Source organism: Sinorhizobium americanum, assembly GCF_001651855.1.
Classification (GTDB): domain Bacteria; phylum Pseudomonadota; class Alphaproteobacteria; order Rhizobiales; family Rhizobiaceae; genus Sinorhizobium; species Sinorhizobium americanum.
In genome coordinates this window covers 57,672-99,723 of record NZ_LNQC01000082.1, presented here as the reverse complement: position 1 = coordinate 99,723, position 42,052 = coordinate 57,672, and the positions used below count along the sequence as shown (strand labels likewise).

Annotated in this window: 40 protein-coding genes and 2 pseudogenes (1 of these 42 running past the window's edge); 19 read left to right on the top strand and 23 right to left on the bottom strand. The window is 63.0% G+C overall.

What is annotated here, in order from left to right:
- Positions 1 to 162 precede the first annotated feature (162 nt).
- Positions 163 to 252: pseudogene (locus ATC00_RS32450) on the top strand (LysR family transcriptional regulator); the annotation flags it as partial.
- A 120-nt stretch (positions 253 to 372) separates the two neighbouring features.
- Here the strand turns inward: ATC00_RS32450 and ATC00_RS30550 are convergent.
- The 9 genes from ATC00_RS30550 to ATC00_RS30510 all read right to left on the bottom strand — a co-directional run bounded on the left by ATC00_RS30550 (position 373) and on the right by ATC00_RS30510 (position 11,760).
- Positions 373 to 1,992 carry a GMC family oxidoreductase gene (locus ATC00_RS30550; protein WP_082912644.1) on the bottom strand — a complete coding sequence of 540 codons (1,620 nt, stop codon included), beginning with the start codon at positions 1,990 to 1,992 and terminating at the stop codon, positions 373 to 375.
- Between the two features lie 2 nt (positions 1,993 to 1,994).
- On the bottom strand, positions 1,995 to 3,524 hold the full coding sequence (locus ATC00_RS30545; RefSeq protein ID WP_064255516.1) for an FGGY-family carbohydrate kinase: 1,530 nt from the start codon (positions 3,522 to 3,524) through the stop codon (positions 1,995 to 1,997).
- Positions 3,525 to 3,555: 31 nt separating this feature from the next.
- On the bottom strand, positions 3,556 to 4,398 hold the full coding sequence (locus ATC00_RS30540) for a class I fructose-bisphosphate aldolase (protein WP_064255515.1): 843 nt from the start codon (positions 4,396 to 4,398) through the stop codon (positions 3,556 to 3,558).
- Positions 4,371 to 6,119: a glycerol-3-phosphate dehydrogenase/oxidase gene (locus ATC00_RS30535; RefSeq protein ID WP_064255514.1), complete on the bottom strand. Its 1,749-nt coding sequence runs from the start codon at positions 6,117 to 6,119 to the stop codon at positions 4,371 to 4,373. The genes ATC00_RS30540 and ATC00_RS30535 overlap by 28 nt, the downstream gene beginning before the upstream one ends.
- Positions 6,120 to 6,130: 11 nt before the next feature.
- On the bottom strand, positions 6,131 to 7,126 hold the full coding sequence (locus ATC00_RS30530) for an aldo/keto reductase (RefSeq protein ID WP_064255513.1): 996 nt from the start codon (positions 7,124 to 7,126) through the stop codon (positions 6,131 to 6,133).
- Positions 7,123 to 8,130, bottom strand: coding sequence for a sugar-binding transcriptional regulator (locus ATC00_RS30525; RefSeq protein ID WP_064255512.1), 1,008 nt, complete (start codon positions 8,128 to 8,130; stop codon positions 7,123 to 7,125). Before ATC00_RS30525 ends, ATC00_RS30530 begins: the two co-directional genes overlap by 4 nt.
- A 1-nt stretch (position 8,131) precedes the next feature.
- Entirely contained in the window at positions 8,132 to 9,121 is a 990-nt protein-coding gene (locus ATC00_RS30520) for an ABC transporter permease (RefSeq protein WP_064255511.1), read from the bottom strand.
- Between the two features lie 22 nt (positions 9,122 to 9,143).
- Entirely contained in the window at positions 9,144 to 10,667 is a 1,524-nt protein-coding gene (locus ATC00_RS30515) for a sugar ABC transporter ATP-binding protein (protein WP_064255510.1), read from the bottom strand.
- Positions 10,668 to 10,731: 64 nt separating this feature from the next.
- The gene (locus ATC00_RS30510) at positions 10,732 to 11,760 is read right to left on the bottom strand and encodes a substrate-binding domain-containing protein (RefSeq protein ID WP_064255509.1); all 1,029 of its coding nucleotides are present in this window, start codon (positions 11,758 to 11,760) and stop codon (positions 10,732 to 10,734) included.
- Positions 11,761 to 12,301: 541 nt separating this feature from the next.
- Between ATC00_RS30510 and ATC00_RS30505 the strand changes: the two genes are divergently transcribed.
- Positions 12,302 to 13,354, top strand: a complete 1,053-nt coding sequence (locus tag ATC00_RS30505) for a glycoside hydrolase family 25 protein (RefSeq protein WP_064255508.1) — start codon at positions 12,302 to 12,304, stop codon at positions 13,352 to 13,354.
- A 19-nt stretch (positions 13,355 to 13,373) separates the two neighbouring features.
- Here the strand turns inward: ATC00_RS30505 and ATC00_RS30500 are convergent, their stop codons facing one another.
- The 3 genes from ATC00_RS30500 to ATC00_RS30490 all read right to left on the bottom strand — a co-directional run bounded on the left by ATC00_RS30500 (position 13,374) and on the right by ATC00_RS30490 (position 16,501).
- Positions 13,374 to 14,270: an SMP-30/gluconolactonase/LRE family protein gene (locus ATC00_RS30500; RefSeq protein ID WP_037388239.1), complete on the bottom strand. Its 897-nt coding sequence runs from the start codon at positions 14,268 to 14,270 to the stop codon at positions 13,374 to 13,376.
- 140 nt (positions 14,271 to 14,410) lie between these two features.
- Entirely contained in the window at positions 14,411 to 15,442 is a 1,032-nt protein-coding gene (locus ATC00_RS30495; RefSeq protein ID WP_064255507.1) for an L-idonate 5-dehydrogenase, read from the bottom strand.
- A 111-nt stretch (positions 15,443 to 15,553) separates the two neighbouring features.
- The gene (locus ATC00_RS30490) at positions 15,554 to 16,501 is read right to left on the bottom strand and encodes a 2-hydroxyacid dehydrogenase (protein ID WP_064255506.1); all 948 of its coding nucleotides are present in this window, start codon (positions 16,499 to 16,501) and stop codon (positions 15,554 to 15,556) included.
- 87 nt (positions 16,502 to 16,588) lie between these two features.
- Between ATC00_RS30490 and ATC00_RS30485 the strand changes: the two genes are divergently transcribed.
- The 4 genes from ATC00_RS30485 to ATC00_RS30470 are packed head-to-tail and all read left to right on the top strand — an operon-like array spanning position 16,589 to position 19,062.
- A complete protein-coding gene (locus tag ATC00_RS30485; protein ID WP_064255505.1) occupies positions 16,589 to 17,344 on the top strand; it encodes an SDR family oxidoreductase in 756 nt (251 codons plus the stop codon).
- The gene (locus ATC00_RS30480) at positions 17,313 to 17,849 is read left to right on the top strand and encodes a gluconokinase (RefSeq protein WP_082912638.1); all 537 of its coding nucleotides are present in this window, start codon (positions 17,313 to 17,315) and stop codon (positions 17,847 to 17,849) included. The genes ATC00_RS30485 and ATC00_RS30480 overlap by 32 nt, the downstream gene beginning before the upstream one ends.
- Positions 17,846 to 18,733 (top strand): NAD(P)-dependent oxidoreductase, encoded by an 888-nt coding sequence (locus ATC00_RS30475; RefSeq protein ID WP_064255503.1) that lies wholly within the window; start codon positions 17,846 to 17,848, stop codon positions 18,731 to 18,733. The genes ATC00_RS30480 and ATC00_RS30475 overlap by 4 nt, the downstream gene beginning before the upstream one ends.
- A complete protein-coding gene (locus ATC00_RS30470; protein WP_037388253.1) occupies positions 18,730 to 19,062 on the top strand; it encodes a hypothetical protein in 333 nt (110 codons plus the stop codon). Before ATC00_RS30475 ends, ATC00_RS30470 begins: the two co-directional genes overlap by 4 nt.
- Before the next feature lie 154 nt (positions 19,063 to 19,216).
- On the opposite strand, the gene ATC00_RS30465 is transcribed toward ATC00_RS30470, so the two are convergent.
- Positions 19,217 to 20,218 carry an NADP-dependent oxidoreductase gene (locus ATC00_RS30465; RefSeq protein WP_064255502.1) on the bottom strand — a complete coding sequence of 334 codons (1,002 nt, stop codon included), beginning with the start codon at positions 20,216 to 20,218 and terminating at the stop codon, positions 19,217 to 19,219.
- A gap of 52 nt (positions 20,219 to 20,270) precedes the next feature.
- Positions 20,271 to 21,086 (bottom strand): oxidoreductase, encoded by an 816-nt coding sequence (locus tag ATC00_RS30460; RefSeq protein ID WP_064255501.1) that lies wholly within the window; start codon positions 21,084 to 21,086, stop codon positions 20,271 to 20,273.
- Between the two features lie 90 nt (positions 21,087 to 21,176).
- Here ATC00_RS30460 and ATC00_RS30455 point away from each other — a divergent pair, with 90 nt between their 5' ends.
- On the top strand, positions 21,177 to 21,608 hold the full coding sequence (locus tag ATC00_RS30455; RefSeq protein ID WP_064255500.1) for a winged helix-turn-helix transcriptional regulator: 432 nt from the start codon (positions 21,177 to 21,179) through the stop codon (positions 21,606 to 21,608).
- Between the two features lie 96 nt (positions 21,609 to 21,704).
- Positions 21,705 to 22,721 carry a LacI family DNA-binding transcriptional regulator gene (locus ATC00_RS30450; RefSeq protein WP_064255524.1) on the top strand — a complete coding sequence of 339 codons (1,017 nt, stop codon included), beginning with the start codon at positions 21,705 to 21,707 and terminating at the stop codon, positions 22,719 to 22,721.
- A 148-nt stretch (positions 22,722 to 22,869) separates the two neighbouring features.
- Here the strand turns inward: ATC00_RS30450 and ATC00_RS30445 are convergent, their stop codons facing one another.
- A complete protein-coding gene (locus tag ATC00_RS30445) occupies positions 22,870 to 23,364 on the bottom strand; it encodes a nucleoside deaminase (protein WP_064255499.1) in 495 nt (164 codons plus the stop codon).
- A 134-nt stretch (positions 23,365 to 23,498) separates the two neighbouring features.
- Here ATC00_RS30445 and ATC00_RS33810 point away from each other — a divergent pair.
- Positions 23,499 to 23,615 (top strand): annotated as a pseudogene (locus tag ATC00_RS33810) (IS5/IS1182 family transposase); the annotation flags it as partial.
- Here ATC00_RS33810 and ATC00_RS30440 read toward each other — a convergent pair.
- On the bottom strand, positions 23,612 to 24,256 hold the full coding sequence (locus ATC00_RS30440; protein ID WP_064255498.1) for a helix-turn-helix domain-containing protein: 645 nt from the start codon (positions 24,254 to 24,256) through the stop codon (positions 23,612 to 23,614). The pseudogene ATC00_RS33810 and the gene ATC00_RS30440 sit on opposite strands and share 4 nt — an antisense overlap.
- Before the next feature lie 46 nt (positions 24,257 to 24,302).
- Positions 24,303 to 24,581: a hypothetical protein gene (locus ATC00_RS30435; protein ID WP_064255523.1), complete on the bottom strand. Its 279-nt coding sequence runs from the start codon at positions 24,579 to 24,581 to the stop codon at positions 24,303 to 24,305.
- Between the two features lie 148 nt (positions 24,582 to 24,729).
- Between ATC00_RS30435 and ATC00_RS30430 the strand changes: the two genes are divergently transcribed.
- Entirely contained in the window at positions 24,730 to 26,487 is a 1,758-nt protein-coding gene (locus tag ATC00_RS30430; RefSeq protein ID WP_064255497.1) for a hypothetical protein, read from the top strand.
- A 56-nt stretch (positions 26,488 to 26,543) separates the two neighbouring features.
- On the opposite strand, the gene ATC00_RS30425 is transcribed toward ATC00_RS30430, so the two are convergent.
- Positions 26,544 to 27,683 carry an AI-2E family transporter gene (locus ATC00_RS30425; RefSeq protein ID WP_064255496.1) on the bottom strand — a complete coding sequence of 380 codons (1,140 nt, stop codon included), beginning with the start codon at positions 27,681 to 27,683 and terminating at the stop codon, positions 26,544 to 26,546.
- A 413-nt stretch (positions 27,684 to 28,096) separates the two neighbouring features.
- Here ATC00_RS30425 and ATC00_RS30420 point away from each other — a divergent pair, with 413 nt between their 5' ends.
- The 4 genes from ATC00_RS30420 to ppk2 all read left to right on the top strand — a co-directional run bounded on the left by ATC00_RS30420 (position 28,097) and on the right by ppk2 (position 32,471).
- Entirely contained in the window at positions 28,097 to 28,594 is a 498-nt protein-coding gene (locus tag ATC00_RS30420) for a hypothetical protein (protein ID WP_064255495.1), read from the top strand.
- Between the two features lie 3 nt (positions 28,595 to 28,597).
- Positions 28,598 to 29,827 carry an HlyD family secretion protein gene (locus ATC00_RS30415; protein WP_037388270.1) on the top strand — a complete coding sequence of 410 codons (1,230 nt, stop codon included), beginning with the start codon at positions 28,598 to 28,600 and terminating at the stop codon, positions 29,825 to 29,827.
- 16 nt (positions 29,828 to 29,843) lie between these two features.
- Positions 29,844 to 31,544 carry a SulP family inorganic anion transporter gene (locus ATC00_RS30410; RefSeq protein WP_064255494.1) on the top strand — a complete coding sequence of 567 codons (1,701 nt, stop codon included), beginning with the start codon at positions 29,844 to 29,846 and terminating at the stop codon, positions 31,542 to 31,544.
- Between the two features lie 72 nt (positions 31,545 to 31,616).
- Positions 31,617 to 32,471, top strand: a complete 855-nt coding sequence (gene ppk2, locus ATC00_RS30405) for a polyphosphate kinase 2 (RefSeq protein WP_064255493.1) — start codon at positions 31,617 to 31,619, stop codon at positions 32,469 to 32,471.
- A 96-nt stretch (positions 32,472 to 32,567) separates the two neighbouring features.
- Here the strand turns inward: ppk2 and ATC00_RS30400 are convergent, their stop codons facing one another.
- Complete coding sequence (locus tag ATC00_RS30400; RefSeq protein ID WP_064255522.1) at positions 32,568 to 33,038, bottom strand: hypothetical protein; 471 nt, start codon at positions 33,036 to 33,038, stop codon at positions 32,568 to 32,570.
- A gap of 528 nt (positions 33,039 to 33,566) precedes the next feature.
- On the opposite strand from ATC00_RS30400, the gene ATC00_RS30395 reads away from it, so the two are divergent.
- Positions 33,567 to 34,943: a DUF3300 domain-containing protein gene (locus ATC00_RS30395; RefSeq protein WP_412458447.1), complete on the top strand. Its 1,377-nt coding sequence runs from the start codon at positions 33,567 to 33,569 to the stop codon at positions 34,941 to 34,943.
- Positions 34,944 to 34,964: 21 nt separating this feature from the next.
- Positions 34,965 to 35,909 (top strand): DUF2950 domain-containing protein, encoded by a 945-nt coding sequence (locus ATC00_RS30390; RefSeq protein WP_064255491.1) that lies wholly within the window; start codon positions 34,965 to 34,967, stop codon positions 35,907 to 35,909.
- Positions 35,910 to 35,957: 48 nt separating this feature from the next.
- On the opposite strand, the gene ATC00_RS30385 is transcribed toward ATC00_RS30390, so the two are convergent.
- The 4 genes from ATC00_RS30385 to ATC00_RS30370 all read right to left on the bottom strand — a co-directional run bounded on the left by ATC00_RS30385 (position 35,958) and on the right by ATC00_RS30370 (position 38,901).
- Positions 35,958 to 36,689, bottom strand: a complete 732-nt coding sequence (locus tag ATC00_RS30385) for an amino acid ABC transporter ATP-binding protein (protein WP_064255490.1) — start codon at positions 36,687 to 36,689, stop codon at positions 35,958 to 35,960.
- Complete coding sequence (locus tag ATC00_RS30380; RefSeq protein ID WP_037388283.1) at positions 36,670 to 37,329, bottom strand: amino acid ABC transporter permease; 660 nt, start codon at positions 37,327 to 37,329, stop codon at positions 36,670 to 36,672. The genes ATC00_RS30385 and ATC00_RS30380 overlap by 20 nt, the downstream gene beginning before the upstream one ends.
- Positions 37,326 to 38,030 carry an amino acid ABC transporter permease gene (locus tag ATC00_RS30375; RefSeq protein ID WP_064255489.1) on the bottom strand — a complete coding sequence of 235 codons (705 nt, stop codon included), beginning with the start codon at positions 38,028 to 38,030 and terminating at the stop codon, positions 37,326 to 37,328. Before ATC00_RS30375 ends, ATC00_RS30380 begins: the two co-directional genes overlap by 4 nt.
- Positions 38,031 to 38,097: 67 nt before the next feature.
- Entirely contained in the window at positions 38,098 to 38,901 is an 804-nt protein-coding gene (locus tag ATC00_RS30370; RefSeq protein WP_064255488.1) for a transporter substrate-binding domain-containing protein, read from the bottom strand.
- 281 nt (positions 38,902 to 39,182) lie between these two features.
- Between ATC00_RS30370 and ATC00_RS30365 the strand changes: the two genes are divergently transcribed.
- From ATC00_RS30365 to ATC00_RS30355, 3 genes are all read left to right on the top strand, one after another.
- Complete coding sequence (locus ATC00_RS30365) at positions 39,183 to 40,202, top strand: LacI family DNA-binding transcriptional regulator (protein ID WP_064255487.1); 1,020 nt, start codon at positions 39,183 to 39,185, stop codon at positions 40,200 to 40,202.
- A gap of 1,195 nt (positions 40,203 to 41,397) precedes the next feature.
- A complete protein-coding gene (locus tag ATC00_RS33235) occupies positions 41,398 to 41,553 on the top strand; it encodes an NAD(P)-binding protein (protein WP_199275561.1) in 156 nt (51 codons plus the stop codon).
- A 14-nt stretch (positions 41,554 to 41,567) separates the two neighbouring features.
- Positions 41,568 to 42,052, top strand: the start of a protein-coding gene (locus ATC00_RS30355; protein ID WP_199275560.1) for a flavin-containing monooxygenase. The gene runs 829 nt beyond the window's last position; 485 of the gene's 1,314 nt are visible here — the first part of the coding sequence; it begins with the start codon at positions 41,568 to 41,570; its stop codon lies off the right edge, out of view.

The window sequence follows — 42,052 nt, the reverse complement described above, 5'->3', positions numbered from 1 at the left end:
GCGTGACTGTCCCTCGATCATCGATTGCATCTCAGTGATCCGTTCTCTCAGCGGGCGCGGCCTCTTTCATGCCACCTCCTTATCTGACGAAGCACAGATAAGCGTTGCTGGAATGCACGATAATCCGGTACAATCCGCACGGGCCGTACGGATTAGCGAACAATGAAGATGGACCTCAGCGATCTGAACGCCTTTGTGGCGGTGGCGCGCGCCCGCGGGTTCCGCGACGCCGCGCGCCAAAGCGGCGCAAGCGGTCTGTCCTGTCCTCCGGGAAAGCGGTCAAAATTTCCGGTCAAGGCGACACCCCGGAAGCGCGGGGATCGGCCCCTTGGCTGCGCTCAGGGCATCAAGCAAGGACGTTTCGAGTAATGCTCACACCCGCTTCAAAATGGCTTCCGATGCCTTCTCCGCAATCATAATCACCGGCGAGTTCGTATTGCCGGAAACAATCGTCGGCATGATGGAGGCGTCGACGACGCGCAATCGGCCGATGCCGTGCACGCGCAGTTCCGCGTCCACCACTGCCATAGGGTCACTCCCCATCTTGCAGGTACCGACGGGGTGAAAGATGGTTGTGGCAATGTCGCCGGCGCGGCGGATCAGATCCTCGTCGCTGTCGTACGCGCGGCCGGGAAGCATTTCCTGCGGTCGAAATCGCGCGAGCGCCTTCGTTTCCATGAGGCTGCGGGCGTGGCGGATGGACTTCGCCGCAAGCAGTCGGTCGCCGGCGGTGGAGAGATAATTTGGGCGTATTTCCGGTGGCTGTGCCGCATCACGCGCGGTGACATGCGCTGTGCCGCGGCTCTCAGGCCGGAGATTGCAGACGGACACCGTAACGGCTGGATAGCGGTGCAACGGCTCACCGAGCCGGTCCGTGCTAAGCGGCTGAACGTGATATTCGAGATCCGCCGTCGCGACCGCCGGATCGCTCTTGGCAAATATCCCGAGCTGGCTCGGCGCCATTGAGAGCGGCCCGGATCGGCTAATGGCATATTGCAGGCCCATGCCGGCGCGGCTGAAGAGGTTGTGATAGAGTTGGTTGAGTGTGCGCGCGCCTTCGATCTTGAAGACCGTGCGGATCTGCAGGTGATCCTGAAGGTTCTCGCCGACGCCCGGAAGTTCGTGTTGAACGGGAATGCCGAGGGTGGACAGCAGGTCCGGCCGACCAACGCCCGACAGCTCCAGGATCTTTGGCGAGTTGATGGCGCCAGCCGACAACACCACTTCGCGCGATGCATGAGCAATCCAGAGGCGGCCGCCAAGGCGGAAACGCACGCCGGTGACCATCTTGCCGGCAAACTCCAGCCGTTCCGTCTCGGCCCCGGTCAGGATGCGCAAATTCCTGCGCTTCATTGCCGGCCGCAGGAAGGCTTTGGTCGTATTCCAGCGCACGCCGCCGCGCTGGTTGACTTCGAAATAGCCGGAACCCTCATTGTCGCCGCCGTTGAAATCATCCGTCTTCGGGACCCCGAGCTCTTCCGCCGCATCGCGGAAGGCGTCAAGGATCGGCCAGGAGAGGCGCTGGCGCTCGACGCGCCACTCGCCGCCCGCCCCGTGCATCGCTGACTTGCCGCGGTAATTGTCCTCCGACTTGAGGAAATAGGGCAGCACGTCGTCCCAGCCCCAGCCTGCATTGCCCGCCTGACGCCAGCCGTCATAGTCGGCAGCCTGCCCGCGCATGTAGATCATGCCGTTGATCGACGAGCAGCCGCCGAGCACCTTGCCGCGCGGATAGTTCAGCGCGCGGCCGTTGAGACCGGCTTCCGCGGCCGTCTTCATCATCCAGTCGGTGCGCGGATTGCCCATGCAGTAGAGATAGCCGATTGGCACATGGACCCAATGGTAGCGGTCGCTGCCGCCTGCTTCGAGCAGCAACACTCGATTCTTAGGATCGGCCGAGAGCCGGTTTGCGAGAACGCAGCCAGCCGAACCGGCACCGACGATAATGAAGTCGTATATGCCTTCGTCCCTCGGCATTTCAGTGTCATGCATGGTCATGCTGCAACTCCAGTCTCCCGGCCTGTGGTTGCCGAAAGCCGCCGCCAAAGCGGGGTCATCGCCTCTGCTATGTCGTTGTAGAGCGCATAGCGGCGATGGTAGTGCGCGGCGAGCGCGCTATTTGGTCTGTAGTGCCGGTCGACATGTACCATGGCGGCCGCGCCTTCGGTGAAATCGGCGAAGAGGCCGACGCCCGTCCCCGCCGCGATCGCGGCACCCAGCGCGCCCGTTTCCCGCGAAACGGAGACGGAGACGGGAACGCCGAGTAAATCGGCGAAGATCTGCGGCCAGAGGCGGCTGCGCGATCCGCCGCCAGAGAGCACTGCCTCGTCGAAGGTCGCGCCTGCCTTGCGGATCGTCTCGACATGCTGGCGATGACCGAAGGCAACGCCTTCGAGCAGGGCACGGATCAGATGCCCCTTGGTGTGCCAGCCGGCAATTCCGTAGAAGCCCGCCCGCGCGTGGCCGTCCTGCTGGGCGCCGTAGAGATAGGGGTGATAGAGCGGATCGTCGGTCGCAGGCTCGACGGCAGCCGCCAGCGCGCAGCAGGCGTCGAAGGGCGAAACACTCTCCGCATGCTCCCCCTCGAAGAACTCGCGCACAAGCCATTCGAGATTGGCTGCCGAGGTAGCGCTGTTTTCCATTGCCATGTAGCGGGTGCGATCGAAGGTCGAGGACATGAAGACGGGGCCATCGAGATCGGGACCGTCGATGATGACCTGGTTGATGCTCCAGGTGCCGGCGATGATCGAGGCGCTGCCGGTGCGCGACACGCCCGAGCCAAGCGCCGAGGCGACGACGTCGAACAGCCCGCCGATCACCGGCGTGCCCGCGGCAAGACCGGTCTCTCTCGCCACCGCCTCCGTCACCGTGCCGGCGATGTCGGTGCTTTCGATAAGTGGAGGCAGGAGGTCCATGCAATCGTCCAGGCCATAGGCCTCCATCAGCGTTCTGTCATAGCGGCGCGCGGCGAGATCGAGCAGGCCGGCGCCCGACATGTCCGAGACTTCGCTGACGCGGCTGCCGGTCAGGCGGTTGACGACGAAATCCTTGGAGAAGAACACCGTGCCGATGCGCCTGAAGACCTCCGGCCTGTGGCGCTTCAGCCAGGCAAGGAGGGTCGGCGTCTGCGAGGGCCAGGGACGCTGACGGGCGATCGGATAGGTCTGCTCGCCAACGCCTTCGGCGGCCCATTTCTCGACGAGGTCGGTCGCCCTCGTATCCAGTGACTGGATGCCGAGTAGCGGCTCGCCGTCCTTGTCGAGCGCATAGAGCCCGTTGCCGTGGCCGGCGCAGCCGATCGCGGCGATGTCGCTCGCCGCGATCCCCGCGTTGTCGAGGCAGGCGCGAATGACGCGCTTGGCATTGGCCCAGAGCTCGCCGAGGTCGCGTTCGACATGCCGGGGGCACGGCATGCGGCTATGCCCCTCCTCCCCGGCCTGCGCCAGTTCCCGGCCTGTTCGATCGAAGATCACCGCTTTGATGACAGTGTTGCCAGCGTCGAGCCCTAACAGATAGTTTTGCATTCTGAGCCCCTCCCAAGGTCCGTGTCGCGCCTCACCCTTGCTGATAGAGTGCGAAGGCCCGCTCGCCGCTCGCGTCCTCATGAACGATTGCCATCAGGCCGCGCACCACGGCGCTCGGATTGGCGTGCTGGTAGATGTTGCGCCCATAGACCATGCCCATAGCACCCTGCCGCATCAAGGCGGCAGACTTGTCGAAGACGGCGCGAAGGTCCTCCTTGCCGCCGCCGCGCACGAGCACCGGGCAGCGCGCCGCTTCGACTACACGATGAAAATCCTCCGGGTTCGTCGTCGGGTCGGCCTTGATGATGTCCGCGCCCATCTCGCGGGCAAGCCGCGTCAGCGTGACGATCTTGTCGGCGTCGCCGTCGACCATGTAGCCGCCGCGTTCTGTCACCGGCTGCATGACGAGCGGCTCGATCATCAGCGGCATGCCGTACTTCTCGCAGTCGGCTCGCACGCGGGCGATGTTCTGGACGCACTGGCGGAAGAGATCGGGCTCGTCCGGCAGCATGAAAAGGTTGACCACCACGCAGGCCGCGTCCATCTGAAGCGCGCCGATCAGCGGCTCGGCCTCGTTCTGCAACACGGCCCACATGTCGCTATGGCGGATGCGGTTGTAGGGGTTGCCCATGTCGATGCGCATGACAAGGGCTGGCTTGTCTTTTCCGGAAAGGTCCTGCAGCAGGTCGGCCTGACCGTAGTTCATCTGGATCGCATCGGGCTTGGCATCGACCAGCGCCTTCACGACAGCGGGCATATCCTCCAGCCCGTCGAGAAAGGACGGCTCGTTGCAAACGCCGTGATCGATCGCCACGTCCAGGCAACGGCCGTTGCCGAACAGCCGGTTCATCCGGACCTTGCGGTTGTCTCGCATAATTCACTCCTTTGTTCGTTCCTTGCGGAAAGGGTTGCCTCCGCGACGCCGTGGCGCTCGCGCATGAGGGTGAGAAAACGGCTGCGCTCCTCGGCCTTGCGCGGCGCCGACCAGCCCTTTTCGGCTGCAAGCAGGTCGAGCGCAGCCTCGGTCATGTCGAGGGAAAGCTCACCGGTGATGGCGAGTGTCGTGCGCCGGAGGAGCAGGTCGTCCAGATGTTCGACCGCCTCCGTGCGGATGAGGTGCAGGAGCTCCCGGGCACTGTAGCCGGCATGCGGCAAGCGGTGGTCCGCCCCCGCGGCGGTGAAGCGGACGACGTCCTTCGCATCTGTGCCGTAGCGCTCGAAAAGCGTTGCGGCCCGATCGGGGGGAAGGCCTGTGGACTCCGACAGGTCCCGAATCCAGCCGCTCCGGTCTTTCGGAAATCCCCGGCCGCCGCCGAAAGTACGATCGGTCGTTTCGACGCCGCGGCTGTGGCCAAGCCGTTGCAGTGCCATGTCGGCGGCCAGTTCGCCGAAGGATCGGAAAGTCGTCCACTTGCCGCCGATCATGCAGAGCACCGGCGGCCCGCCGTCGCGGGCTTCGAGCAGGGTACAGAAATGGTCGCGCGGGATGCGGCCGGTGAAGCTGTCATTGCTCGCCGGCAGCGGGCGTACGCCGGCAAACTGAAAGACAATTTCTTCCGGTTGGATGCGCACGCCCGGCAGCACGAAGGCAAGCGATTGCAGGATATAGTCCCTCTCCTCGGCCTCGCACCGCGCAGCGTCGGGATCGTCGACGCGAATATCGGTCGAGCCGACCAGCACCTTTCCGAGATAGGGGAACAGAATGCAGATGCGCCCGTCCTCGTTCTCGTAGTAGATCATGTGCCCGTCGAGCATGTCGCGAAGCGCAGGATTGTCGATGATCAGATGCGAGCCCTTCGTGCCACCCATCAGCGGCGCGGGTCGGTCGTCTGCAGGAAACAGCATGCCGTTTGCCATATCGATCCAGCCGCCGGTGGCGTTGATGACCAGCCGCGGCCGTATCGGAAACTTTTCCGCCGAGATGCAATCGCGCAGCAGGAATTCACCGACCTCCGCCTGCTCGATCACTGCGTAGTTCAGGGCGCCGGCATGCGTCCCGGCGGACAGAGCGTCGCGCAACAGCTCGATGCCGATGCGTTCGGGATGGCTCACCCAGGCATCGTGATAGGTCGCGGAGCTCAGGATTGCCGGGTTGAGCGCCGGCCATTTTTCCAGCGTCGACTTGCGGCCGCGGAACTGGTGCCGTGGCATCAGCGCACGCTTGCGCGTCAGGAAATCGTAGATGCCAAGACCCGCCTTGACGGCGACGGCACCGCGACGGCTGGGGCGGCGGGTGAGGCCGAGGAAGCGCACGATGCCGTTGGCAAGACCGGAGAAGACGTCGAAGATCGGCACCGTAGTCGGCAGCGGGGCGACATAGTGGGGGGCGTTGCGCAGCAGCCGGTCGCGCTCGACGAGCGACTCCCGCACCAGGCTGAACTCACCATTCTCCAGATAGCGCAGACCGCCGTGGACCATCCGCGACAGCGCAGCGCTTGCGCCGGAGCAATAGTCGCCCTTCTCGACCAGCAGCACGCTCGCGCCCTGCAGCGCCAACTCGCGGAAAGCGCTGATCCCGTTGATGCCGCCGCCAAGGACGCACACGTCCACCTTGGGGCTTTGGCGAAGCCCGTCCACAGTCTCTTTTCGGTTCATATGACAGTCCGCTATCCGTCCATGTTGGCCAGCTTCGCCGAAACGGCCGCTTCGATGGCTGCCAGGTCTTCATCGGAAAGCCGCAGCGTGCCGGCCCGCGCATTGTCGAGCGCCTGCGCTGGATTTCGCGCGCCGCATAGGGCAAAGGTCACCCCCGGCTGCCTCAGCGTCCAGGCGATTACCGTCTGAGCGATGCTGGCGCCGTGCCGCTCCGCGACGGGCCGGATCGCCTCGGCGAAGTCCTTCGCCTTCTTCCGGTTGGCGACTGAAAACCTCGGATTGTCCTTGCGCTGATCGTCGCCGGAAAAGACGCGGTCCGGACCGATCGTGCCAGAGAGCAGGCCGAGCGCCAGCGAAGAATAGCTGAGCGTGGCCACGCGATTGGCAATGGTGAGCGGCAGCAGGTCCGCCTCGATCTGGCGATCGATCATGCTGAACCGCTCCTGGATCGCGTCAAGCGATCCGGTGCTGATGTATTGCTCCAGCTCCGATCGGTTGACGTTGCTGGCGCCGATCGCGCGGATCTTGCCGGCTCGCTTCAGCTCTTCCAGCGCCGCAACCGTCTCCTCGATGGGCGTCGTCGCGTCCTGCCAGTGGGTGATATAGAGGTCGATATGATCAGTGCCGAGCCGGCGCAGGCTTTGCTCAACCTCGTGTATGATCGAGTTCCGACCGAGATAGCGATGGACTGGCTTGCTGTCCTGGTCGAAGAAGTGGTTGCCTTCCTGCGTATGCCACACCAGGCCGCATTTCGTGGCGATCACCGCCTTGTCGCGACGGCCCTCAATTGCCTTGCCGACGATCTCTTCCGACCGGCCGAGGCCGTAGGCCGGCGCCGTATCGATGAGGGTGACGCCGGCGTCGAGCGAAGCGTGAATGGCGGCAATCGCTTGCGCCTCATCCGTTCCACCCCACATCCAGCCGCCGATCGCCCAGGTGCCGAGGCCTACGGCCGATGCCTTGATGCCGGAACGTCCGATCTCGCAGGTTAGCTGCTCGCCACTCATGCGGAAAATCCTTGCTCGGACGCAATTTCAAGAATACGCGCGCCGGTGGCCTCGTCGGTTACGAGTGTGTCGAGATGGTTGCCCCGCATGACGCTGAGAATCGGGCCCGCCTTGTTGGGTCCGCTCGCGACCCCGATCTTGGTCGGGATCGATGCAAATTCCTCAAGCGTCAGCGACACCAGCGAACGGTTGAGGCTGTAGTCGCAAACCCGGCCCCGATCGTCGAGCAGGTGCGCGAGCAGTTCGCAGGTCGCGCCGGAGCGTTCGATCGCCGCCCGATCGGTGCTGGAGGACGGGTGCAGATCGTAGTAGCTCGAGTCGTCCGTCAGGATTGAGCCTATGCCGACCACCGCCACCTTCGCCTCGCGCGCCCGTTTGAAGACGTCGGCCACGGAGCGCATGTTGATCAGCATCGCCCGCTGCTCGGCATCGTCGGCAAAGAGTGGTGCGTGGATCTGGTAGGAGCGCCCTCCGAGCCGGTCGGCCATCAGGGTCGAGACATGGTTGACGTCCGTATAGTGTTTGCCCTGCACGCAGCCCGTTGCCGGAATGACCTCGACATCGAAGCGGCGCAGCGGCTGCAGGCCGGCGACGACAGCGCTGACGCCCTTGCCGCCAGTGATGCAGATCGTGTCGCCGTCGCCGATCTGCTCGAGCAACAGCCGTGCCGCCGCCTCGCCGACCGCCTGGAGCGCAGTCTGCGGGTTGTCGGAGACGGTGGGCACCACGACTGCGCGGCTGATGCCGCCGAACGCGAGCAGTCGCTCCTCCATGTCGACCAGCGCCTCGACCGGCGATTTGATCTTGATCTCAACGAGACCGAGCTGGCGGCCGCGCTTGATAAGGCGGTTGACGGTGGCCTGCGAGATGCCGAGCTGCTCGGCGATCTGTGCCTGCGTCAGACCTTCCGTATAGTGCAGGACCAGCGCCTGGTGCATCTGGCGGGCGATGACGATCTCCTCGCGCGGTGCTGTCGTCTTGGGTTTCGGATTGGCAATTGGCATGTCAGGCGGCCTTCCGCTTGTGCAGGAAATGGTCGATGGAAACGGCAGCGAGCAGAATGCACCCCTTGATCATGTCCTGCCAATAGACCGAAACATCGAGCAGGATCAGAGAGCTGGTGACGACAGAAAGAAGCGCTATGCCGAGGATGGCGCCGAGGATCGTGCCGGAGCCGCCGTTGAGTGAGGCGCCGCCGATCACCGCCGCGGCGATGATGTTGAGTTCCATGCCGACGCCGAAGGTGGGGGTCGCGGCGCCGAAGCGGGACATGTAGATGACGCCTGCAACACCGGCGAGAGTTGAACAGAGCACTGTCACCCAGAACTTAACCTGATTGGTCTTGATACCGGAATAGAGCGCCGCCTTCTCGTTGCTGCCGGTGTAGAAGACCTTGCGAAAGGCGGTCGCCCGGCGCAGCAGGAAATCGAACAGGATGACGACGGCGACGAAGATCAGAATGACATAGGGAACGCCGTAAAACGTGCCCTGCCCGACCGCCTTGAAGCCCGCCGGCAGCGTGAAGAGCGAAAGCGGCGTGCCCTTTGTGATGATGAGGCAAAGCCCGCGCACGATCACCATGGCGGCGAGCGATGTGATGAAGTGGTTGAGGCCCACGACCGTCACGAAGACGCCCATGATACCGCCGATCGCGCTGCTCGCGGCGATGCCGACGAGCGAGGCCGTCCAAGGGTCGAGACCGGCGAGGAAGAGCGTGCCCGAGAGCACCATTGCAAAGCAGACGACGGAGCCGACCGCGAGGTCGATGCCACCGACGATGAGCAGGATCGTCATGCCCACGACGACGATGCCTTCAACCGAAAAACTCATCAGCATGGCGCGGAAGTTGCCGAGTGTCAGGAAGTGCGGCGAGGCGAAGCTCATGATCACGCAGAGCGTGAGGATGATCGCGATCAGCCCCGCCTCGCGCATCCTGCCGATGCGTTTCCAGGACGATGTCTTCGTCGCGCCTGCCACCATCGTGTCGATTGCCATTCCCGTCCCTCCCACGTTCTCGTCACCCGGCATGGTTTGCCGCCTTTGCCGTCCCCACCCCCGAGGCAAGGCGGATCACGGCCTCTTCCGTCATCTCGTCGGCGCCGAGTTCACCAGCGATGCGCCCCTCCCGGATCACGAGCACGCGGTCCGAGAGCCCGAGCAGCTCCGGCATTTCCGAAGAGATGACGATGATGCCAATGCCCGAGCGCGCAAGCTCGCGCAGCAGGCGGTGAATCTCCGCCTTCGCGCCGACATCGATGCCGCGTGTCGGCTCGTCCATCAGGATGACCTTCGGCTTCACCGCGAGCTGCTTGGCGATCGCCACCTTCTGCTGATTACCGCCGGAGAGCGACTTTACGGGTGCCTCGATACCGCCCATCCGGACCGCAAGCCGCCGCGCGAAATCCTCGGCAAGCGAGGCCTCCGCACGGACGTTCATGAGACCGACGGAATTCGTCAGCGACTTCAGATCCAGTACGGAAATGTTCTGCGCGACCGACATCTCCAGAAAGATGCCGGAGCCCTTGCGGTCCTCCGACAGGTAAACGACCCCGGCCTTCACGGCATCGGAATATGAATTAATCTCCTGCGCCTTGCCGCGCAGGCGTACCGCACCCGCCGTGCGCGATCGGAGCCCGCAGATGCCCTCGGCGATTTCCGTGCGGCCGGATCCGATCAGGCCGCCGATGCCAAGAATCTCGCCCTTGTGCAGCGCGAAGCTGACGCCATGGAAGCGCTCGCCGTCACCGATATCATCTACCTCGAAGATCGGTTCGGACACCCCGCCCGGTTCGAGCTTTTCCGGATAGAGCTGCGAGATCTCGCGCCCTACCATGCGGCGCACCACGTCATCGGGCGTGATGTCGGCAATGCGATCGGTGGAGACGTAACGGCCGTCGCGGAACACCGTAACCCGGTCGCAGAGGCTGAAGATCTCGGCCATGCGATGGCTGATATAGATGATCGATATGCGGTTCGCCTTGAGGCCGCGGATAATCGAAAAGAGCTGCTGCGCCTCGGTTTCGGTCAGCGCCGCGGTCGGCTCGTCCAGGATCAGCACGCGGCAGTCGAGCGTCAGCGCCTTGGCGATCTCGACGAGCTGCTGACTGGAGATTGGCAGGTCCGCAACCTTGCGGCCGACGTCGATCGCGGCAAGCCGATGCATCACCGCCTGCGCGCTGCGTTCGAGCGCGCGGTAGCTCATGAAGGGAGCACGGCGGCGGTTGGTCGCCGCCATGAACATGTTTTCCGCGACTGTCACATCGGGGCAGAGGGCGATTTCCTGATGCACGAGACCGATGCCGAGCGACTGGGCAACGGCAGGAGAGGCGATACGCGCGACCTTGCCGTCCACGCGGATTTCGCCTTCGGTCGGCTGAAGCACGCCCGCGATGATGTTCATCAGCGTCGACTTGCCGGCGCCGTTCTCGCCGCAGAGCGCATGGACTTCGCCGCGTTCAAGCGTGAAGTTGACATCCGTCAGCGCCTTCACTGCCCCGAAGTGCTTGGTTACCCCATGAATGGTCAGTACAGGCTCGGCCATTGCCGTCCTCCTTATCCGGCAGACCATCCGCGCCCTCGCGGCGCGGATGGCGGTCACGCGACCCTTATTCCTCAATGCCTTTCGTGCCGCGACGCTTCAGGTACTTGTCCCAATAGAAGTCGTCGGCATTTTCCGCCGTCACGATGGAGAGGCCGTTGTCGACGACCGGGATGCTCATCGGGTTAAACCCGGAGCGCTTGGCGTCGTTCATCGGATCGATCAGTTCCGGATGCTTGGCCAGCCAAAGCAACATGAAGCCCATATAGCCCTGCATGCCCTGGTTCGGGTTGATCGAACCGAAGACCTCGCCGGCCTTGATCATGTCGAGGATATTTGCGTTGACGTCCGCGCACATGACGAGGACCTTGCCGCCGCTTTCCTTGTTGGCCTGCGCGGCGCCGATCGCCGAATTCGCTTCCGGCATGAAGACGGCGCCGAGGTTCGGATTGGCCTGGATGATACTGTTGAGGCCCTGATAGGCTTTGGTCGGATCCTGGTTGGAGGCAGCACGCCCGACCAGCTTCATGTCCGGCCACTTCTCCTCCATGCGGCCGATGAAGGCCGCGATACGCTTGTCGTGATTGTCCTGGCCCGGATTTTCCAGGACCGCATATTCACCCTTGCCCCCCATCTTCTCGGCGATCGCGTCGGCGGCATAGATCCCTTCGCGGGTGTTGTCCGAGGTGATGAAGGACACGCGCTTGGAGAGCGGCGAGTCGGCGGCGAAGGTGACGACTGCCGTGCCCTGGTCGGTGGCGCGGTTGATCGGCTCGATGAACGGGTCGGAGTTCATCGGGTGGACGAGGATGCCGGCCGGGTTCTGCGCCAGTGCCTGGTCGAAGGTGGCGATCTGCTTGTTGACGTCATATTCCGGTGTGCCGGTATATGCGGTCTCACAGCCGAACTGCTGGCCGGCCTGCTTGAACATTTCGTAGACCGGGAACCAGTATTCGACGCCCGAGACCATGACGTTCATGACGTATTTTTCACCCGGTTTGCAGCGGAACGGGTTCTCCGTCTCGGCGGCCGCGGAACCGGCAAAAAGCGTTGCGGCAAGGACCGCCATCGCGGTCGTGCTGAAAAAAGTGCGCAAGTGTCCTCCTCGAGGCCGAAGCCCCTCCCAAAAATCCCGAAGGCGCCGAACCGACGCCGATCTCAGTGAAGACCGGATTTCCTCCTCGAAGTCCGGTAGGAGCAGCTAAACCCAAAGCGCCATACCTGTCAATATAATTCATGCTGTGAATTATAATTCACGCTATCAGGGATCTGCCCTATGGTTATTGCTTCACGATCAGGCCGCCGCCCTGCCGCGCTTACGGCTGCTGAGGATGCACTGGTCGAGGTGCTAACACGCTTCAAGTCGCATTCTAGCCGCGCATAGGACGGCGGCCCGGTGAAGGTCTGCAGCGGCAGGACAGCTTTTCCTTCCGGGCGTCGATCTTCCGCTCACCACCAAAAACCGCAGTCTGTCTCGGGTACCCAGCGTCAGGTTTTCACCACTGGCGCCGGGACCCAAGCGCGGCGACGTTAAGCTCGGATTCAATCTTTGTTGGTAATTTCCCGTTAGCACTTTCGATCAGTCGCGACGGCATCATGCTCCCCGCCGTCGACAATGTTCTGCGTACGGGTCTCCAATGCGTTTGTCGGCTGCGCCAGCAATTGTCCTCACCTGCCTCATTCTTTCGGGCTGTGCTTCCAGTTCCGGTCCGGAAACGGTCTTGTCGCCACGCCCGTCGCGCGAAGTGACGAGCTCGGTCGCCCCGCCCGCCGCCCCGGTGGTTTCCGTACCCGGGCCGGTTCCTTCCAGCGACGTAGCCATGACCGAAGCGTCGAGCGAGCCGCCGGAAGAGCTTGCCTGGGCAGGCCAGGTGCCGCAGCCGGAAGCCTTCACGACCATGGAGAGCGAAGCCGCCATGCCCGTTCCGATGGACCGTCCGGTGGCGATGGTCGTGCCGGACAATCCGGCGATCGACGAAGCGCCGCGCAGTCGGTCACGCGTCTACAGCCATCGCTTCCGCGACGCCAAGCCGATCAATTTCGGCAAGCGGTCGCCGCGGAAGATGGCCGTGCACGGCGTCGATGTTTCACGCTGGCAGGGCAATATCGATTGGGAGAAACTCCGGACGCAAGGCGCGAACTTCGCCTATATCAAGGCGACGGACGGCGGCGACCATCTCGACCCGATGTTCAAGAAGAACTGGCGCCGGGCCGAGCAGGCGGGCTTGAAGCGCGGCGCCTACCACTTCTTCTACTGGTGCCGCACCGCCGGCGAACAGGCCGACTGGTTCATCCGCAACGTTCCGCGCGAGGCCAATGCCCTGCCGCCGGTCATCGACGTCGAATACAACGGCGAATCGAGCTGCAAGCGACGCCTCTCACCTGAGCGGATCCGGGAGAAGATGCAGGTGTTCATGGACAAGCTGGAGCGGCACTACGGCCAGCGGCCGGTCATCTACACCGCGCCGGATTTCTATCGCGACAATCTGAGGAACGCGTTCCCCAACCATCCCTTCTGGCTGCGCTCTGTCGCCGCCCACCCGTCGAAGGTCTATCCGGGTCGGAAGTGGCTGTTCTGGCAATATTCCGGCTCCGGCCTGTCGCACGGCGTCGACGGCCGCATCGACCTCAACGTCTTCCACGGCAGCGAGGCCGAATGGCACCGCTGGACGGCGGGGAGCTCGACCTGAGGCTGGCGGCATTCCCGTATCAGGGACGCTGCACGCCCTTGCGGTTGAGCGTGATCGCATAGACGCTGGTCGTCGCCGTGATGAACAGCTGATGCTTGGCGCGGCCGCCGAAGCAGATATTCGAGACGCGTTCCGGCACAAGAATCTTACCTATCAGATGGCCGTCCGGGGCGATGCAATGCACGCCGTCGCCGGCCGAGGACCAAAGGTTGCCGTCGCTGTCGACGCGAATGCCGTCGGCGGCGCCGGGCGCGATCTTGTGGAACACCTCGCCGCCGGAAAGCGCGCCGTCGGCGCCGACATCGAAGGCGCGGATGTGCTGCGGGTCGGAGGAGAACATGCGGCCGGTATCGGCGACGTAGAGACGGCCTTCGTCGGGGCTGAAGGCGAGGCCGTTCGGGCAGTTGAAATCCGTCAAAACCGCTTCGATCGCGCCGGACGGACGAACCCGGTAAACCTGGCAGGGCAACTCCTGCTCGCCCCGGAACCCCTCATAGTCCGTCATGATGCCGTAATGCGGATCGGTGAACCAGATCGACCCGTCTGCCGTCACCACTACGTCATTTGGCGAATTCAACCGCTTGCCCTGGTAGCCGTCGGCGATCACCGTAATCGAGCCGTCGAGCTCCGTCCGCGTCACGCGGCGCGCGCCATGCTCGCAGCTGACGAGCCGCCCCTCGCGGTCGCGCGTATGGCCATTGGCATAGTTCGAGGGGGCCCGGAAAGTCGAGATGCCGACACCCGGCAACCAGCGCAGGATGCGGTTGTTGGGAATGTCCGAAAACAGCAGGCAGCCGGCGTCGCCGAACCAGACCGGCCCTTCGACCCAGTCGAAGCCGGTCGCGATCTGCTTCAGGGGCGCATTGCCCATGACGAAAGACTTGAAGCTGGAGTCGACCGCCTCGAAGAACGACATTCCGATTTCCCTCCCGATTTATCGATTGAATGGCAGCGATCCAGTACCGCCCGAACGCCGACGCGAGACGAGCCCCGCGTCGGCGCATGTTTCTGACGGGCCGCAGATTGCCCCGCCATCGCGGCGACGGCAAGCTTGCGTCAGGAAAAGGCGATCTGCGCCTTCATCGCCTGGCTGCGGTCGCTCGCCAGTTCGAAGGCGGTGACCGCCTCGGCCAGCGGCACCGTGTGGGTGATCAACGGCTTGACGTCGGTCAGCCCCTTCTGCATCAGCCCGACGCCGGTCGCGAATTCCTCGTGGAAGCGGAAGGAGCCGCGCAGTTCGAGCTCCTTGGCGGTGATCGCCATCATCGGCAGGCTCATGTCTCCGCCAAGTCCGAGCTGGACGATGATGCCGCGCGGGCGAAGCGCGGCGATGCCGGCTGCGAGCGCTGGTGCTGCACCGGAGCACTCGTAGAGAACGTCGAAACTACCCTTGTCGGCGCCGTAGGGGCCGAGCGCATCCGGCTCGCTCTTCATGTTGATGACCCGATCCGCGCCGACCTTTTTCGCGAGCGCCAGGGTGAAATCGGACAGATCGGTGGCGACGATCTCGGCCGCACCGGCGCGGCGTGCCGCGAGGATAGAAAGCACGCCGATCGGCCCGCAGCCCGTGACGAGAACCCGCTTGCCGAGCATGTCGCCGACCCGGCGCGTCGCATGCAGCGCCACCGCCAGCGGTTCGGCAAGCGCCGCCTCGCCCGGCGTCAGGCCGTCGGCCGGCACGCATTGGATCGCATCGGCGACAAGCACCTCGCGGAAGGCGCCCTGGATGTGCGGGAAAGGCATGGCGCTGCCGTAGAAGCGCATGTTGAGGCACTGATTGTGCAGCCCTTCCTGACAATAGCGGCAGGTCCGGCAGGGCCGCGACGGCGACACGGCGACGAGCTGGCCTATCCTTAGCCCCTCCACGCCCGGCCCGAGCGCGTCCACATGGGCCGAGACCTCGTGGCCGAGGATCATCGGTTCGCGCAGGCGCACGGTGCCGAAGCCGCCATGGTTATAATAATGCAGGTCGCTGCCGCAGACCCCGCCGACGGCAAGGCGAAGCCGGACCTCGCCGGCAGCCGGTGCCTCGACGGCACGCTCCTCGATGCGCAAATCCTTTGCGCCGTGAACGACGATAGCTTTCATCGGAGGCTCCTCCAGCAATTCCAGGAAAAGTGTGTCACGGTTTTCCGTCCGGAATTGCGTCGTTTCAATATGTTAGATCCGTTCATTGGTTCAACGAAACGAGGAACGGAGCTAAAGAACAGGCGTCAGCAGCGGCTTGCCGGCAAAATGGGCGGCGAGATTGTCGCGCACCAGTTGGCCCATCGCCTTGCGCGTCTCGATCGTGCCCGAGGCGTGGTGCGGCTGCAGCAGCACATTGTCGAGCGCGAGAAACCGGGGGTTCAGCGCCGGTTCGCCTTCGAAGACGTCGAGCGCCGCCGAACCGAGGGTCTTGTTTTCCAGCGCCTCGAGCAGCGCCTCCTCGTCGATGTTGGAGGCGCGGGAAATGTTGACCAGCATGCCCTCCGCGCCGAGCGCGGCGATCACGTCGCGGCCAACGATATGGCGCGTTGCGGCGGAGGCGGCGAGCGTGACGAAGAGGAAATCTGAGCGGGCCGCAAGCGCCACCGGATCGGCGATATATTCCCAATCGGATGCGTAGGACTTCGGCCCGACGTCGGAATAGGCGATATCCAGGTCGAAGCCCTTGAGGCGCTTGGCCACTTCGTAGCCGATCCGGCCGAGGCCGAGCACGCCGGCGCGCCGGCCCCAGACGCGCCGCTTCAGCGGATAAAGGCCTTTGGCCGCCCAGCTACCGTCCTTCACCCAGCTTTCCGCGCCGATCATGCCGCGCGACAGGCACAGCATCATCGCCACGCCGAGATCGGCGACGTCATTGGTCAGGACGTCGGGCGTATTGGTGACACGCACGCCGCGCTCGCGGCAGGCGGCGAGGTCGACGGCATCGAAACCTACGCCATAGACGGACACCACTTCAAGCCCCGGGCAGGCCTCGATCATCGCGCGGGTTGCGCCCAATTCACCGCGGGTGGCGATCCCTTTTACGCTCGGGCCGACGTCGGCGAGGAAGCGCGCCTTGTCGGCGGCATCGAAATAGCGATGCACCGTAAAAGCTTCGTTCAACGGCACCTCGTCCCACTCGGGATAGGGGCCGACCTGGAGAATATGCGGCTTGCTCAATTCAGAAACTCCGTCCCTTGACATTGAATGTTATCGATAACATAAACAGATCAATTCCAGATGTCGAGATGAAATGCGGGAGGAAAGATGGCCCTCGAACTGTTCAATCTCAAAAGCCGGCGGGCGCTTGTCACCGGCTCTTCGCAGGGCATCGGCTTTGCGCTGGCGCGCGGCCTTGCCGATGCCGGGGCGGAAGTGGTGCTCAACGGGCGCGACAGGGACAAGCTCACCGAAGCGGCCGAGCGGATTGGCGGCGCCCGGCAACTCGCCTTCGACGCCACCGACCATGAGGCGGTGCGAAGTGCCGTCGACGGTTTCGAGGCGGAGGTGGGTCCGATCGACATCCTCGTCAACAATGCCGGCATGCAGCACCGCACGCCGCTCGAGGATTTTCCCGCCGACGCCTTCGAGAGGCTTCTGCGCACCAACATTTCGACGGTCTTCAATGTCGGCCAGGCGGTGGCGCGGCACATGATCAAGCGCGGCGCCGGCAAGATCATCAATATCGCCAGCGTCCAGACTGCCCTTGCCCGGCCGAGCATCGCGCCCTACACCGCCACCAAGGGTGCGGTCGGCAATCTCACCAAGGGGATGGCGACCGACTGGGCGAAATACGGGCTGCAGTGCAACGCCATCGCGCCCGGCTATTTCGACACCCCGCTCAACGCCGCTCTGGTCGCCGATCCGGATTTCTCGGCCTGGCTCGAGAAACGCACGCCCGCCGGCCGCTGGGGCAAGGTGGAGGAGCTGGTCGGCGCCTGCATCTTCCTCGCCTCGGACGCTTCCTCTTTTGTGAACGGACACGTGCTCTATGTTGACGGCGGCATCACCGCATCCCTGTGAGGTTCCCCGGCGCATGGTGCTGATGGGCGTTGCCGGTTGCGGCAAGTCCTCGGTCGGCGCCGCGCTCGCCAAGCGCATCGGCGCCGTCTATTTCGACGGCGACGATCTGCATCCGGCGGAAAACATCGCCAAGATGAGCAAGGGAATTCCGCTCGAGGACGAGGATCGCTGGCCATGGCTGAGCCGTGTCGGCGAGGCGCTTGCAGCCGGGACGGGTCCGACGATCATCGGCTGCTCGGCGCTGAAGCGCGCCTACCGCCAGCATATCGAACGCACGGCCGGCGAACCCGCCACCTTCATTCATCTCGCCGGAACGGTCGAGGTCATCGAGAGGCGGATGAAGGAGCGGCAGGGCCACTTCATGCCACCGGCGCTGCTTGCCAGCCAGTTCGCGGCGCTCGAGCCGCCGGGACCGGACGAAAATGCCATCAGCGTCGACATCGACCAGCCGCTCGATGCGGTCGTCGAGGCGATCGCTGCGCAACTGGGAGGACTGCGAGAATGACGAACAGGGTTGCGTTGATCGGTGCCGGAGCCATGGGCGGTGCCATCGGGACGAGGCTGGTCGAAACCGGCAATCAGCTGACCGTCTTCGACCTCGATCGGGCGAAGGTTCAGGAACTGGTCGACAAGGGGGCAAGCGCTGCGGCGAGCGCGGCGGAAGCGGCGGCGGCATCCGATACGGTCATCCTCAGCCTCAACTCGGCGAAGATCGTCCATATCGCCGTTTTCGGCGAGACCGGCGTCGCCAAGGGCGCCAGGCCCGGAACGCTCATCATCGACATGTCCTCGATCGATCCGGAAGCCACCAAGGCGCTGGCACGGGAAGCGGCGGAAAGCGGCCTGCGCTGGGTCGACAGCCCGCTTTCGGGCGGCGCCCCGAAGGCGCTCACCGGCCAGCTGACGCTAATGGCCGGCGGCAGGGAGGAGGACGTGGCGGATGCCTATCGGGTGCTTAAGCACGTCGCCTCGAACTACACCCATATGGGTCCGTCCGGCGCCGGGCAGACGACCAAGCTGATCAACCAGGTCCTCTGCGGCTTAAACTTCCTTGCCGTCGCCGAAGCGACGCAGCTGGCGCTCGACGCCGGCGTCGACGCGGCGAAGATCCCGCAGGCGCTGAAGGGCGGGCGGGCCGACAGCGCCATCCTGCAGGAATACATGCCGCGCTTCGTCGTCAGGGATTATCGCCGCACCGGCCGGATCGACAACATGGTGAAGGATCTGAACGGCGCCCAGGACCTCGCCCGTCGCACTAACACCGCGATGCCGCTGACCGCCACTTGCGCCGAAGTGCACCGGATGCTGACGGCCGCCGGCCTCGGCGGCGAGGATCAGGCGGCACTGATGGAATATTTCAGGGGACCCAACAAGGAGATTGCCGAATGATCACCCGCTATGCGCTGTTCGAAGGAAAGGTGAGGGAGGGCGAGACGGAGGCCTTCCGGGCCGCGGTTCTCGAAAACATCCTGCCCAAGTGGAAGGCCTTTCCCGGAGCGCTCGACGTGCGCGTCACCTTCGCCGACGCCCGCGACGAGGGGGCGCCGGAGATCCCGATGATTCTGGCGATCAACTACCCGGACCTCGACACGGTCGAGAAGGCGCTGGCGAGCCCGGCCCGCGCAGCGGCGAAGGCCGCAACGGAAGAGGTGCTGGCGCGCTTCTTCGAAGGACGCATCCACCACCACGTCACCCAGGCGAACGAATACCGCCTTTGAGCGATAGTTTTGGGCGGCACCTGCCACGTGCCGCTCCGTGCTGGCCTTCCCAGTTGCAGCCTTGATCTCCGGACGCACCAATCAGGGCCAGAAGATGACGACGGCCGCTGCGTATTATGCTTGATAGGAAGGTGTGTGCGCAGCGGTCCAGACGTCATTTCACAGTGACGACGACCTTCCCCTTCGCACGACCCGTTTCGACATAGTCCAGTGCCTCGTTGGTTCTCTCGAACGGGAAGACCCGATCCAGCACGGGACGTATGACACCCGCCTCGATCAGGGAGGTGATCTTTCCGAGCTGCCGGCCGTTCGCTGTCATGAAGAGAAACGAATAGCTGATCCTCCGGCGCTTCGATTGTCTCCTGATGCCAAAGCTCAGCAGACGCATGACCAGTTGAAGCAGCCAGCCAGAGCCGTTCTGCCTCGCGAAATCCGGATCGGGTGGACCGGAAATCGAAATCAGCTTCCCGCCCGGCTTCAGCACGCGCAGGGATTTCTCCAGCGTCTCCTTCTCGAGGCTGTTCAGCACGACGTCATAGCCCTGCAGCACTCTCTCGAAGTCGTCGTTCTTGTAATCGATCACGACGTCTGCGCCGAGACTTTTTACAAGGGCGATATTTGCTGTGCTCGCGGTGGTGGCGACATGTGCTCCGAGATGTTTGGCAAGCTGGATCGCGATCGTCCCCACGCCACCCGAGCCGGCAAGGATCAGGACCTTGTGTCCCTTCTGCACGTTGGCCCGCTCGACCAGCGCCTGCCATGCTGTCAGCGCGACAAGCGGAATGGATGCGGCCTCTTCCATGGTCAAATTGCTCGGCTTCATTGCTAAATCGGCCTCGTCGATTGCGATATACTCTGCGAATGTCCCGATGCGATCCTGGGCCGGACGTGCATAGACCGCGTCACCGGCCTTGAATTGCCGGACCTTGGCTCCGACCCGGACCACGATGCCCGCTACATCGTTGCCCAACGCGAGTGGAAGGCGGTAGGGCAGGATGAGCTTGAACTCTCCGTCCCTGATCTTGTTGTCCAAGGGGTTCACGCCGGCGGCATGAATCTCGACCATGACGTCGTTGTCACGCAACTCCGGCTCGGGACCTTCACCGAGCCGCAGTTCGCCCCGTTTGGTGTAGCGATCGATGAGGAATGATTTCATCAGTCTAACTTTCGTTTTCTTTAGGTGGCCGGCAGCGCCAGCAGTTGAAAGCTCAATCGGGAAGTCTGTTGAATTTCCGAAGGCTTTTGTCGACGAAGGACTCGGGCATGAATCGGCGGAGGGACCGGACCTGTCCTGCGGCTTTTCCGGCGGTGTAGCGTCGTCTGGGCGATGCCGCATTGGCGGCCCTTACGACGGTCTCGGCGACTACCTCGGGTGCATCGCCCTTCGCAACGATCTCGCGCATCAGCCTCTCCGCGCCGGTGCGAACCGTATCGTAGACGTCAAGCGGTCGGTCCGGACGCGTGATGTTCTCTTCGAAGGACGTGCGGGTCACGCCGGGCTCGACAAGCACGATGCGGATGCCCTGCGTTCGCACTTCGTGGTCGAGAGACTCCGAATAGCCTTCGATGGCGTGCTTGGTCGACGCGTAGAGCGCATTATAGGGGGCCGGGATCAGCCCGAGTATGGAGCTGAGATTGACGATCCGACCACGACGCTGCCGTCTCATCGCCGGCAGGACTGCATTTGTCATTCGTATGACGCCGAACACATTCACGTCGAATATGGCTTTCGCCTGTTCCGTGGTGGATTCCTCGGCGCCGCCGAGCAGCCCAATCCCGGCATTGTTGATTAGAAGATCGATCCGCCCGGCGCGGCTTAGAACCTCCTCGACGACGCTCTCTACCGAGGCATCATCGGTCACGTCACAGATCAGCATCGTGATCCCATCCGAGATATCGAGCATCGGCTTTCGGCTCGTGCCGAAGACACGGTAACCGTCGCGGCGCAACGCTTGTGCCGTCGCCAGCCCGATGCCGGAGGAAGCACCCGTAACCAGGGCAATGCCGCGTTCTGTCTTGTTCATCGGTTTCCGCTTTCATTTTGTCATGGAGGATCGGTGCGCAATCAGTTACTATCAAATTGATAACAAGTCACTATCAAAAAGATACCGACAATGAAGAATCTTTCAAACCAACCTTGTCCGATCGCTCGCAGCCTGGCGCTTGTGGGAGACGCATGGAGCATGTTGATCATGCGCGACGCCCATGCGGGGCTGACCCGCTTCGACGATTTCCGCAAGAGCCTTGGTATCGCGCCGACGATACTGACGGGGCGGCTTTCAGCACTTACCGAGGAGGGGCTGTTGGAGAAACGTCGCTATTCCGACCGTCCGCCACGGGACGAATATGTGCTGACGGAAGCCGGCCGCGATTTCCTGCCGGTTTTGTTTGCGATTGGCGCGTGGGGACGCAAGCATCGCGGCGGTGGCGAGGTGACCCGCTTCTTTGACGCAGAGTCCGGTACGGAGATCGATCCCGTCACCATTGACCGCGCGACCGGCGCGCCGGTCGGAACACGTCCCATCCGTATCGCCCCACCCCAGTGAGCCGCCCAAGGGAGAATTGCCTGCCCATGCACGAGAGGCTTGCATTCCGTCGACAATCCGGCTGTACTTGGATTGGTAACGATAACATGGATGCCGATGCACAATTCCCGCAAGCCCCCGACGATGGCCGATGTGGCGCGGCGTACCGGCGTTTCGCCGATGACCGTTTCGCGCGCCTTCAAGCGTGACAGTTCGGTCAGCCAGGAGACCCGAGAGGCGGTGCTGCGCGCCGCCGAAGAGCTCGGCTATGTCTTCGACAGCACCGCTTCCAATCTCCGCTCGCAGCGCACCGATTTCATCGCCGTGACGATCCCGTCGATCAACAATGCCAACTTCGCCGATACGGTGCGGGCGCTTTCGGATCGGGTTTCGGAAAGAGGCCTGCAGATCCTGCTCGGTTACACCAACTACGACGTGCGGGAGGAAGAGCGGCTGATCGAGCAGCTGCTGCGGCGCAAGCCCGAAGCGATCGTGGTGACCGGCGGCAAGCACACGCCGCGGGCCCGCAAGCTCCTCTCCAATGCCGGCATCCCGGTGATCGAGACCTGGGACCTGCCGGAGGAACCGATCGGCCATGTCGTCGGCTTCTCGAACGCGCTTGCCGTCCGCGAGATGGTGGATCATTTCGTCAGCGTCGGCTACCGCAAGATCGCCTTTATTGGCGGCGACGCCGATCGCGACACGCGCGGCACCGATCGGCGCGCAGGCTTCATCGCCGCTATGAAGGATCACGGGCTCGAGGCGCCGCGCCTGATCGCCGCCGGCCCGCCGCCTATCTCCATGCGCGAGGGCGCCAACGCCATGGGGCAATTGTTCGAACGCTTTCCCGACACCGAGGCGGTGATCTGTGTCTCCGACCTTTCCGCCTTCGGGGCGCTCACCGAATGCCAGCGTCGCGGTATTACCGTGCCCGACAGGATCGCGATTGGCGGCTTCGGCGACTACGAGATCGGCGCCATCTGCGTGCCGAGTCTGACGACAATCAACGCCTTTGCCAGCGACATCGGCGCGAAGACGGCGGAGCTCATCCTCGACGTGCTCGACGGCAAGCTCGACCGGCCCGGCCGGGTGACGATCCGCCCCGACCTGATCCTGCGCCAAACCAGCCGGTGAGGGCAGGCACGACAACTCTACAGCTTCCCTTGTGCTTCTGAAAAGACGTACGGCGTTGAGGCAGGAACGATTGGGCCGTGAACCCATAAATCTGCCACGCGAGAGCGCCTCTTCAGAGTCCGCTGCGTAGAAATGACGCGATGGACCATTAACGGCGAGACCAGTATTCTTCGTGGACTTTCGCCGCCTCGACCTCAAGCATGGGCCCCACGACTTCCGTTGCGCGCTGACCGGCGGCGAATACGATATGGCAGGGGAGATCGAGCGTCGGGTTTTCCACGTGATCGCCCGTCAGTTGCTTCATCTCTCTTTCGGACAGGCCAAACACGACGCGCCCTATGCCTGCCCAATAGATCGCGCCGGAGCACATGGCGCACGGCTCCGCAGATGTGTACATCGTGCACCCGGCAAGAAACTCCAAATCATAGGCCTTGCCGGCGCGCGTGGCGAGAAGCCGCTCCGCGTGGGCCGTGCGGTCACCACCTTCCGAACTGTAGCCGTTGCACTGTTCCAATAAAACATTGCCATCAAGGTCGGCGAGAATTGAACCGAATGGGTGATCTCCCCCCTCACGCGAACGCCGCGCCACATCGAAGGCCTTCCGCAGCAATGACTCGTCGTAAGAGCGTGTGGTGCTTGTCATTTTATGAACTCCTGGGAACCATCGCAGTTCATCCGCCGTCACGGCTTCCCTGTAACGGCGCGGGTATTTGTGTTCTCCGCCGAGTAGAAAGTTGCCAGCAAGGGTGATTATCTGCCATTCCCCGATAGACAGGTATCAAAGACACAAACCGCCGCAAAACCCGATCCGCAAAACTCGCGGCCAACTATCTGGCCTTCATCAAACTGGCATCAATCAGAATTTCGCTACGCGCTTATGAGTCCTCGCCCTAAAGGCATAAGCGCTGAAGCACGCCATACTCCACGATCTCGATGCCCCGGGCACCGTGCAATCTGATAATGCCCTTGTTCTTCAATTTCGTAAGGGAACGCGAAACGGTCTCGATCGTCAACCCGAGGTAATCGGCGACGTCCATACGCGGCATGAACAATTCAAATCGATGCGAATGAGCCGAATGTTGCGACATCTCGAGCAGGAAGGCGGCGACCCTTTCGACGGCACTTTGGCGGCCGATGACCAGTTGATGCTCCTGGGACGACAGGAAATTCTCCAGCACCGCGGGCAACAGACCCTGCCAAGCATGCGGATTTTCCTGGAGATTGATGCTCTTCACGCCGGTGACGCCGATCGCTTCGGCGGTGGAACGGTGCTGGCTTTCATTCTGCAGGCCAAACCAACTCCCCCCGAAATGGAATGCAAGAATCTGCCGTCGGCCGTTCGCAAGCACGCGGTACACGCGGACGGCGCCGAACTCCACCCGGTAGGCCTGGCCGGCCCGTTCGCCGGAAGAGTAGATGCTCTCTCCGTCGACGAAACTGCTGATCGGCCTGGCGTCAACCATTCCCAGTCTGGCCGGCTCCATGGCGACGGCGCTTATGCGTCTGCCGGAAGAGACTGATATCAGTGTATTCATGACGTCACTCCCAAGACCACGCCCCCTTTTGTAGTCACTACCCCCGTCAGATGAGACCACGCGCCGGTCCGAGCGCTTGCTCGATCTCTGCCGCCAGGCTCTCTACCAGGCTCTTGAACTCCGCGCGGCGCTCCTCGCGGACATGGGAAGGAAGCCGATCGGCGTGAGCAAGCGCGCTTTCGGCAGCTGCGAAGTCCTCGCACATTCCTCTGAAGCTCTCGTCACGAATCGACAGTTCCCTGATCTGCAGCGAGCGCGCCGGAAATCGGCGCAATGCCGCTGCCAGGCCGTGTGCGTCATCACCTGCCGCCGATCGCGTGCTCATTTCGCTCCACCCCTCCGAGTCCGAAATGAAATACAACTTTAATTTATCTCCCCAATATATTGCGCTTTGCCCGGGTGAGGACGTAGAATACAGGAGCTTACAGAGCCGCTGGGCACAATCCTACGTTGTGACCTTTTGGGGGGCGGACATGGTAATCGCTGGCCACGGGAGCGTCCGGGTCGAACCGAAAACTGCTCTACCCACTGACGCGGAAATTCTTGCACAGCTCGATCGAATTCGGTTCAGCGCCGAGTTCGATGCACCGGATCGCGCGCGAAAATTCCTCGCCTATGTCGTAGAGGAGGCGGTTGCAGGCCGAGCCGACCGTATAAAGGCCTATTCGATAGCAACCGAAGTCTTCGGCCGGGATGCCTCCTTCGACGCGCAGACGGATCCGGCCGTGCGGATCGAAGCTGGCCGTATTCGACGCGCGCTCGAACGTTATTATCTCGTCGCAGGCCGCGACGATTCGATCGTCATCAAGATACCGAAGGGCGCCTATGTGCCGACATTCGAAAGGCACGCCAAGGCTGAGACCGAAGCTTCCCCTCGCCCTTCCGCGTTTGCAGGACCGATCGCTTCCATAGAACCCTCCTGGCAGCCCTGGATTTGGGTCGGGATAGCGGCGATCGCCTTTGCCCTCGGCGGCCTTGCGGCGAATGCCTTGCTCCAGCCCGGCGCCACTACGGGAAGCGGCTCGAATACGGCCCGTGTCAGGCCGAACATCCCGACACTGGTTGTTTTGCCATTTGAGGATCTCTCCGCAACGCCGCAATCGGCAATGATCACGCGGGGGCTCGCCGACGAGGTCGTCGACAAGATCGCCAGGTTCAAGGAGATCGTCGTCGTCACGCGTGAAACACCGGACCACCCACGACAAGAGAACGACGGCCCGGCTTACGCGCTGGAGGGACGGGTCCGGCTCGATGGCGAAAGGCTGCGGCTGGGGATCAGGCTCATGAAGCGTTCCGACGCCTCGGTAGTATGGGCCAACAACTACGACGAAAGCCTGGAGACGCACAAAATCATCGACCTGCAGGAGAAGGCGGCTGCCGCAGTGGCGACCGCTGTGGCACAACCCTATGGCGTCGTCTTCCAAGCCAACGCCACGCAGTTCACCCAGTTCGTTCCGGACGACTGGAAAGCCTATGCCTGCACGCTCGCCTATTACGGTTATCGCAGCGATTTGAACCCGCAAACGCATGCCTCGGTTCAAAAATGCTTGGAGCAGGCGACCCGAGAATTCCCCAACTACGCGACGGCTTGGGCACTTTTGTCGATGACCTACATCGACGAGCTTCGGTTCCGGTATCGTCTCGATCGGTCGTCACCGGTCTCGCTGGAGCGGGCGATCGAGGCAGCGGTGCGCGCCGTGGAACTGGACCCGCAGGACGTGCGCGCTCTGCAGGCTCAGATGCTCACCCTCTACTTCCGCGGCGAATTCGATGCTGCCTTGGCCGTCGGCGCTCGCGCCTTTGCCATCAATCCCAACGACACCGAACTGGCCGGCGAATATGGTTTTCGGCTCGCCCTGTCGGGCCAATGGCCGGTCGGCTGCGCAAACTTGTCGCAAACCGTCACGAGAAATCCCGGCCCGGTCGGATACTTCGAGGCAGCCTTGGCCGTCTGCTCCTATATCAAGGGCGATTACGCGGGCGCGGAGCGCTGGGCACGCTTGGCCGATCTTCGTGCCAATCCGATTTATCGCGTCATCTTGCTTGCCATTCTTGGGAAGCTCGGCAAGACGGACCAGGCACATGAGGAACGGACATGGCTGGAGACCAACGTGCCGGGCTTCCTCGAGAACATCCGCCAGGAGGTCGCCTTGCGAATTCGCCGGCCGGAGGACCAGCAGCACTTCATCGAAGGCTTGCGCGAGGCCGGCGTGTCGGTTCCCAGCAATTGACGGGAAACACGCTGGCCGTAATCCGCGGCCTCTGGTGCCCAGCCGGGCAAAAATGCTCACGCCGGGCGCGACAGCCGTGAAGCCTCGTGCAGAGGCTTTCCTGTCGCCGAAACCGGATACATCCAGACCATCACCAGATCGTGGAATACACTGAGAATGATCGGTCCCAGAAAGAGGCCGATCAGCCCGTAGGACAGCGTGCCGCCGAGCACCCCGAGCAGAATGACAAGCGTTGGAGTCGACAGGCCGCGCGCCACCAGGATCGGCTTCATGACGTTGTCGATGATGAAGAGCGGCATCAGCAAAAGCGTGAGCAATGCCGCCTGGCCGAAATCCATCTCCAGCCATGCCCAGGTCAGCACCGGCAGCAAAACCAGCGCCGGCCCGATCTGAACGATACAGAGGATGAGGACGACAAAGGCGATTGCGCCGGGTGCCGGAACATCAAACAGACTCAACACCAAGGCGCAGAGAAACGCCTGCAGCAGCGCGACACCGATGACGCCGCGGGCGACGTTGCGGATCGTCGCTGCCGCCAGGCGCACGAAGCCGATGCCCCGGTCGCCCCCCATCCTGCTGGCGAAGCCTTCCGCCGTCTCGGCGAGGCGCTCTCCGGAGCGGAACAGAAATCCGGCAACAAGCACCGAAACCACGAAGCCGAGCAAGTCGACGCCCAGGCTGGCGATCTTGCCGAGAACCTTGCTTCCCGCCTGCAGCAGCGACGGCTCGAACTGTCTCAAAACGGTCTCGAGATTGCCGGCCGTCATGCTCCAGGCAGCATGGATGCGTTCGCCGACGAGCGGCCAGGTGCGGACACTCTCGGGCGGCACCGGCAGCTGTAACGAACCATCATCCAGCATTGCGAGCAGCGCCTGGACTCCTTCCGCAAAGCTGATGGCGAGGGCCGCGAGCGGGCCGACGATGATGATCAGACAGACCGTCGTGATCAGGCCCGCCGCCAGCCGAGGCCGCCCACCGAGCATGGACGAAACGGCGGAGTAGGCCGGATAAAGGGCTACGGACAGGATCGCCGCCCAGACGAGAATAATCGCGAACGGGGCGATCAATGTCAGGGACCAGTAGGCGAAAAGGCCGATGATGCCGATCCTGGCGATCTCCGTGATCTTCGTCTCGACGGATGATCGTCCGACCATGTCGTCTCTGACCGGACTCGTTCGGGATGGATCGTCATCCATTTCGCTTCTCACGGCTCCATCCAGAAATTCGATGCAAAACTGAAACGTCCGCGCCGATCGCAATTTCGCGTCGTGCGGTTCGGCGAAGGTTGAACTGAAGGCCCTCGCCGGGAGATGCTACGCCGACTACGGCCCTATGGCAGTAACATACCGTAGCATACGCCATTCGATGTTTCCGATCCGGGCCTCTCCTCTTACAGATAGAATGAGGAGAGCCGGCTCGGCATCGAGGCTGATGGGGTGGCCGGGCCACGGGGGAATATTGACTGCGATCAATGCCCGGCGAGCACATCTCGCGTATCATTATGCTTGAATAATCAAGGCGATCCGCGCCGAGCTCTCTATTTGTTTTCGACCTTACCGCTTTCGCGCAGCAACCGAGTTCATGGCCTCTCTTCAGGAGGAGCGTACAGATGGAAGAAACGTTGCATCCGGCCGCGGCGGGTCATTTGCCGCCTTTCATCACCGCGCCGGGGCAGACCGACGTGCTTTTCAACGTGATGGCCGTCTTCGTCCTGTTGATGATTTTCCTTGTCGGCATTCTGTATCTGCGGCTGCACGCGCTGCCCGAGCACATGGCGCATGGCGCCAGCAAAGTGCAGTTGCAGATCGTCGGCGCCTTGGGCCTGATCGCGCTCTTCACCCATAATCATCTCTTCTGGATCGCGGCCCTGCTGCTCGCCATGATCGAGTTCCCGGATTTCGCGTCCCCGGTCAGGTCGATGGCCCGTTCGCTGGCGAGGATTGCCGGGACCGACGGGGAGCTGGAAGAGGCGGAAACAGGCCAACCCTATTCCGAGGCGACGCCCATTGAACCCCGGCCGAACAACCCGCCACCGGAGGCGCCGCAATGGGTGCCGCTCGAAATCAACCCGGCCACGGCCGACGAAAAGGCGGAGCGGAGGGGCTGAATCATGCTCGAATTCCTGATCTGCTCGATGCTCACCATCTTTCCGGACTTCCTGTTTCGCCGCTATGTCCAGGGCAAGCGCATCGGCCGTGAAATCAATCTTTACTCAATGTGGTTCGAGCTGCGTTACGGCATTACCGCCTGCGTGATCCTGACCGTCTCGCTGATCACGATGATCTTCTACTTCCATCCTTCCACCACTAACGTCACTGCGGTGTTCCGCACCGTCACGATCCTGCCCGAATCCAACGGCCGCGTGGCGGAGGTCTTTGTCGGCACGAACGAAAAGGTGGCGGCCGGCGCGCCGCTCTTCCGCCTCGACAACAACGAGCAACAGGCGGCGCTTGAGACCGCACGCCGCCGCGTCGCCGAAATCGACGCCGAGACAACCGTGGCGCAGAGCGAACTTGCCTCGGCCGACGGCCTGATCGCTCAAGCCGAGGGCGCCTATCTCCAGGCTCTTAACGAACTCGAGACGCAGGTCGAACTGAACGCGCGTAACCCCAATATCGTCGCCAGGCGGGAAATCGAGCGGCTGCAGGTCGCCGCCGATGGCCGCAAGGGCGCGCTTGCCGCCGCCGTCTCGAACAAGCAGACGCTGGAGACGAAAATCGCCTCGCTTCTGCCGGCGCAGAAGGCGAGTGCGGAAGCGGCGCTCGCCCAGGCTCAGGTGGAATTGGACAAGACGACCGTGCGCGCCGGCGTGGCCGGCACCGTGCAGCAATTTACGCTCAGGCCTGGCGACATCGTCAATCCGATGATCCGCTCGGCTGGCATCCTCGTGCCGGAGGACCGGCGCATTGGACTGATTGCCGGCTTCGGTCAAATCGAGGCGCAGGTGATGAAAGCCGGGATGATCGCCGAGGCGACGTGCGTCGGCAAGCCGTTCACCATCATTCCGATGGTGGTCACCGAGGTCCAGGATGTCATCGCCGCCGGACAGTACCGGCCGACGGACCAGCTCCTCGACGTACAACAGCTCGGGCGTCCCGGCACTCTGACGACCTATCTGGAGCCGCTCTACCGGGGCCAGCTTGCTGGGATCCCGCCTGGCAGCAGTTGCATCGCCAACGCCTACACCAGCAATCACGACGAGCTGCATGCTCCGGGCATCAGCACGACGCGCTGGCTGTATCTGCATGTCGTCGACGCGGTGGGGCTCGTGCATGCGGCGATCCTCCGGCTGCAGGCGCTGCTCTTGCCCGTCCAGACGCTGGTGCTGACGGGACATTGATGCGGAGGTGACGGGGATGCAACTCACCCTCCCTCGCCTGCCCCTCATGGCCAATCTCGCTGGCTACCAGGCGAGCTGGCTGCGCAGCGACCTCTCGGCCGGTCTGGCGATCGCCGCCGTCGGCCTTCCGAGCGCCATCGCCTATCCGGCCATCGCCGGCCTTCCGCCGGAGACGGGCCTCTACGCGAGCATCACTCCGCTTGTCGCCTATGCCCTCTTTGGCCCGTCGCAGCGCCTTATCGTCGGACCAGACGCCGCAACCATGACGGTGCTCGCCGCAGTGCTCACGACGGTCTACGCCGCCCCCGGCGTCACGGCGGATCGGGTGACGGTCGCCGCGTTGCTTGCGCTTGCCGTGGGCGCCTTGTGCCTGATCGCACGCGCCGTGCGGCTCGGCGTGCTTGCGACCTTTCTGTCGCGCCCGATCCTCGTTGGCTTTTTTGCCGGCATCTCGCTTTCGATCCTGATCGGCCAGATCGACCGGGTCACCGGCGTCGACATCGAAGCCGACGGCCTCATCGCTCCCATCCTCGAACTGCTCGGCAAGGCCGGATCGATCCATTGGCCATCGCTGCTGCTCGCCGCAGCGTCCTTCGCGCTGCTGCAGGCGGCACGCCTCATGCAATCGCGCATTCCCGGACCGGTGCTGGTCGTGGCGCTCGCCGTATTGGCATCGGCCCTGTTCGATTTCCAGGGGCATGGCATCAAGGTGGTCGGAGATATCCCGCGCGAGCTGCCGTCGCTGACGCTGCCGCCGGTTTCCGGCCTTCCGTTCCAGGCGCTCCTGCTCGGCGCCGCGGCCATCTTTCTGGTGAGCTTCGGCTCCGGCATCATCGCCGCCCGCAGCTTCGGGGCCAAGGGCGGATACCTGGTCGATCCCAATCGCGAGCTCGAAGGCTTCGGTGCGGCGAATATCGCCGCCGGCCTTTTCGGGTCCTTTCCCGTCACCGCTTCGGACTCGCGCACCGCAGTGAACTTCAGCGTCGGTGGCCGATCGCAGATCGCGAGCATCGTTGCGGCGGCGGCATTGGTGGCGGTTCTCCTGTATTTCGGCGACGTCCTGCGCATCCTGCCGATCCCGACGCTTGGTGCAGTGCTGGTGGCAACCGCACTCAGCCTGATCGATATTTCCGCCTTGAAGGAGATCTGGCGCATCAGCCGCATCGAATTCGTCTTCGCGCTGATCGCCATGTCCGGGCCGATCAGCTTCGGCGTTTTGGAAGGCGTGGTGACGGCAATCGCTGCGACGCTGGTCTACGTCCTGCAGAAGACCATGTTCCCGCGCGACGCCCTGCTCGGCCGGCTTGCCGGTCATGACGGCTTCTACAAGCTCCACCGCAACCCGGCGGCACGGCCGGTGCCGGGTCTTGCAGTCTTCATGGTTCAGGGCAGCCTGCTGTTCTTCAATACCGATTACGTCCAGGCGCGCCTGCGCACCGTGATCGATGCGCTGCCTCCGGACACAAGGTGGTTCGTCATGGACGCGAGCGCCATCGCCCAGATCGACAGTTCCGCAGCCGCCATGCTGGAGGAGATTTATGACGATCTCGGCAGGCGCGGCATCACGCTCGCGCTCGCCGAACTGCATTTCGAAGCACGCGAGATTCTCGAACGAGCCGGCGTGATCGCAAAGATCGGTCCCGGGATGATCTTCGAGGACCTCGACGACGCGCTTGACGCCTTCGAGAAAAGCCGTGCGGAAACAGCCGCGCAGTAGAGCCGTCCTCCGCTGCGCCCGCAGGGCTGATTGTTGAACTTAAGAGGCTGTGGTCAGGCCGGGAGGAGCAGCATGGTCAAGAATGGCAAGAATGACAAGAAAGGTAAGAAGAAGACCAAGGACAGGAGTGTCGCCGAGGGGCTTGCTGTCGAGACGAGACCGAGCGGCGACTATGCGAAGGAGCTCGCGAGATTGCAGGAGGAGATCGCCCATCTGCAGGCCTGGGTGAAGAAGACCGGAGCCCGCATCGTCGTCGTCTTCGAGGGGCGCGACGCGGCGGGTAAAGGCGGGGTGATCAAACGGATCACCGAACGTGTCAGCCCGCGGGTCTTTCGCATCGCCGCACTTCCGGCGCCGACGGACCGGGAGAAGACGCAGATCTACATGCAGCGCTATATTCAGCATCTGCCGGCGGCCGGCGAAGTCGTGATCTTTGACCGCTCCTGGTACAACAGGCCCGGCGTCGAGCGCGTCATGGGGTTCTGTTCGGAGGAAAAGGCGCGCCGCTTCCTCGAGCTCGCCCCACGCTTCGAAGCCGCCATGATCGAAAGCGGCATCGTACTGCTCAAATACTTTCTCGACGTCAGCGAGGAGGAGCAGGAACGCCGGTTCCGGCAGCGCATCGATGACCCGCTGCGCCAGTGGAAATTGAGCCCCATGGACGTCGAATCCTATCGCCGCTGGTGGGACTATACGCGCGCCTATGACGAGATGATCCGCATGACCGATACGGACTTCGCGCCTTGGTGGATCGTGCCGTCCAACGACAAGAAGCGCGCGCGCATCAACTGCATCTCGCATTTCCTGTCGTCTATTCCCTACGAGCGGGTGAAATTTGCCGAGCCCGAGCTCGGCAAGCGCCAGAAGCGGCCCGACGACTACGTCGTAGACAACCATATCCGCCGCACGGTGCCGAACGTGTTCTGAGGGGAGACGCACCCGCGCCCGTCAGATCGGCAGCGGGAAACGGCGGGTGTCCTTGACACCCGCCGTTTGCCAAATGGATCATTGAGGCTGAAGGGCTCAGACCTTCTCCGGAGCCCAGTTCAGAAAGAGCCCGACATCACCCGGCATGCCGCCCGGAAAGCTGATGATCATCGCCTTCAACTTGTAGCCTTGCGGCTTGCCGAAGGTCTGATAGCGCTCGAAGAATTCCTTCGCCTTGCCTTGCAGCGTCGAGGGCCAGTCGCGGTCGCCGCTGTTGATGGCGCGTCCGCTATCGGTGCAAAGCTCGGACGGAAAGCTGTAGACCATCGCCTCGAACTTGCCTGCCTTCACGGCATTGGCGACGAGACGGCGCACCATGGCGATTTCTTCTTCCGTCACGTGCTTCTTCAAGAAATCGGCAGCAAAGTCGGCGTGTTTCTGTTCCTCGATCGATTTGAGCTTCCTCTCCCTGTCCATTTCCTCCATTTCTCGCTCAAGCACCTGTTTGCGCAGGTCTTCCGCGGTTGGAGTTCTTCTATCGGCATTCGCGTCTTTCTGTTCCGGCATCGCATTGCTCCACTTCAATTTGAGAGGAAGTCGCATGCGTTGTTGCATTCACACGTTTCACCTTCGTCGGGCTCGGATTACGGCGGAACGCTTGCGTGTCACGCGCCCGATCCACGTCGGCAACTTTAGAAATGGACGAATGGCATGTCATTGATTTGAGACAAAACAGGCGCCGCCCGACGCCGGTTTGCCCTGGAATCGCGGCAGCCCCCGGCGCTTGCCACCCCATGGTCCAACGATCATCAAAAGCCGTCCTCGTCCGGGTAGACCGGGCGCGACGAGCCATTCGCCGCCCTCGTCCCGTCCCTCGCGACGGAGTGCTTTCCGGCCCTCAAGGAGATTCCCCGGCAGCGTGTGGTGAATTTTGCCCCATGTTGATTGCGATCAACGACTTGCGCTTCGGTTGTGTCATAAAAAGAGGAATTTCGGGCAGCGAGCCAGTCCGACACCATGGCCGTCGCGCCGCGTTCTACACTTCGTCCGCAAGAACTCTTCCGGGGAAGGACAATGGACAAAAAGCGGATTCTCATGCTTTGCCGCGCCACCGCAATTGCTCTGGCGCTCCTAACACCTGGCAGCCTCGCACTGGCCCAGCAGAAGGAAAGTCCTCCACCGCCTGCGCCGGTCGAGGCAGCGCCCGAGCCGCTGACCGACGATGAGCTCGAAGTGCTGGTCGCCCGGATCGCCCTCTATCCGGACGAGCTGGTGGCGCTGGTCTCTGCCGCCTCGCTCTATCCGCTGCAGATCGTCGAAGCCGAGCGGTTCCTCGAGGCCCGCAAGAAGAAGACCGAGCTGAAACCGAAGGAAGGCTGGGACGGCAGCGTCATCTCGCTCCTGAACTATCCCGAGATCGTCAAGATGATGAGCGAGGATCTCGAATGGACGCAGAGCTTCGGGGAGGCGATCGCCAACCAGCAGAAAGACGTGCTGATCGCCATCCAGCAGCTGCGCGACGAGGCCGTCGCCAAGGACATCATCGAGACCGACGACAAGATCAAGGTGGTCGAGGAGGGTGACAACATCATCATCCAGTCGGCCAGCCCGGAAGTCATCTACGTGCCGCAGTATCCGCCGGAGATGCTCTACGAGCCGGACTACGCCCCGGTCCCGATCGACTATTACGACGACCCCTATCCGGCCTACTGGTACCCGGGCGCCGCCTTCTTCGCCGGCGCAGTGACCGGCGCGATCTTCGGCGCCATCGTCGATTGGGACGACTGGGGTGTCTGGGGCGGCGACTGGGACGGCGACATCGACGTCGACTGCAACAAGTGCTTCAACAACATAGACTTCGACGGCAAGCTCAACTTCAACGACATCGACTGGAAGAATGTCGACCGCAGCAAGCTCAGCTTCGACCGCGACCAGCTCAACAAGTTCGACCGTACGAACATCAAGAACAATATCAAGGCCAGAGGCGACAACAACCTGCGCAACCGTGCCGCCGAGATCAACCGCGACCGCCCGCAGGCGCGCCCGGGCGGAGGCGGCGGCCAGCTTAAGGACGTGCGCAAGAGCACGCTCGAGGGGCTGAAGGCGCAGCCGCGTCGGGAGGCTTCCGCACGCCCCTCCACGCGGGCCGGCGGCGGAGAGGCGGTGGCAAAGGCGAGAGCCGACGGCGGCAAGCCGAGCGTCAACCGGCCGAAGGGCAAGAAGGCCTCGGTCAATCGGCCGGCAGGCAAGAAGAAGATGGCCTCGAAGGCGCAGAACCGGCCGAGGAAGCCCTCCGGCCTCGGCAACGTCAATTCCGGGCGGCGGGAGATGGCCTCGTCGCGACGCGGCGGGCACAGCATGGGCGGCGGCCATCGCGGTGGCGGGCGGCCGCAGATGAGCCGCGGTGGCGGCGGTAGGCCAATGGCCCGCGGCGGTGGTGGCCGTGGCGGCGGACGCGGCGGAAGACGTTGACCGGGCGATCGGAGAATGACCATGAGCAAGCTCTTTCATTCGCTTCTACTCGGACCGGCGATCACGCTCGCCGTCGCATCGATCGATTTGAGTTTCGCGCAGGTGAAGCCGCCGGAAAACGTCGAAGACTATGCCGCGGCGGAGGATCCGCCGGTCTTCGATGATCCGGCCAAGGCGGTGGAGGCGCTGAAATCGGCGCTTGCCGCCAATGACTTCGACGGCGTCGCCAAGCTGCTGGGCCTCGACGCGGCAAAGCTCAGGACAGGCGAAGAGGTGATGGATACCTTCGCGCAGATTCGCGAGGGTGCGGCTCGCAATATGCGGGTGCGCGATCTCGAGGGCCGCAAGGTGATCGAGATCGGCGACCGGCTCTGGCCGCTGCCGTTTCCGATCAGCAAAGGCGAGGACGGCAAATGGGCCTTCGACACCTATGTCGGTCTGGAGGAGATCGTCAACCGCCGCGTCGGCGAGAACGAACTCGAGACGATCGAGACGGTGCGCGCCTATGTCGAGGCCCAGAAGGATTATGCTTCCCGGGACCGCGATGCGGACGGCGTGCTCGAATATGCCCAGAAGCTGATCAGCACCGAGGGTCAGACCGACGGCCTCTACTGGCCCGCGGAGCAAGGCGAGGAGACAAGCCCGGTCGGCGACGCGATCAGCGAGGCGGCGCTGGAGAAGGCCAAGGCCGGCGAGGGCTATTTCGGCTATCGCTACCGCATCCTGACATCACAAGGCGACAACATCGCTGGCGGCCGGTACGACTATGTGATCAACGACAACATGATCGCCGGCTTCGCGCTGATCGTCTGGCCGGTCCGCTATGCGGAGACGGGCGTCAAGACCTTCCTCGTCAACCAGCAGGGCATCGTCTACGAGCGCGATCTCGGGGCCAGCACCGAAGCGATCGTGCCGTTCATCGACCGCTTCAACCCGGACGACACGTGGAGCGTCGTGGCGGACTAGCACAGGTCGCGCGAGAAGTGTCCGTACGCGCTTGCGAAGGGTCAGCCGTCACTTGACGTCGGATTTGACGAACTGACGCAGTTCCGGCGTTTGCGGATCGGCGAAGAGAGTGGCGGACGGTCCCCGTTCCCAGATCTTGCCCTTGTGCATGAAGATCGTCTGGGTGGCGACCCGGCGGGCAAAGCCCATTTCGTGGGTCACCAGGATCATCGTCATGCCGTCGCGGGCGAGCTGTTCCATCACCATCAGCACCTCTTCGGTGAGTTCCGGGTCAAGCGCCGAGGTTACCTCGTCGAAGAGCATCACCTTCGGCCGCATGGCGAGCGAGCGGGCGATGGCGACGCGTTGCTGCTGGCCGCCGGAAAGCTGGTCCGGATAGGAATCGAACTTTTCCGAGAGCCCGACGAGTTGCAGCACCTCGCGGGCGACCTCCCGGGCCTTCGGCTTCGCCACGTCCTTGACGATCCGCGGCGCCAGCATGATGTTTTCGCCGACCGTCAGGTGCGGGAAGAGATTGTAGCTCTGGAAGACGATGCCGACGTCGGTGCGCAGCTTGCGCAGCGCCTTTGCATCGCCCCCGAGCGCGTGGCCGGCAATCTCGATCCTGCCCGAATTGATCTTTTCGAGCCCGTTCATGCAGCGCAGCAGCGTGCTCTTTCCCGAGCCGGACCGGCCGATCAGCGCAAAGACCTCGCCGCGCCCGACCGAAAGCGACACGCCCTTGAGGACTTCGAGAGCGCCAAAGCTCTTGTGGACGTTTTCAACGACTACTTCCGGCATGAAGCCTCCTTTCCAGCAAGCGCGAGAGCTGGGACAATGGGTAACAGACGACGAAATAGAGGGCGGCCACCGCGAGGAAGACGCGGAACGGCTGGAAGGTCGCATTGTTGATGAGCTGGCCGGCCCGGGCCAGTTCGACAAAGCCGATGATCGAGGTTATCGAGGTGTTCTTCACCACCTGGACGGCAAAACCGACGGTCGGCGGCAGGGAGATGCGGATTGCCTGCGGCAGGATCACGTAGCGATACTGCTGCAGCCGGGTCATGGCGAGGGATTCCGACGCCTCCCATTGCTGCTTCGGCACCGCCTGGATGCAGCCCCGCCAGATTTCCGCCAGATAGCCGGAGGCGTAGATCGTCATCGACGCGCCGGCGGCAACGAGCGGCGGCAGTTCGAAGCCGGCGAGGCTGAGGCCATAATAGGAGAGGAACAGTATCATCAGCACCGGAATGCCCTGGATCACCTGGATATAGGTGGCGGCGGCAATCCGGACCGGCTTCAGCTGGGCGGTGCGGGCGAGCGCCACGGCGAAGCCGAGAAGGCCGCCGCCGATCAACGCGATCACCGTCAGCAGGATCGTCCATTGCAACGAAAAAATCAGAAAGCCGAACTGATCGAAGCCGAAGGTCTTGAGCGTCATGCCTGAACCTCCGGAAGTGCCGTCATCGTGCGCCGCGCGACACGCCGCCCGAAAAGCCACATGCCGACGACGGCGAGGACTGCCCGCAGCGCCAGCGCCAGGACGAGATAGATCAGCGTCACGGCGATATAGATCTCGAACGACCGGTAGGTCTGCGATTCGATGAAGGCAGCCGAGGCGGCAAGCTCCTGGGTCGAGATCGCCGAGCAGATGCTGGAGGCCAGCATCATCAGCACGAACTGGCTGCACAGCGCCGGATAGACCTTGGCGATCGCCGGCACGATGATGACATGGCGGTAGATCTGGAAGCGGGTGAAGCCGAGCGCCTCGCCGGCCTCGATCTGCGACTTGTGCACCGCTTCGATGCCGGCGCGGATGATCTCGGTCGAATAGGCGGCGAGATTGATGGTCATGCCGATCAGAGCGGCCGTGTCGGCGCCGACGCGCAGGCCGAGGCCCGGCAGACCGAAATAGACGATGAACAGCTGGACCAGGAAGGGCGTGTTGCGGATGATCTCGACATAGGCATCGACGAGAAAGCGGACCGTACCGCCCCAGATGGAGCGGATCGAGGAAAGCACGATGCCGGCGGCGCAGCCGAGGACGATCGACAGCACCGAAATCTTGATCGTCAGGCAGATGCCGCTCAGGATCTGGTCCTGGTACTGGGCCAGCACGCCGAACTGAAACGTGTAGGACATGAAGACTCTCCGTCGAGGTTGCACCCTCGCCGACAGGCTTTGCCGGCGAGGTGTCGCGGAAGGCAGATCAGAAGGTCGGCAGCGCCGGCATCGGCCGGCCGGTCCACTTCGTGGCGATTTTGTCGAGGTCGCCGGAGATCTTCATCAGGTAGATGGCGGTGTTGAGCCACTGGCGGATTTCGAAGTCCTCCATCCGGGTGGCCATCGAATTGCCCTGCTGGAAGAAGGTGAAGCCGACCTGCAGGCCGGCATCCGGGCGCTGCTTGATGATCGCCTCGCCGACCGTCGAGGGCAGCGCGACCGCATCGACTTGGCCGGCGATCAGCGCCTGGGCGCTGGTCGAATCGTCCTCGTAGACGACGATTTCCAGGCCGGGAACCGCCGCCTTGCGCAGCGCCGTCTCCTGTGACGAGCCGCGATTGACGGCGACGCGCTTGCCTTCGAGATCGGCCAGCTTGGCGAATTTCTGGTCTGGACCGGAGATGATGTCCATGTTGAAGGCGCTGTAGGGCTGGGTGAACATCACCGTCTTGGCGCGCTCCCCGGTCGGCGCCAGGGTGGCGACGAGGAAATCGACCTTGCCGGTCTGCAGCGCCGGAATGCGGGCCGGCGGCGTCAGCGGCACGAGCTCGACCGGCAGCGACAGATATCCGGCGATCAGATTCGCCACGTCGACGTCATAGCCGGTCGGATTGCCTTGCTCGTCGACCATGCCCATCGGCGGCGCGCCGGTCAGCACGCCGATGCGGACGGTACCGCGCGAGATGATATCGTTGAGCGATGCGGCCTGCGCCTCGACGGCCAAAGCGAAGCCCGCCGCCGCCATGCCAACGGCGGCTACCATAGTGCGCATGAATTTCCAAATCGTCATAGTCTCTCCTCCACTTGGTAGATCGTGATTTTCTGACTTCAGCCCGCTCCTCGCGGGCCTAGGACGGCTCCGCCCGGTGTCGGGCGCCGCCTCTCCTGCTGGGCGTGCCAGCGCGTTCCCGCCGCGGCCGCCGAGAGCGCGCATGCAAGTTGATTTTCCTTCTGACTCACCGGCTATTTCTCTTGAAAGAAGCCGAAGGTTATCGTTAACTTAGTTGATGTTATCGATAACAAAGCGGCACGTCAATCGGTCGAGCGGCATTTTGATTAAAGGAGACGCGGGTGAGTTCGCGCGGAAAAGTAATCACGCTCCAGGAGGTGGCCGTCAGGGCCGGGGTCAGCCGCATGACCGTCTCCAAGGTCCTGCGCGGCGCGGGCAATATATCTGCGGAAACGCGCCAGCGCGTTAAGCAAGCCGCCGACGAGCTTGGCTATCTGCCGAACAATCTTGCCGGGTCACTGAGTTCACGCAAAAGCCGGATGGTGGCGGTGATCATTCCGTCGATCAGCGATATCGTCTTTTCGGAGGTTCTGAGCGGCATCAATGCGACGCTTCGGCCAGAGGGCTTTCAGACCTTCATCGGCGAGTCGCTGTTCGATCCGCAGACCGAAACGGAGCTCATCCGCGCCATGCTATCATTCCGCCCGGCGGGGCTCCTCTTGAACGGCGGCATGGCGCGCAGCGCGGATGCGGAAAAGCTGCTAACCCGGCGAAACTGCCCGGCCATCCAGCTTTGGGATTGCGACGGCGGCGCGTTGGATTTCAGCGCCGGGCCGTCACACGAGGAAGCCGGTCGACTTGTGGCAAACCATTTCCTCGAGCGCGGCCTGCGCCGCATTGCCTACGTCGGCGCCGAGCTCCACAAGGACCTCTGCGCCCGCCGCCGCTATCTCTCGCTCAAGTCGGCGCTGGCCGCCGCAGGCATCGATCTCCTCAGCATGATTTGCGAAGTGAGGCCACGCCAAGCGGTTACGGGACGCTTTTTGACGGAACAGTTGGTGCTGGCCCATCCCGAGATCGAGGCCATCCACTTCCTCAACGACGCGATGGCGCTCGGCGGTCTTTCCTACCTACACCAGGCCGGGATTTCGGTGCCCGACCAGATTTCCGTTATCGGCTTCAACGGCACTTCGCTCGCCAACGCGGTCCGAACGCGGCTCACCACGATCGACATGGCGCGAACAGAGATCGGCCAGAAGGCAGCACAGGCGCTGCTGCAGATCATCGCGGCGGAGCCCATGCCAGGGGTCTGGCGGGCGGCGCTCGAGGTGGTGCAGGGCAATACAACGGTGCCGATCTAGGCTTAGAGGTATGTGGTGGTTCCCCTGAAAACCGACCCGGAATTTTTGCCGAGAATTGACCCGGCCAAAGGCAGTTTTGACGTCCTTATCCTGGATCGTGCCCTTGCCGCCCCTCCTGCCGCATAGGCCCTGTGAAGCTCTCTCATTGCTGCTCGTCGCGATTACCTCCGCCATTGCCCTCCCCGCATGGTTTGCCGATCCGATTTTCGGACGCGCGACGCTGATCAACGGCGACACCATCGAAATCCGAGGAGAGCCCATTCGCCTACACGAACATAGGATGCCCCGGTGGGTTGGCAGCGGGCGACGGGAGCATCTATCGCTACATCAAGGAAGCAACATGTGCACTCAACAAAATTCCTGGCAACATCCCGCCCTACCCGCTGCGACATCGATAAAGTAAAGGCGCTTATGCGGGCGCTCAGGAGGTGGCGCGGTCGAACGGCAGCGGAATTTGGCACGGAGTATTTGAGCTACCTTGCAAAGCTCGCGCTCAACCTGCAAAGCAGGAACGGCCTTGCTCATTCTTGCCTTCGAGTGGATGATGACCATCAGCATGACGCCGTGAGCAAGCAAGAGATCACGCCATTGCACGTGGCCGCCGAAGAGAATCAGGCGGGCGGTGGCCGAGTTGTTGATTGTCCGTGGGGCCGAGGTCGAGGCAATCCAGGGCTTACGGCTATACGCCGCTGAGCCGCGCGACGTTCATGAAGAGCACGCAGCTGATGGCGTTGCTCAAGAGCACGGTGCCAAGTGCCAAGGAGAAGATGGGCGCGTCGTATGCGCCTGCGTTGCCGGCAGCAACTGACCGCCCGCGACAATTCGGAGGACATGACATGGAGAAGAAATGTCGCGCAATGCGCGGCCATTTGGCTTTCGCTACCGCCGCAGTCGTCTCTCTCTCTCTCTCTCTCTCTCTCTCTCTCCACGATCTGCTCTGGTAAAATCCTGGGCGGCCGAGATGGTAAATACCGGTTATTTCGGCAACTGAAAGCCTTCCACTAATCCCGGTTTTTTTTCCGGGTTTTTTGCGGCTGCCGGCCGTGGCCTCTCGGCTGATCCCTTCGATGGGTCTCTGCGGATATCATGAAAGCGGATGGCGGTATCTACGGTGCTGGAGCGTTCCCGGTATCGTCAGCTATCGGATACTGCACGTCCGTCTCATACAATCGCTGAGAAAGAGCGAGGAGCGCGCATGACCAATTATGACGTGCTCATTATCGGCGCTGGGCTGTCCGGCATCGGCATGGCTTGCCATCTCAAAATGACAGTCCCTGGGATAACGTTCGCGATCATTGAGCGTCGCAGGCGTATGGGCGGTACCTGGACTTCTTCAAGTATCCAGGATTGAGGTCGGACTCCGACATGTTCACCTTCAGCTATTCCTTTCGGCCCTGGCGCAGTCCAAAGATGCTTGCGGAAGGTGCGGTCATTCTGAGTTACATTGAGGAGACGGCGAAGCAATATGCCGTCGAGCGCCACGTCCAATATGGGGTGCGGATGACTGAAGCCTCCTGGTCGAGCGCGGATCAGCAATGGACCGTTCGGGGCGTGGCGGAGAAGACTGGCGAAGATGTCTCGGTGACGTGCCGCTTCCTCATAGGTTGCACAGGATACTACGATTATGACGCCGGCTATCTGCCCGAGTTTCCAGGCCGCGATCGCTTCTTGGGCGACTTTCTCCATCCGCAGCATTGGCCGGAGGGTCTCGATTACATGAACAGGCGAATTGTCGTCATCGGAAGCGGCGCAACGGCCGTGACGCTGGTCCCGGCGTTAGCCGAGAAGGCCGCACACGTGACGATGCTGCAGCGATCGCCGAGCTACATCTTCAACTTCCCGGCCGAGGA

Coding starts and splice junctions, on each gene's coding strand:
- ATC00_RS30375 (WP_064255489.1), bottom strand. CDS start 38,030: ATGTCCTACACGTTTCAGTTCGGCGTGCTGGCCCAGTACCAGGACCAG.
- ppk2 (WP_064255493.1), top strand. CDS start 31,617: ATGGTCAAGAATGGCAAGAATGACAAGAAAGGTAAGAAGAAGACCAAG.
- ATC00_RS33235 (WP_199275561.1), top strand. CDS start 41,398: ATGACCAATTATGACGTGCTCATTATCGGCGCTGGGCTGTCCGGCATC.
- ATC00_RS30485 (WP_064255505.1), top strand. CDS start 16,589: ATGGCCCTCGAACTGTTCAATCTCAAAAGCCGGCGGGCGCTTGTCACC.
- ATC00_RS30545 (WP_064255516.1), bottom strand. CDS start 3,524: ATGCAAAACTATCTGTTAGGGCTCGACGCTGGCAACACTGTCATCAAA.
- ATC00_RS30435 (WP_064255523.1), bottom strand. CDS start 24,581: ATGAGCACGCGATCGGCGGCAGGTGATGACGCACACGGCCTGGCAGCG.
- ATC00_RS30500 (WP_037388239.1), bottom strand. CDS start 14,270: ATGTCGTTCTTCGAGGCGGTCGACTCCAGCTTCAAGTCTTTCGTCATG.
- ATC00_RS30380 (WP_037388283.1), bottom strand. CDS start 37,329: ATGACGCTCAAGACCTTCGGCTTCGATCAGTTCGGCTTTCTGATTTTT.
- ATC00_RS30440 (WP_064255498.1), bottom strand. CDS start 24,256: ATGAATACACTGATATCAGTCTCTTCCGGCAGACGCATAAGCGCCGTC.
- ATC00_RS30515 (WP_064255510.1), bottom strand. CDS start 10,667: ATGGCCGAGCCTGTACTGACCATTCATGGGGTAACCAAGCACTTCGGG.
- ATC00_RS30385 (WP_064255490.1), bottom strand. CDS start 36,689: ATGCCGGAAGTAGTCGTTGAAAACGTCCACAAGAGCTTTGGCGCTCTC.
- ATC00_RS30400 (WP_064255522.1), bottom strand. CDS start 33,038: ATGCCGGAACAGAAAGACGCGAATGCCGATAGAAGAACTCCAACCGCG.
- ATC00_RS30395 (WP_412458447.1), top strand. CDS start 33,567: ATGCTTTGCCGCGCCACCGCAATTGCTCTGGCGCTCCTAACACCTGGC.
- ATC00_RS30550 (WP_082912644.1), bottom strand. CDS start 1,992: ATGCATGACACTGAAATGCCGAGGGACGAAGGCATATACGACTTCATT.
- ATC00_RS30495 (WP_064255507.1), bottom strand. CDS start 15,442: ATGAAAGCTATCGTCGTTCACGGCGCAAAGGATTTGCGCATCGAGGAG.
- ATC00_RS30415 (WP_037388270.1), top strand. CDS start 28,598: ATGCTCGAATTCCTGATCTGCTCGATGCTCACCATCTTTCCGGACTTC.
- ATC00_RS30480 (WP_082912638.1), top strand. CDS start 17,313: ATGTTGACGGCGGCATCACCGCATCCCTGTGAGGTTCCCCGGCGCATG.
- ATC00_RS30460 (WP_064255501.1), bottom strand. CDS start 21,086: ATGAACAAGACAGAACGCGGCATTGCCCTGGTTACGGGTGCTTCCTCC.
- ATC00_RS30475 (WP_064255503.1), top strand. CDS start 17,846: ATGACGAACAGGGTTGCGTTGATCGGTGCCGGAGCCATGGGCGGTGCC.
- ATC00_RS30530 (WP_064255513.1), bottom strand. CDS start 7,126: ATGAGTGGCGAGCAGCTAACCTGCGAGATCGGACGTTCCGGCATCAAG.
- ATC00_RS30450 (WP_064255524.1), top strand. CDS start 21,705: ATGCACAATTCCCGCAAGCCCCCGACGATGGCCGATGTGGCGCGGCGT.
- ATC00_RS30390 (WP_064255491.1), top strand. CDS start 34,965: ATGAGCAAGCTCTTTCATTCGCTTCTACTCGGACCGGCGATCACGCTC.
- ATC00_RS30535 (WP_064255514.1), bottom strand. CDS start 6,119: ATGAACCGAAAAGAGACTGTGGACGGGCTTCGCCAAAGCCCCAAGGTG.
- ATC00_RS30455 (WP_064255500.1), top strand. CDS start 21,177: ATGAAGAATCTTTCAAACCAACCTTGTCCGATCGCTCGCAGCCTGGCG.
- ATC00_RS30470 (WP_037388253.1), top strand. CDS start 18,730: ATGATCACCCGCTATGCGCTGTTCGAAGGAAAGGTGAGGGAGGGCGAG.
- ATC00_RS30520 (WP_064255511.1), bottom strand. CDS start 9,121: ATGGCAATCGACACGATGGTGGCAGGCGCGACGAAGACATCGTCCTGG.
- ATC00_RS30370 (WP_064255488.1), bottom strand. CDS start 38,901: ATGACGATTTGGAAATTCATGCGCACTATGGTAGCCGCCGTTGGCATG.
- ATC00_RS30505 (WP_064255508.1), top strand. CDS start 12,302: ATGCGTTTGTCGGCTGCGCCAGCAATTGTCCTCACCTGCCTCATTCTT.
- ATC00_RS30420 (WP_064255495.1), top strand. CDS start 28,097: ATGGAAGAAACGTTGCATCCGGCCGCGGCGGGTCATTTGCCGCCTTTC.
- ATC00_RS30540 (WP_064255515.1), bottom strand. CDS start 4,398: ATGCGAGACAACCGCAAGGTCCGGATGAACCGGCTGTTCGGCAACGGC.
- ATC00_RS30525 (WP_064255512.1), bottom strand. CDS start 8,130: ATGCCAATTGCCAATCCGAAACCCAAGACGACAGCACCGCGCGAGGAG.
- ATC00_RS30425 (WP_064255496.1), bottom strand. CDS start 27,683: ATGGATGACGATCCATCCCGAACGAGTCCGGTCAGAGACGACATGGTC.
- ATC00_RS30445 (WP_064255499.1), bottom strand. CDS start 23,364: ATGACAAGCACCACACGCTCTTACGACGAGTCATTGCTGCGGAAGGCC.
- ATC00_RS30430 (WP_064255497.1), top strand. CDS start 24,730: ATGGTAATCGCTGGCCACGGGAGCGTCCGGGTCGAACCGAAAACTGCT.
- ATC00_RS30465 (WP_064255502.1), bottom strand. CDS start 20,218: ATGAAATCATTCCTCATCGATCGCTACACCAAACGGGGCGAACTGCGG.
- ATC00_RS30410 (WP_064255494.1), top strand. CDS start 29,844: ATGCAACTCACCCTCCCTCGCCTGCCCCTCATGGCCAATCTCGCTGGC.